Source organism: Micromonospora sp. H61, assembly GCF_018070325.1.
GTDB classification, from domain to species: Bacteria; Actinomycetota; Actinomycetes; order Mycobacteriales; family Micromonosporaceae; genus Micromonospora; species Micromonospora salmantinae.
In genome coordinates, this window is record NZ_JAGPXY010000031.1 from 1 (window position 1) to 57,175 (window position 57,175).

At 70.2% G+C, this 57,175-nt stretch carries 52 protein-coding genes and 1 pseudogene (1 of these 53 cut by a window edge); 28 read left to right on the top strand and 25 right to left on the bottom strand.

From position 1 onward, the window contains the following. Positions 1–548, bottom strand: a pseudogene (locus KBX08_RS17400) (MarR family transcriptional regulator); the annotation flags it as partial. Between the two features lie 78 nt (positions 549–626). Here KBX08_RS17400 and xylA point away from each other — a divergent pair. From xylA to KBX08_RS17415, 3 genes are all read left to right on the top strand, one after another. Continuing rightward, complete coding sequence (gene xylA, locus KBX08_RS17405; protein WP_210784534.1) at positions 627–1,814, top strand: xylose isomerase; 1,188 nt, start codon at positions 627–629, stop codon at positions 1,812–1,814. Between the two features lie 9 nt (positions 1,815–1,823). Next, complete coding sequence (gene xylB / locus KBX08_RS17410; RefSeq protein WP_210784535.1) at positions 1,824–3,251, top strand: xylulokinase; 1,428 nt, start codon at positions 1,824–1,826, stop codon at positions 3,249–3,251. A 93-nt stretch (positions 3,252–3,344) separates the two neighbouring features. Then, a complete protein-coding gene (locus KBX08_RS17415; RefSeq protein ID WP_210784536.1) occupies positions 3,345–4,778 on the top strand; it encodes an MFS transporter in 1,434 nt (477 codons plus the stop codon). A gap of 163 nt (positions 4,779–4,941) precedes the next feature. Here KBX08_RS17415 and KBX08_RS17420 read toward each other — a convergent pair whose 3' ends face one another. The 5 genes from KBX08_RS17420 to KBX08_RS17440 form a co-directional block, all read right to left on the bottom strand. Continuing rightward, a complete protein-coding gene (locus KBX08_RS17420) occupies positions 4,942–6,615 on the bottom strand; it encodes a glycoside hydrolase family 13 protein (protein WP_210784588.1) in 1,674 nt (557 codons plus the stop codon). Between the two features lie 30 nt (positions 6,616–6,645). Continuing rightward, a complete protein-coding gene (locus KBX08_RS17425) occupies positions 6,646–7,692 on the bottom strand; it encodes a LacI family DNA-binding transcriptional regulator (protein WP_210784537.1) in 1,047 nt (348 codons plus the stop codon). Between the two features lie 69 nt (positions 7,693–7,761). Next, complete coding sequence (locus KBX08_RS17430; RefSeq protein WP_210784538.1) at positions 7,762–8,730, bottom strand: carbohydrate ABC transporter permease; 969 nt, start codon at positions 8,728–8,730, stop codon at positions 7,762–7,764. Between the two features lies 1 nt (position 8,731). Beyond that, the gene (locus tag KBX08_RS17435) at positions 8,732–9,778 is read right to left on the bottom strand and encodes a carbohydrate ABC transporter permease (RefSeq protein ID WP_210784539.1); all 1,047 of its coding nucleotides are present in this window, start codon (positions 9,776–9,778) and stop codon (positions 8,732–8,734) included. A gap of 70 nt (positions 9,779–9,848) precedes the next feature. Further along, the gene (locus KBX08_RS17440; RefSeq protein ID WP_210784540.1) at positions 9,849–11,195 is read right to left on the bottom strand and encodes an ABC transporter substrate-binding protein; all 1,347 of its coding nucleotides are present in this window, start codon (positions 11,193–11,195) and stop codon (positions 9,849–9,851) included. Positions 11,196–11,449: 254 nt separating this feature from the next. Here KBX08_RS17440 and KBX08_RS17445 point away from each other — a divergent pair, with 254 nt between their 5' ends. Then, positions 11,450–12,223 (top strand): M23 family metallopeptidase, encoded by a 774-nt coding sequence (locus KBX08_RS17445; protein WP_210784541.1) that lies wholly within the window; start codon positions 11,450–11,452, stop codon positions 12,221–12,223. Positions 12,224–12,274: 51 nt separating this feature from the next. Here the strand turns inward: KBX08_RS17445 and KBX08_RS17450 are convergent, their stop codons facing one another. The 5 genes from KBX08_RS17450 to KBX08_RS17470 all read right to left on the bottom strand — a co-directional run bounded on the left by KBX08_RS17450 (position 12,275) and on the right by KBX08_RS17470 (position 14,719). Further along, positions 12,275–12,769 (bottom strand): TspO/MBR family protein, encoded by a 495-nt coding sequence (locus KBX08_RS17450; protein ID WP_210784542.1) that lies wholly within the window; start codon positions 12,767–12,769, stop codon positions 12,275–12,277. Positions 12,770–12,941: 172 nt separating this feature from the next. Continuing rightward, positions 12,942–13,085, bottom strand: coding sequence for a GPGG-motif small membrane protein (locus KBX08_RS17455; RefSeq protein WP_007464364.1), 144 nt, complete (start codon positions 13,083–13,085; stop codon positions 12,942–12,944). Then, on the bottom strand, positions 13,076–13,852 hold the full coding sequence (locus tag KBX08_RS17460) for a metallophosphoesterase (protein ID WP_091405690.1): 777 nt from the start codon (positions 13,850–13,852) through the stop codon (positions 13,076–13,078). Before KBX08_RS17460 ends, KBX08_RS17455 begins: the two co-directional genes overlap by 10 nt. Positions 13,853–13,862: 10 nt before the next feature. Then, positions 13,863–14,138 (bottom strand): hypothetical protein, encoded by a 276-nt coding sequence (locus KBX08_RS17465; protein ID WP_112676011.1) that lies wholly within the window; start codon positions 14,136–14,138, stop codon positions 13,863–13,865. Next, complete coding sequence (locus tag KBX08_RS17470) at positions 14,135–14,719, bottom strand: nucleotidyltransferase family protein (RefSeq protein ID WP_210784543.1); 585 nt, start codon at positions 14,717–14,719, stop codon at positions 14,135–14,137. Before KBX08_RS17470 ends, KBX08_RS17465 begins: the two co-directional genes overlap by 4 nt. A gap of 182 nt (positions 14,720–14,901) precedes the next feature. Here KBX08_RS17470 and KBX08_RS17475 point away from each other — a divergent pair, with 182 nt between their 5' ends. Next, the gene (locus KBX08_RS17475; protein WP_210784589.1) at positions 14,902–15,570 is read left to right on the top strand and encodes a thymidylate kinase; all 669 of its coding nucleotides are present in this window, start codon (positions 14,902–14,904) and stop codon (positions 15,568–15,570) included. Here KBX08_RS17475 and KBX08_RS17480 read toward each other — a convergent pair. Beyond that, positions 15,555–16,247, bottom strand: coding sequence for an SDR family NAD(P)-dependent oxidoreductase (locus tag KBX08_RS17480; RefSeq protein WP_210784544.1), 693 nt, complete (start codon positions 16,245–16,247; stop codon positions 15,555–15,557). The two genes, KBX08_RS17475 and KBX08_RS17480, sit on opposite strands and share 16 nt — an antisense overlap. Before the next feature lie 170 nt (positions 16,248–16,417). Here KBX08_RS17480 and KBX08_RS17485 point away from each other — a divergent pair, with 170 nt between their 5' ends. From KBX08_RS17485 to KBX08_RS17500, 4 genes are all read left to right on the top strand, one after another. Beyond that, positions 16,418–17,434 (top strand): NAD-dependent epimerase/dehydratase family protein, encoded by a 1,017-nt coding sequence (locus KBX08_RS17485; protein ID WP_210784545.1) that lies wholly within the window; start codon positions 16,418–16,420, stop codon positions 17,432–17,434. Positions 17,435–17,509: 75 nt separating this feature from the next. After that, on the top strand, positions 17,510–18,424 hold the full coding sequence (locus tag KBX08_RS17490) for a MurR/RpiR family transcriptional regulator (RefSeq protein ID WP_030488123.1): 915 nt from the start codon (positions 17,510–17,512) through the stop codon (positions 18,422–18,424). Further along, the gene (murQ, locus tag KBX08_RS17495; protein WP_210784546.1) at positions 18,421–19,362 is read left to right on the top strand and encodes an N-acetylmuramic acid 6-phosphate etherase; all 942 of its coding nucleotides are present in this window, start codon (positions 18,421–18,423) and stop codon (positions 19,360–19,362) included. Before KBX08_RS17490 ends, murQ begins: the two co-directional genes overlap by 4 nt. Positions 19,363–19,739: 377 nt before the next feature. Further along, positions 19,740–20,729 carry an RNA polymerase sigma factor RpoD/SigA gene (locus KBX08_RS17500; RefSeq protein WP_091405669.1) on the top strand — a complete coding sequence of 330 codons (990 nt, stop codon included), beginning with the start codon at positions 19,740–19,742 and terminating at the stop codon, positions 20,727–20,729. Positions 20,730–20,808: 79 nt separating this feature from the next. On the opposite strand, the gene KBX08_RS17505 is transcribed toward KBX08_RS17500, so the two are convergent. Next, complete coding sequence (locus tag KBX08_RS17505) at positions 20,809–21,786, bottom strand: NlpC/P60 family protein (RefSeq protein WP_210784547.1); 978 nt, start codon at positions 21,784–21,786, stop codon at positions 20,809–20,811. A 501-nt stretch (positions 21,787–22,287) separates the two neighbouring features. Between KBX08_RS17505 and KBX08_RS17510 the strand changes: the two genes are divergently transcribed. From KBX08_RS17510 to KBX08_RS17530, 5 genes are all read left to right on the top strand, one after another. Then, the gene (locus KBX08_RS17510) at positions 22,288–22,809 is read left to right on the top strand and encodes a DUF6232 family protein (RefSeq protein ID WP_210784548.1); all 522 of its coding nucleotides are present in this window, start codon (positions 22,288–22,290) and stop codon (positions 22,807–22,809) included. Positions 22,810–23,078: 269 nt separating this feature from the next. Beyond that, positions 23,079–29,468 (top strand): carboxypeptidase regulatory-like domain-containing protein, encoded by a 6,390-nt coding sequence (locus KBX08_RS17515; protein WP_247669571.1) that lies wholly within the window; start codon positions 23,079–23,081, stop codon positions 29,466–29,468. Positions 29,469–29,708: 240 nt separating this feature from the next. Continuing rightward, positions 29,709–36,017, top strand: coding sequence for an RHS repeat-associated core domain-containing protein (locus tag KBX08_RS34750; RefSeq protein ID WP_210784549.1), 6,309 nt, complete (start codon positions 29,709–29,711; stop codon positions 36,015–36,017). A gap of 96 nt (positions 36,018–36,113) precedes the next feature. Continuing rightward, a complete protein-coding gene (locus KBX08_RS17525) occupies positions 36,114–36,617 on the top strand; it encodes a DUF3592 domain-containing protein (RefSeq protein WP_374101949.1) in 504 nt (167 codons plus the stop codon). Positions 36,618–36,634: 17 nt separating this feature from the next. Then, complete coding sequence (locus KBX08_RS17530) at positions 36,635–36,823, top strand: hypothetical protein (protein ID WP_210784551.1); 189 nt, start codon at positions 36,635–36,637, stop codon at positions 36,821–36,823. Positions 36,824–36,858: 35 nt separating this feature from the next. On the opposite strand, the gene KBX08_RS17535 is transcribed toward KBX08_RS17530, so the two are convergent. Both KBX08_RS17535 and KBX08_RS17540 read right to left on the bottom strand, forming a co-directional pair. Continuing rightward, positions 36,859–37,191 carry a DUF3817 domain-containing protein gene (locus KBX08_RS17535; protein ID WP_210784552.1) on the bottom strand — a complete coding sequence of 111 codons (333 nt, stop codon included), beginning with the start codon at positions 37,189–37,191 and terminating at the stop codon, positions 36,859–36,861. Positions 37,192–37,216: 25 nt separating this feature from the next. Continuing rightward, positions 37,217–37,639: a hypothetical protein gene (locus KBX08_RS17540; RefSeq protein ID WP_210784553.1), complete on the bottom strand. Its 423-nt coding sequence runs from the start codon at positions 37,637–37,639 to the stop codon at positions 37,217–37,219. Between the two features lie 131 nt (positions 37,640–37,770). Here KBX08_RS17540 and KBX08_RS17545 point away from each other — a divergent pair, with 131 nt between their 5' ends. From KBX08_RS17545 to KBX08_RS17555, 3 genes are read left to right on the top strand one after another with little or no spacing between them, the layout of a single operon-like run. Continuing rightward, positions 37,771–38,112, top strand: coding sequence for a DUF6158 family protein (locus KBX08_RS17545; RefSeq protein ID WP_372494714.1), 342 nt, complete (start codon positions 37,771–37,773; stop codon positions 38,110–38,112). Then, entirely contained in the window at positions 38,112–38,450 is a 339-nt protein-coding gene (locus KBX08_RS17550) for an SRPBCC family protein (RefSeq protein WP_210784555.1), read from the top strand. Before KBX08_RS17545 ends, KBX08_RS17550 begins: the two co-directional genes overlap by 1 nt. A 53-nt stretch (positions 38,451–38,503) precedes the next feature. Next, positions 38,504–39,046 (top strand): DUF1360 domain-containing protein, encoded by a 543-nt coding sequence (locus tag KBX08_RS17555; RefSeq protein ID WP_210784556.1) that lies wholly within the window; start codon positions 38,504–38,506, stop codon positions 39,044–39,046. 59 nt (positions 39,047–39,105) lie between these two features. On the opposite strand, the gene KBX08_RS17560 is transcribed toward KBX08_RS17555, so the two are convergent. The 3 genes from KBX08_RS17560 to KBX08_RS17570 all read right to left on the bottom strand — a co-directional run bounded on the left by KBX08_RS17560 (position 39,106) and on the right by KBX08_RS17570 (position 41,127). After that, positions 39,106–39,300, bottom strand: a complete 195-nt coding sequence (locus KBX08_RS17560) for a hypothetical protein (protein WP_091405645.1) — start codon at positions 39,298–39,300, stop codon at positions 39,106–39,108. Between the two features lie 53 nt (positions 39,301–39,353). Then, the gene (locus tag KBX08_RS17565) at positions 39,354–39,593 is read right to left on the bottom strand and encodes a hypothetical protein (protein WP_247669581.1); all 240 of its coding nucleotides are present in this window, start codon (positions 39,591–39,593) and stop codon (positions 39,354–39,356) included. Between the two features lie 439 nt (positions 39,594–40,032). Further along, positions 40,033–41,127 carry a 3-deoxy-7-phosphoheptulonate synthase gene (locus KBX08_RS17570; RefSeq protein ID WP_210784558.1) on the bottom strand — a complete coding sequence of 365 codons (1,095 nt, stop codon included), beginning with the start codon at positions 41,125–41,127 and terminating at the stop codon, positions 40,033–40,035. Positions 41,128–41,400: 273 nt separating this feature from the next. On the opposite strand from KBX08_RS17570, the gene KBX08_RS17575 reads away from it, so the two are divergent. Beyond that, positions 41,401–41,619, top strand: coding sequence for a hypothetical protein (locus tag KBX08_RS17575; RefSeq protein WP_210784559.1), 219 nt, complete (start codon positions 41,401–41,403; stop codon positions 41,617–41,619). On the opposite strand, the gene KBX08_RS17580 is transcribed toward KBX08_RS17575, so the two are convergent. Beyond that, on the bottom strand, positions 41,586–42,323 hold the full coding sequence (locus KBX08_RS17580) for a phosphodiesterase (protein WP_210784560.1): 738 nt from the start codon (positions 42,321–42,323) through the stop codon (positions 41,586–41,588). The two genes, KBX08_RS17575 and KBX08_RS17580, sit on opposite strands and share 34 nt — an antisense overlap. A gap of 103 nt (positions 42,324–42,426) precedes the next feature. On the opposite strand from KBX08_RS17580, the gene KBX08_RS17585 reads away from it, so the two are divergent. From KBX08_RS17585 to KBX08_RS17600, 4 genes are all read left to right on the top strand, one after another. Continuing rightward, a complete protein-coding gene (locus KBX08_RS17585) occupies positions 42,427–43,716 on the top strand; it encodes a pitrilysin family protein (protein WP_210784561.1) in 1,290 nt (429 codons plus the stop codon). After that, positions 43,713–45,050: a pitrilysin family protein gene (locus KBX08_RS17590; protein ID WP_210784562.1), complete on the top strand. Its 1,338-nt coding sequence runs from the start codon at positions 43,713–43,715 to the stop codon at positions 45,048–45,050. Before KBX08_RS17585 ends, KBX08_RS17590 begins: the two co-directional genes overlap by 4 nt. Before the next feature lie 162 nt (positions 45,051–45,212). After that, positions 45,213–46,238: an aspartate-semialdehyde dehydrogenase gene (locus tag KBX08_RS17595; protein WP_210784563.1), complete on the top strand. Its 1,026-nt coding sequence runs from the start codon at positions 45,213–45,215 to the stop codon at positions 46,236–46,238. A 167-nt stretch (positions 46,239–46,405) separates the two neighbouring features. Then, on the top strand, positions 46,406–46,846 hold the full coding sequence (locus KBX08_RS17600) for a PPOX class F420-dependent oxidoreductase (RefSeq protein WP_210784591.1): 441 nt from the start codon (positions 46,406–46,408) through the stop codon (positions 46,844–46,846). Positions 46,847–46,861: 15 nt separating this feature from the next. Here KBX08_RS17600 and KBX08_RS17605 read toward each other — a convergent pair whose 3' ends face one another. After that, positions 46,862–47,440, bottom strand: a complete 579-nt coding sequence (locus KBX08_RS17605; RefSeq protein ID WP_247669572.1) for a nucleotidyltransferase family protein — start codon at positions 47,438–47,440, stop codon at positions 46,862–46,864. Between the two features lie 180 nt (positions 47,441–47,620). Between KBX08_RS17605 and KBX08_RS17610 the strand changes: the two genes are divergently transcribed. The 6 genes from KBX08_RS17610 (at position 47,621) to KBX08_RS17635 (ending at position 53,192) form a co-directional block, all read left to right on the top strand. Beyond that, complete coding sequence (locus KBX08_RS17610; protein WP_091405600.1) at positions 47,621–48,037, top strand: CBS domain-containing protein; 417 nt, start codon at positions 47,621–47,623, stop codon at positions 48,035–48,037. Positions 48,038–48,245: 208 nt separating this feature from the next. After that, positions 48,246–48,617, top strand: a complete 372-nt coding sequence (locus KBX08_RS17615; protein WP_210784565.1) for an SCP2 sterol-binding domain-containing protein — start codon at positions 48,246–48,248, stop codon at positions 48,615–48,617. Further along, positions 48,617–50,677, top strand: coding sequence for an amylo-alpha-1,6-glucosidase (locus KBX08_RS17620; protein ID WP_210784566.1), 2,061 nt, complete (start codon positions 48,617–48,619; stop codon positions 50,675–50,677). The genes KBX08_RS17615 and KBX08_RS17620 overlap by 1 nt, the downstream gene beginning before the upstream one ends. Positions 50,678–50,772: 95 nt before the next feature. Beyond that, the gene (locus KBX08_RS17625) at positions 50,773–51,525 is read left to right on the top strand and encodes a 1-acyl-sn-glycerol-3-phosphate acyltransferase (protein WP_210784567.1); all 753 of its coding nucleotides are present in this window, start codon (positions 50,773–50,775) and stop codon (positions 51,523–51,525) included. A gap of 73 nt (positions 51,526–51,598) precedes the next feature. Continuing rightward, positions 51,599–52,207 carry an isochorismatase family protein gene (locus tag KBX08_RS17630; protein WP_210784568.1) on the top strand — a complete coding sequence of 203 codons (609 nt, stop codon included), beginning with the start codon at positions 51,599–51,601 and terminating at the stop codon, positions 52,205–52,207. A gap of 4 nt (positions 52,208–52,211) precedes the next feature. Beyond that, complete coding sequence (locus KBX08_RS17635) at positions 52,212–53,192, top strand: GlxA family transcriptional regulator (RefSeq protein WP_210784569.1); 981 nt, start codon at positions 52,212–52,214, stop codon at positions 53,190–53,192. On the opposite strand, the gene KBX08_RS17640 is transcribed toward KBX08_RS17635, so the two are convergent. The 5 genes from KBX08_RS17640 to KBX08_RS17660 all read right to left on the bottom strand — a co-directional run. Next, a complete protein-coding gene (locus KBX08_RS17640; protein WP_210784570.1) occupies positions 53,074–53,796 on the bottom strand; it encodes a hypothetical protein in 723 nt (240 codons plus the stop codon). The genes KBX08_RS17635 and KBX08_RS17640 overlap by 119 nt on opposite strands. A gap of 72 nt (positions 53,797–53,868) precedes the next feature. Next, entirely contained in the window at positions 53,869–54,582 is a 714-nt protein-coding gene (locus KBX08_RS17645; protein ID WP_210784571.1) for a response regulator transcription factor, read from the bottom strand. Continuing rightward, the gene (locus tag KBX08_RS17650; protein ID WP_210784572.1) at positions 54,555–55,763 is read right to left on the bottom strand and encodes a hypothetical protein; all 1,209 of its coding nucleotides are present in this window, start codon (positions 55,761–55,763) and stop codon (positions 54,555–54,557) included. Before KBX08_RS17650 ends, KBX08_RS17645 begins: the two co-directional genes overlap by 28 nt. Then, positions 55,753–56,931 carry a sensor histidine kinase gene (locus KBX08_RS17655; protein ID WP_210784592.1) on the bottom strand — a complete coding sequence of 393 codons (1,179 nt, stop codon included), beginning with the start codon at positions 56,929–56,931 and terminating at the stop codon, positions 55,753–55,755. The genes KBX08_RS17650 and KBX08_RS17655 overlap by 11 nt, the downstream gene beginning before the upstream one ends. A 119-nt stretch (positions 56,932–57,050) precedes the next feature. Beyond that, positions 57,051–57,175 carry the 3' end of a VOC family protein gene (locus KBX08_RS17660; RefSeq protein ID WP_210784573.1) on the bottom strand. The gene runs 271 nt beyond the window's last position, so the window shows 125 of its 396 coding nt (coding positions 272–396); its start codon lies off the right edge, out of view; its stop codon occupies positions 57,051–57,053.

Consider the following 57,175-nt stretch of genomic DNA (forward strand, 5'->3'; position numbering starts at 1 on the left):
GGCACCGGCACGTCACGCCAGCCGAGGTTCGGCGCGAGCCGGACCAGCCCGGCGTCGTCCACCAGGCCGGGCACCGCGAGCGCGGCCCCGACCAGGGTGAGGCCGCGCCGGGCGGCGTCCTCGCGGGCTGCCCCGGCCATCTCGACCAGGCGGGCCAGCGCGTCGGCGGGGGCGACCGGGCGCAGGTCGGCACGGTGGACGGTGCGGTGCCGGACCTGGCCGGCGAGGTCCACGACGCAGACCGCCAGGTAGTCCACGTTGACCTCCAGGCCGAGCCCGGCCGGCCCCTGATCGGCCAGGACCAGCCCGCGCGCCGGGCGGCCGGCGCCCGAGCGGGGCGCGGGATCGGACTCACTGACCAGCCGGCCGGCGAGCAGGTCCTCGACCACCGCGGACACGGTGGCTCTGGTCAGGCCGGTCGCGGTCGCCAGGTCGGCCCGGGAGGGAGGTCGGTCGGCCGTGGCGATCCGGCCGAGGACCAGGGCGAGGTTGAGCTCGCGCAGGCTGCCCTGACGGACTGCGCCGGCCGGGGCGTGGGTGAGGCTCACCCCTTGACAGTGCCATAGGGTGGGCAAATAATTCAATCGCTGAACAAATAGCGGACAACACCACCCCGGAGGTCGCTCATGGCACCCCGTCCCACCCCCGCCGACAAGTTCTCCTTCGGGCTCTGGACCGTGGGCTGGCAGGCCCGCGACCCGTTCGGTGACGCCACCCGTCCGGAGCTCGACGCGGTCGAGGCAGTGCACCGGCTCGCCGAGCTGGGCGCGTACGGCATCACCTTCCACGACGACGACCTGATCCCGTTCGGCGTCGACGCGGCCACCCGGGACCAACACATCGCCCGGTTCCGCAAGGCCCTCGACGAGACCGGCCTGGTGGTGCCGATGGTCACCACCAACCTCTTCACCCACCCGATCTTCAAGGACGGCGGCTTCACCAGCAACGACCGCGACGTCCGCCGGTACGCGCTGCGCAAGGTGCTGCGTCAGGTCGACCTGGCCGCCGAGTTGGGTGCCAGCACCTTCGTCATGTGGGGTGGCCGCGAGGGCTCCGAGTACGACCTCGCCAAGGACGTCCGCGCCGCCCTGGACCGCTACCGCGAGGCCGTGGACCTGCTCACCCAGTACTCCATCGACAAGGGCTACAACCTGCGGTTCGCCCTGGAGCCCAAGCCCAACGAGCCGCGCGGCGACATCCTGCTGCCGACCATCGGGCACGCGCTCGGCTTCATCTCCCAGCTGGCCCACCCGGAGCTGGTCGGCCTCAACCCGGAGGTCGGCCACGAGCAGATGGCCGGGCTCAACTACGCCCACGGCATCGCCCAGGCGCTCTGGCAGGGCAAGCTGTTCCACCTGGACCTCAACGGCCAGCGCGGCATCAAGTACGACCAGGACCTGGTCTTCGGCCACGGTGACCTGATGAACGCGTTCGCCCTGGTGGACCTCCTGGAGAACGGCGGCCCCAACGGCGGGCCGGCCTACGACGGCCCCCGGCACTTCGACTACAAGCCGTCCCGCACCGAGGACATGGACGGTGTCTGGGCCTCCGCGGCGGCCAACATGAGCACCTACCTGCTGCTCAAGGAGCGGGCAGCGGCGTTCCGCGCCGACCCCGAGGTGGTCGAGGCGCTCGCCGCCAGCAAGGTCGGCGAGCTGAGCACGCCGACGCTCGGCGACGGCGAGGGCTACGAGGAGCTCCTGGCCGACCGGTCCGCGTTCGAGGACGTCGACGTCGACGCCGTGGCCGCCCGGGGCTTCGCCTTCGTCCGGCTCAACCAGCTCGCCGTCGAGCACCTGCTCGGCGCCCGCTGAGGCCCCGCCATGCCGTTGGTCGCAGGCGTTGACTCGTCCACCCAGTCCTGCAAGGTGGTGATCCGGGACGCGGAGACAGGCGCCCTGCTCCGGCAGGGCCGGGCACCGCACCCGGACGGCACTGAGGTCGACCCGGAAGCCTGGTGGCAGGCGCTACGTAGCGCCGCCGACCAGGCCGGCGGGTTGGCCGACGTGGCGGCGATCTCCGTCGCCGGCCAGCAGCACGGCATGGTGTGTCTCGACGAGGACGGCCGGGTGGTCCGCCCGGCGCTGCTGTGGAACGACACCCGTTCCGCCGACGCCGCCGCCGACCTCATCGAGGAGGCCGGCGGCGGCTCGGCCGGGAGTCGGTTCTGGGCCGAGGCCACCGGCAGCGTTCCGGTGGCCAGCTTCACCCTCACCAAGCTGCGCTGGCTGGCCACGCACGAGCCGGAGCGGGCAGCCCAGGTGGCGGCCGTCTGCCTGCCGCACGACTGGCTGACCTGGCGGCTGGCCGGCGCACCGGGGCTTGACGCGCTGCGTACCGACCGGGGTGATGCCAGCGGTACCAGCTACTGGTCGCCGGCCACCGGGCAATACCGACTGGACCTGCTGGAGCGCGGCTTCGGCCGGCGGTTGGTGCTGCCCGAGGTGCTCGGTCCGGCCGATTCGGCGGGAAAGCTGTCCGACGTACTGGGTGGGCCGGGCGGCGCGCTGCTCGGCGCGGGCACCGGGGACAACGCGGCCGCCGCGCTGGGCGTCGGCGCCGGCCCGGGTGACGTGATCGTCTCGATCGGCACCTCCGGCACCGTGTTCAGCGTCGCCGACGTGCCCGCCGCTGACGAGAGCGGCACCGTCGCGGGCTTCGCCGACGCGTCCGGCCGTTTCCTGCCCCTGGTCGCCACGCTCAACGCGGCCCGGGTGCTGGACGCCGCCGCCGCGATGCTCGGCGTCAACCTGGACGAGCTGGCCGAGCTGGCGCTCTCCGCGCCAGCCGGGGCGGACGGACTGGTCATGGTGCCCTACCTGGAGGGTGAGCGGACGCCGAACCGACCGCTCGCCACCGGTGCGGTGCACGGCCTGACCCTGCGCACGTCGACCCCCGCGCACCTGGCGCGGGCCGCCGTGGAGGGCATGCTCTGCGCGCTCGCCGACGGGCTGGACGCGCTGACCGCGCAGGGCGCCACCGCCCGCCGGGTCATCCTGGTCGGCGGCGGTGCCCGGTCGGCCGCGGTGCGTCAGATCGCCCCGCAGGTCTTCGGCTGCCCGGTCGTCGTCCCGCCAGCCGGGGAGTACGTCGCCGACGGCGCCGCCCGGCAGGCCGCCTGGGTCGCCCTGGGCGGCGCCGCACCGCCCGTCTGGGCGGTCGAGGGCACCGAGGAGTACGCGGCGGCGGCCGTCCCCGCCGTGCGGGACCAGTACGCCGTGGCGCGCGGATTGGTGCTCGACCGGCGCTGACAGTCGGGATCGACGCGGATGGGTGCCGGTCGACGGTGACCGGCACCCACCCGCGTGACGACCTCCTTCACGCGGTCTGGTTGGCTGCCGGTCATGACGGTGACCAGTGGCGGGCCCGGCCTGCGCCCGCACGGTCGGGGCGGTGGGCCGGCGCACCGGTTGTACAGCGTCGTGGTGTTCGTGCTGCTCGCCTCGCTGGACAACGTGGCGATCGGGCTGGTCCCCCCGCTGTACGGCCCGATCTCGGACGCGTTCGACGTGTCCGGGCGGCTGCTCGGCGTGGTCACCGCGGTCAGCTTCCTGGTCAGCGCGGTCGCGGCGGTCGGCTGGGCGTACGTCGGGGACCACACCAACCGCAAACCGCTGCTCATGGTGGGCACGCTGCTCTGGGTAGCCGGCACCGGCGGTAGCGCGCTCGCCGGCGGCTACCTGACGTTCCTGGCCGCGCAACTGGTCGCGGCGGTCGGCCTCGGCGCGGTCGGCTCGGTGGGCTTCTCCGTGGTCACCGACCTGATCTCGCCGACTCGGCGCGGGCTGGTGATGAGCTTCTGGGGGCTCTCCCAGGGGGTCGGCACCCTCGCGGGCACCCTCGTCGGCGGGCTGCTCGGGGCTGCCGACTGGCGGCGGCCGTTCCTGCTGTTGACCGGCGTCGGCCTGGTCGCCACGCTGGCCTACCTGTTCACGTACGACGTCCGGCGTGGCCAGAGCGAGCCGGAACTGGCCGGCAGGTTGGACGCCGGCGCCGAGTACGACTACCGGATCAGTCGCGCCGACCTGCCGCGCATCCTGGCCCGGCGGACCAACCGGTGGCTGATCCTGCAGGGTCTGACCGCGCAGGCCGCGTTCGGCTCGCTGGTCTGGCTGCCGGTGCTCTTCGCCGAACGGGCCGAGGCCCAGGGCTACTCCACGTCGACAGCGGTGGTGGTGGGCAGCGTCTTCGCCACCCTGTTCCAGCTCGGTGGGGTGCTTTCCATAGTGGGCGGGTTGATCGGTGACGCCGTGCAACGTCGTACCCCGCGAGGGCGGGCACTCGTCGCCTCGATCGGCATCCTCGCCGCGCTGCCGTTCTACCTGGTGTTGTTCTTCGTACCGGTGACCATCGACGTGCCGGACGGCGCGAGCGGCGGCGCGGTGGTGGGTGCGGTACTGGCCAGTGTGTTCACCGAGCCGTCGGTCGGGCTGAGCCTGCTCACCGCCATCGTGGCGCTCGCGTTGACGTCGGCCAACTCGCCGAACTGGTTCGCGTTGATCGCCGACGTCAACCCGCCGGAGCACCGGGGCACTGTCTACAGCCTGGGCAACCTGGTCAACGGGGTCGGTCGCGCCGCCGGCAACGGGCTGGTCGGGGTGGCCTTCCAGGCACTGCGAGCGGCATTCCCGCCACCGCTGAACTTCGCCGTCGGGCTGGCCGCTTTCCAGCTCTTCTTCATCCCGACCGGCGTCATGTACTGGCTGGCCTCGCGAACCTCACCAGCGGACATCGACAACGTGCACGACCTGCTACACACCCGAGCCAACCGCCTCTAACCCCACCCCGCGCGCCCCGCGATCTTGCGCTTACTGTCCCGACAGAAGCGACATCGGACCCATACCGACAACCGAAACTGCAAGATCGGCGCGGCGGGTGCGGGGCGGTCCACGCCGACCGGCCCGCCCGCGAGTACCGCGGGACGGGCCGGTGAGCGTTCGGTCAGCCGCGCAGCCAGACGGTGACGTCGGCCGGGACCGCGCCGTTGTCGTCCAGGGGCGCGCTGGCGGCGAGCACCTCGGCGCCGGCCGGCATCGGCACCGGGACGGCACCGAAGTTGGTCAGCACGGTCAGCTCACCGTTGCGGAAGCTCAGCACCTCGTCGCCGGAGGACAACCACTCCAGGGTGCCGCGACCCAGCCCGTGGGCACGGCGCAACCGAAGCGCCGTGCGATACAGCTCGTAGGTCGAGCCGGGCACGTCGCGTTGGCGGTCCAGCGCGTACTCCGCCCAGAGCGCGGGCTGCGGCAACCAGCTCGCGTCGGTCGGCCCGAAGCCGTACGACGGGGCGTCGGCCTCCCACGGGATTGGCACCCGGCAGCCGTCCCGGCCGCGTTGGGTGTGCCCGCTGCGCGTCCAGGTCGGGTCCTGCCGGGCCTCGTCGGGCAGGGTGGTGTGCTCGGGCAGCCCCAGCTCCTCACCCTGATAGAGGTACGCCGAGCCGGGCAGCGCCAGCATCAGCAGGGTGGCCGCCCGGGCCCGGCGCAGACCGAGTGCGGCGTCCGGCTGCGGGTCGCCGATGCCGATGCCGTTGGGGCGCACGGTGCCGACCGGCAGGCCGAGCCGGGAGGCGTGCCGCACCACGTCGTGGTTGGACAGCACCCAGGTGGTCGGCGCGCCGACCGAGTCGGTCGCCTCCAACGAACGGGTGATCACCGCGTACTGGGCCGGTGCGCTCCACGCGGCGAGCAGGTACTCGAAGTTGAACGCCTGGTGCATCTCGTCCGGGCGGACGTAGCGGGCCAGCCGCTCGGCCGGTTCCACCCAGGCCTCGGCGACCAGCACCCGCTCGCCGGGGTAGCTGTCCAGCACCTGCCGCCACTGCCGGTAGATCTCGTGCACGCCGTCCTGGTCCCACATCGGCGGGCGGGGCTTGTCGATCTCGTTGCCGGAGAGGATCTCCTGCGGCTCCTGCCAGTCGGCCAGGTCGGCCTGCTTGATGAGGCCGTGTGCCACGTCGACCCGGAAGCCGTCCACGCCGCGGTCCAACCAGAAGCGCAGCACGTCCAGGAACTCCGCGTGCACCTCCGGGTTGTCCCAGTTGAGGTCCGGCTGCCCGGTGTCGAACAGGTGCAGGTACCACTGGCCGGGCTGTCCGTCGGCGTCGACCGTCCGGGTCCAGGCCGGACCACCGAAGACGCTCTGCCAGTCGTTCGGCGGCTGGTCGCCGGCCGGGCCACTGCCGTCCCGGAAGATGTAGCGCGACCGTTCCGCGCTGCCGGGCGCGGCCGGCAGCGCGGCCTGGAACCAGCGATGCGCCGAGGAGGTATGGTTCGGGACCAGGTCGACGATCACCCGCAGGTTGCGGGCCCGGGCCTCGGCGATCAGCTTGTCCGCGTCGGCGAGGGTGCCGAACAGCGGGTCGATGTCGCGGTAGTCGGAGACGTCGTAGCCGGCGTCGGCCTGCGGCGAGGGGTAGAAGGGGGAGAGCCACACCGCGTCCACGCCCAGCTCGACCAGGTGGTCGAGGCGGGCGGTGATGCCGGGCAGGTCACCGATTCCGTCCCCGTCCGAGTCGGCGAACGAGCGGGGGTAGATCTGGTAGATGGAGGCCTCGGTCCACCAGCCGGTGGTCTGGTGAACGGAGGGGGTCTGCTGCGTCGGGTCGGTGTTCAGGGTCGTCTCCCGTGTTGCGGTGTTTGGGTTTCAGTGTGCCCGGGGCGGTGCTGTCGAGTCCCGGACCACCAACCGAGTGGGCAGGACCATCGGAGTGTCGCAACCGGCGTCCCGCTGACTGACGATGGGGCCCGGCGGCCGGGCCCCGAGCGGGTCGAGCAGCATCTGGGCGGCCAGCCGGCCCTGCTCGGCGGCGGGCTGGGCGACGGTGCTGAGCCCGAGCACACCGGCCAGGTCGTGGTCGTCGATGCCGACCACGCTGACGTCCTGCGGCACCCGCAGTCCGACGTCGCGCAGGGCGGTCAAAGCGCCCATCGCCATCTCGTCGCAGGCGGCGACGATCGCTGTCGGTGGCTCGCCGCGGGCCAGCAGCTCGGCGGTGGCCCGGTTGCCGCCGTCGATGGTGAAGGTGGACTCGATGTCCAGGGTCGGGTCGGGTCGCAGCCCGGCGGAGCGCAGTGCCGCCTGGTAACCCCGGCGTCGGTCGAGGTGGGTGGTGAAGGCCAACTCGTCGTCCGGGTCGCCGGAGATGTGGGCGATCCGGTGATGGCCGAGGTCGATCAGATGCTTGGTCGCGGCCCGCGCGGCCGCCACGTCGTCGATCCGTACGCACGGCCAGTTGGGCACCCTGCTGCCCGAGCTGATGGTGACGCCGGGCAGTTCCAGCGTGGCCAGCGCGGTCAGGTCGGCCGGGCGCAGCGGCGTGGCGACCAGCATCATGGCGTCCACCCGCTTGTGCAGGTTGGCCGTCCGCAGGACCCGCTGGCGGACCTGCTCCCGGCCGCCCAGGTTATAGAGCAGCAGGTCGTAGCCGGACTGGTGGAGGTACTCCTCGACCGCCTCGACGACGGTGCTGAAGAACCAGCGGGTGATCCGGGGGACCACCACCGCGACCGTGCCGGTCCGGCCGCCGGCGAGCCGGGACGCGCTCGGCGAGACCTCGTAGTCGAGTTGCTCGGCGGCGGCGAGTACCCGGCGTCGGGTGGCGGCCGAGACCGTCGGTAGTCCGCGCAGCGCCCGCGAGACGGTGGCCGTGGACACTCCGGCCAGCCGGGCCACATCATCGATCCTCGTCACGGTTTCCCCCGCTCGGTGCCCGGCGCGTCCGCCGCCGCCCGAGGGGCCGGGCGGCGGCGGACGCGCGGGTCAGCCCTTGACGCTGCCGGCGAGCAGACCTCGCACGAAGAAGCGCTGCAGGGACAGGAACACGATGAGCGGTACGACGATGCTGACGAACGCGCCGGCGGTCAGGCGCTGCCACTCGTTGCCGCGGGTGCCGGCCATCTCGGCGAGTTGGACGGTGAGCGGGGCGGTCTCATCGCCGCCACCGGCGAAGATCAATGCGACCAGCAGGTCGTTCCAGACCCAGAGGAACTGGAAGATGCCGAACGCCGCCAGCGCCGGGGTGATCAGCGGCAGCACGATGGTGCGGAAGATCTTCGGGTGGGTGGCCCCGTCGACCCGGGCCGCCTCCATCAGGTCCCCCGGCAGTTGCGAGATGAAGTTGTGCAGCAGGAAGACGGCGAACGGAAGCGCGAAGCAGGTGTGCGCGAACCACACCTGGGCGAACTTCTGCTCGTCCACCAGGTCCCAGGCCGGCATCAGTGTGACGCCGCCGAGGGTGACACCGGTGGAGAAGAACTTGAGCAGCGGCACCAGGGCCATCTGCAACGGCACGATCTGCAACGCGAAGATCGCGATGTAGACCCAGTCCCGGCCGCGGAAGTTGATCCACGCGAGCGCGTACGCGGCGAGGCACGCGAAGGCGAGCGGGAAGAGCACCGACGGGATGGTGATCGCCAGCGAGTTGATGAAGGAACCGGCGAGCTGCCCGGAGGACGACGACCGCCCGAACAGGACCTGCTGGTAGTTCTCCAACGTGAACTGGGGGTTGGTGAAGGCCGTCCACCAGCCGGTGGTCTTGATCTCGTCCTCCGGGCGGAGGGAGGAGACGAGCAGGCCGAAGGTCGGGATGGTCCAGACCACCGCGATGACGATCGAGACGAGCGTCGCGGTTCGGCTGTTCAACCGCTTGCGGACCCGGCCGGCAGTGGTGGTCGGGGTGCCGTCGGTCTTCTGGGTGCCGGCGGCGACGGTGGGCGTTGCGGTGGTCATCTCAGCCCTCCCGCTGCTGACGGAGGTTGCGGATCTGGTAGATCACGACCGGGATGACCAGGATGAAGAGGAAGACCGCGAGCGCGGAACCCTGCCCGTTCTGGCCGTACCGGAACGCCTGGTTGTACATCTCGCTGGCGATCACGCTGGTGTCGTAGTTGCCGTTCGTCGAGGTCCGGACGATGTCGAAGACCTTGAGCGTGGCGATGGTGAGGGTCACCACCACGACGATCAGCGCGGGCCGGATGCTCGGCATGGTGATCTGCCAGAACATCTGCCACGGGCTGACGCCGTCGAGCCGGGCGGCTTCGACGATGTCGCCGGGGATCGCCTTGATCGCTGCGGAGAGCACCACCATGGCGAAACCGGCCTGGATCCAGACCATGATGACGATCAGCAGCAGCGTGTTCAGTGGCGATTCGAGCAGCCACTGCTTGGGCTCACCGCCGAGGCTGACCACGATCTGGTTGAGCAGACCGATCTGATCGCCGTCGCCCCGGTAGGCGTAGACGAACTTCCAGATGATGCTGGCGCCGACGAAGGAGATGGCCATCGGCAGGAAGATCAGTGACTTGGCCACCGCCTCGAACCGGGCCTTGTCCACCAGTACGGCGTAGATCAGGCCGAACCCGGTCGCCACCAGCGGGACCAGGAGCACCCAGACCAGGGTGTTGATCAGGACCCGGAAGATCGAGTCGTCGGAGAACATCCAGCCGTAGTTGCGCAACCCCACCCAGTTGGTGCTGGTCCCATCCATCAGGGAGAGCAGCGTGGTGCGGATGGCCGGTACGACCAGGCCGATGACGAGCAGCAGCAGCGTCGGCAGCAGGAAGAAGAACGCGAAGAGCCCTTCCCTCTGCTTGCGTCGGCGGGGCAGCGGGCCCCCGCCTACGGAGGCAGCGATGAGCTGCGCCTCCCGCCGGCGGGCGAACCAGGCCGGCACCACGTCGAGCAGCAGTAGGAGACCACCCACCACCAGCACGAAGGCGACCAGCCCGTACATCAGCATGAGGAGCTTCGGCTGCTGATCGGCGAAGTCGAACTCCATCAACCCTCCCTTCCGGGTCCACCTCGGCCGGTGGCCCGGGCCGCGAACGCGGACCGGGCCACCGCCGGGATCACTTAGGCCAGCTGCTCTCGATGCCCTGGAGCACCGGGGCGGTCGCCTTGCCGTTCAGCCACTCGACCATGCCCTTCCAGAACGTCCCCGCGCCGACGGCGGCCGGCATCAGGTCGGATCCGTCGAAGCGGAACGTGCCCGTCTTGTCCTGGAGGATCTGGACGGAGAGCTTGTCGATCGGGCTGGCGACGTTGGCGATGTCCAGCTTGTTGTTCGCCGTGACCCAGTTGCCGAGCTTCGCGCGGCTGTTCACGTACTCGGCGGAGACCAGGTAGGTCTGCACCGCCTGGACCTCGGGACGGTCGGCGTAGCCGACGACGAACTCGCCAGCGCCCAGCACCGGCTTGCCCTTGGCCGGGTCGATGGCCGGGAGGTAGAAGGCGAACGCGTCGCCGTCCTCGGCCACCTTGGTGCCCTCGGGGAACTGGTTGGCGTAGAACGACGCCTGTCGGTGCATCGCGCACTTGCCGGTGGTCACCGGCAGGCCCGCCTCCTGGAAGGCGGTGGTGGTGATGCTCTTGACGCCGCCGAAGCCGCCGTTCATGTACTTGTCGTTCTTGAGGATGCTGCCGGCGCGGTCAACCGCGTCGACGACCTTCGGGTCGTTGAACGGGATGGCGTGGGTGGTCCACTGGTCGTAGACCTCGGGGCCGCCCGTCCGCAGCAGCACGTCCTCGATCCAGTCGGTGGCCGGCCAGCCGGTGGCGTCACCGGACTCGACGCCCGCGCACCACGGCTTCGTGCCGCTGGCGGCGATCTTGTCGCTCAGGGCGATGAGCTGGTCCCAGGTGGTCGGGACCTCCCAGCCCTTCTCCTTGAACGTCTTCGGCGAGTACCAGACGAAGGACTTCACGTTGGCGCCGAGCGGCACGCCGTAGAGCGTCCCGTTGACGGTGCCGTACTTCAGCCAGTCGGCCGGCATGTTCTGCTCGGCGAGGGCCTTGGTGTCGGCGCTCAGGTTCTTCAGCTTGCCGGCGTCCGCGAAGCGCTTCACCAGGCCCGGCTGCGGCACGAAGGCGATGTCGGGCGCGTTGCCACCGTCGACCCGGACGGGGAGCTGCGCCTCGAACTCGCCGCTGCCCTCGTAGTCGATCTCGATGCCGGTGCAGTCGGTGAACTGCGACCACGACCGCTCCAGCAGGTCGGCCTCGGCGTCACGGATGGACGCGTAGATGGAGACCTTCTTGCCGTCGTGGCCCTCGTACTTGTCGTATGCGGCGCACTCCGCGGAGCCCGCGTTGTTGCTCTTCTTGTCGTCGCCGGTACCGCAGGCGGTGGCGCTGAGCGCCAGCCCGAGTACACCGGCGATCACGAAGGCCTGGCGTGGTCTGGTAAAGACCGCCATGCCGTCCTCCTTCCTAGCCGGCGCGGTCGTGCTGGTGACCCGTCGCCGGTCCGATTGGGCGTGCACACATGTAAGCGCTTGCATCCGGCCCGGGTCCACCCCCTGTCAGACACGAGCGAGTAACAATCCGGAAACCTGCGGGCTGCCCTGGTGGGCGCGCTCCCCCGGGACAAGCTGGGGACTCTTTCGAAGAGTGACGATATCTGTCAGGCTGAGGGCACCGGATCGAAGGTTTTCGACATAGGAGGAGCTGTATGCGAAAGCGGTGGATCAGCCTGCTGGTGACGGGTCTCTTCGTCGGGGGAGCGCTGGTGCCGGCGACCCCGGCGATGGCCGCGCCGACCTTCAAGGTGCCGTTCCCGTGCGGCCAGTCCTGGTCCGGGCAGACCCGGTCGGACCACAGCCCGGCGTACGCCGTCGACTTCAACCGCACCGACGATCAGGGTGACCCGGTGGTGGCGAGCGCCCCCGGCACCGTCGACCGGGTTACCGACCTCGGCGGCACCAGCTACGGCAAATACGTCAGAATCAACCACGGGGGCGGTTACAGCACCTACTACGCGCACCTCAACGGCTTCAACGTCTCGGTCGGGCAGACGGTCGGGTACGGCAAGGTGCTCGGCTGGGTCGGCACCACCGGCGGATCGACCGGCCCCCACCTGCACTACGAGCAGCGCCTCAACGGCGCCGACATCCAGGTCCGCTTCAACGGCACCCTCGCGCTCTACTGGGGCAGCAAGAGCTACACCAGTAACAACGGGTGCTCCTCGGGCAGCGGCAACGGCACCGTCGACACCAGCGGCACGCCACTGACCGTCCGCTCCGGCCCCGGCACCGGGTACGCCTCGGTGGGCACCGTCGCCGACGGCACCCGGGTGACCATCGCCTGCCAGACCAGTGGCACCACTGTCACCGGCACGTACGGCACCAGCTCGATCTGGGACCGGATCGGCTCCGGCCGCTACATCGCCGACGCGTACGTGTACACCGGCTCCGACGGCTACATCCCGGGCGTGCCCCGCTGCTGACCCGGTGACGGCCACGGTCCCCGGCGGGCACCCCCGCCGGGGACCGTGCGGTCAGTTGTTCAGCTGCCAGATCGACAGGTTCAACGCGGCGGCGAAGGTGACCCAGGCCCAGTACGGCAGCAGCAGCGCCGTCGCCACCCGGGACACCCGGGCGAACAGCACCACGGTCAGGCCGATCGCCAGCCACATCAGCACGATCTCGGCGAACGCCAGACCGTACTGCCCGGCGCCGAAGAACAGCGGGGTCCAGATCGCGTTGAGCACGAGTTGGGCCATCCAGGCCCAGAGGGCGGGGGAGAAGCCGACCCGGCGCCAGACCAGCCAGCCGGCCACCGCGATCAGCGCGTAGAGCAGTGACCAGACCGGGCCGAACAGCCACGACGGCGGTGCCCAGCCGGGCTGCCGCAGGTTCGCGTACTCCTCGGTGGTGCCCTGCACGCCCAGCCCGCCGATCGCGGCCGCCACGAAGACCGCCGCCGCGAAACCGGCGAGGGCCCACCACGCTCGCCGCCCGGAGGTCGCCGGCGCGTCCTGAGATATCTCCATGGTCGAGATATTTCCTCTCGGGGTCGGCTCAAACCGCCGAGCGGGAGGGCGGTTCACCGGGCCGGCCACCCACGAAAAAGCGCCGGGATCGCCACGGCCGGTGCTTCTGTCGGGAGGACGAAGCTCCGGTCGCGGCGACCCCGGCGGGTCCCGTTGTCAAGGCGTATGAGCGCTAATTGAAGATGCTGACACCACCCGGGCCGACCAACAGCCCGACGACGATGAGGACGATGCCCCACAGGATCTGCCGGCGGAACAGCGCGAGGATGCCGGCGACCACGAGTACGACTGCGAGAATCCAGAGAATCAGCTCCATGACCTCTGACTACCCGACTGGCCGATCGGGGAAACCTGGTCGGTGTCGAGTTGATCGCCAACGTGAAAGACGCTGTACGCCTGCTTGATCACCGGGTGCGCGACGTTGCGGACGCGTACCCCGCCGGGGGTCGTGCCGCGCTCGGTGCCGGCGTGCGCGTGCCCGTGCACGGCCAGCGCCGTGGGCGCCGAGTCGATCGCCTGCCCCAACTGGTACGACCCCAGGAACGGGTAGATCTCCAACGGCTCGCCGGCCAGCGTGTCCGGCACCGGCGAGTAGTGGGTGAGCGCGACCAGCATGTCGCAGTCCAGTGAGCGCAGCGCCGCACCGAGACGGTCCGCGCTGTCGGTGGTGGTCCGCACGAAGGCCTTCATCTCCGGCTCGCCGAAGTCACTGGCACACCGCCCGGCGAACCCGCCGCCGAAGCCCTTGACGCCGGCGATGCCGAGCCGGCCACCGGCGCAGTCCAGCACGACGCCGTTGCCCTCGAGCACTGTGATGCCCGCGTCCTCCAGCACCTTGACCACCTGTGGCACCTGGTCGCACTGGTGGTCGTGGTTGCCCAGCACTGTCACCACCGGTACGGCCAACCCACCGAACTCCTCTGCCACGCAGCGCGCCTCGGCCTCGGTGCCGTGCCGGGTCAGGTCCCCGGCCAGCAGCAGCACATCGGCGCACTCCGGCAGTTCCTCCAACGCCGGTCGGAACCGGCCGACCACGTCCTCGTCCAGATGCACGTCGCCCACAGCGGCAATCCGGATCACCATGGAACCTCCCTCAGGGCAGTTGCTCGATCTCCGTGGGCGCTTGGGCGCGGATCACCCCGATGTCGCTGGTGACCGGCACGTCCGGGAAGCGCTCGGACACCCGACGCAGGATCTCCTCCCGCCGGTGCGGACTCTCCACCTCGCCGTAGAGCACGAGGGCGCGTTCCCGTCGAACCACTGTGATCCCCTGTTCGGCGACGGCGGGGTCCTCGACGAGCAACCGTTGGATCTCCGCCTCGACGTACTCGTCAGGTGGCCCGGCGTCGATGTCGCGATGGTGGGTCACGATGTCCCCTCTCCTGGCTGGGTGCCGGCGGCCGGCACCACCTCCAGCCGGTCCAGCAGCACCAGGAACGCCTCGGCGTACGGCGAGTGCTGCGTCTCCTTGCGTACCCGTTCCCAGTCGATCTGCTCCCGCAGCGAGCGGGCCAGCGGGAGCCCGCGGGCGAAGTCGCAGTAGTGCTGGGAGAAGCTGAGCAGTTTGTGCACCATCAGCTGGGTCGCGGACAGCACCGGCATGCGAATCGCGTCCACCGGTCGGATGACCGTGTCGGTGAACGTCTCCTCGGTGACCGGTGTCTCGATCGGCCGGTGGATCAGGTCCACCATCCGGTCGTCGTCGAACACCTTCACCAGCCAGTCCTCCGGTGGACGCTCGGCGACGAAGCCGGCGGCCACCAGGGCTTCCAGTGCCTCTTCCACGTCGGCCTCCCGAATCAGGAAGTCGACGTCGTGATCGCTGGAGTGGCCTCCGTGGGCGTAGACCGCGAAGCTGCCGCCCAGGGCGAACGGAATTTCGGACTGCTTGAGCACGGCGGCGACCTTCTTGAGGGTGTGCACAAGACTCTCGTCTCCGCGCTCAGCCATCTGGTTCCTCCGTCGTCGTGTTGGTGGACCGGCGGTTGGATTTCAAACTCCGGTACCCGGCATTCCGGTCGTCCACACCTGCTGGTGTCTCGGTCGGGCGTCAACAGGGATGAAGCACCACAAACCTCGCGGACCAGGTGCGTGGGTCGGATAACCTGTGGAGAGTGGCCAGATCATCGGGGATGCGACGACGCAAGGCCCGATTGCGCACCGTCGCCCTGATCGGGATCGACGGTTCGGGCAAGACCACTCAGGCACACCGGCTGGCCGACGCGCTGAACGCCGCCGGACGCCCCGCCACCTACCGCCGCAACGCCAGTGGCCGCCGCTGGCTCGGCCGGCTCGCCCAACGCCTCGGCCGGCCGGACGCGCAACGGCTCGTCGGTCGTGACGGCGTGCTGGCCGTGGAGTCGGTGCTGCGCTGGCTGGCCATCGCCATCGCCCTGATCAGCTGTCTGCTCACCGGCCGGACGGCGGTGATGGACCGCTACTCGGCCTGCCAGTACGCGAGCATCCGGGCGCACGGCGGGCAGCGCTGGGAGCGGCTCGCCCGGGCCGGCTACCGGCTGTTCCCGACGCCGCAGGTGACCTTCCTGCTCGCCGTCGACCCGGCGGAGGCGTACCGGCGCATCGAGGAACGCGGCACCGACCACGAGACGATGGGGTGGCTGACCGCCGCCGACACCGCCTACCGGGCACTGCCCGAGTACCCCAGCTTCGTGCTGGTGGACGCGGGCCGCCCGGCCGAGGAGGTGACCGAGCAGATCCAGGCGCACCTGGAGACGTGGTTACCGTCGTCCGCCTCGGGTGGAGAGGACGTCGGCCCGGTGGTGGCTCAGGCCCGCCCGTAGACCGGCACTGTGGCACCACTGGTCGGGGCGGAATCCGCCGACGCGAGGAACCGGATCACCGGCGCGATCTCGGCCGGGGTGACCCAGCGGGAATGGTCGGCGTCGGGCTGGGCCGCCCGGTTCGCCGGAGTGTCGATGACGCTGGGCAGCACTGTGTTGCAGCGCACGTTCTGCGACCGGTACTCGACAGCTACCGCGTTGGCGAAGGCCAGCACCGCCGCCTTGGCCGTCGAGTAGCCGGCCGCGCCGCGGAACGGGGCGACCGCCGCGCGGGCCGAGACGCAGACCACCGCGCCGCCGCCGGACGCCACCAGGTGCGGGAGCGCGGCCTGGGTGACCAGGTAGGTCGGCCGCAGGTTGACGGCGAGCATCCGCTCGAACTCCTCGACCGGGGTCTCGTGCACCAACCCGCCGCTGGCGTACCCCCCGACGAGGTTGACCACCGCGCGCAGCGGCGCCGCCGGTTCGCCGGCCGCGGCCTCGACCGCCTGCGCCGCGCCCGCCGGCTCGCCCAGGTCCGCGACCACGCGGACCAGTCCGGCCGCCGCCGGCTCCGACCCGGGCCGGGTTTTCCGCTCCGGTACGACCACCCGCCAGCCCGCCTCGGCGAACGCGGTCACGACCGCCCCGCCAAGGCCCCCGAACCCCCCGGTAACCAACACGCTGCCCAGTCCCATACGCCCCACGCTAGTGCCCCCCACGCCCCTGCGCGCCCCTCCGCCCGCCTCCGTCGATCATGAAGTTGTTGCCGTGACACGCCGATCCGAGTGGCAACAACTTCATGATCACGGTCTGCCGTCGGCAGAGCGGCTGGGTTGTTCGGAGCTGGGGGGAGCAGGATCGGCGGATGCGGATCCTCATTCTCGGTGGCACCCAGTTCCTCGGCCGGGCGACGGCACGGCTCGCCGTCGAACAGGGTCACGAGGTCACCTGCGCGGCCCGGGGCGTGTCCGGCACGGTGCCGGCCGGGGCGCGGTTCGTCGCGGCCGACCGCGATGATCCCGAGTCGCTCGTCCCGCTCGCCGCCGAGGGCTTCGACGCAGTGGTCGACGTGACCCGCCAGATCAGCCACGCCCGGCACGCGCTCGCCGCGCTCGCCGACCACGTCGGCCACTGGTCGTTCGTGTCGACGATCTCGGTGTACGCGGACCACACCACCCCGGGCCAGACCGCTGCGGACGCGGCGATCCTGGCGCCGGCCCCGCCGGACGTGGACGGTCCGGTCGGCCCGGACCACCGCTGGTACGGCGAGTGCAAGGTGAGCATCGAGGAACTGGTCCGGGAGCGGGTCGGCGTGGACCGTTCGTTCATCTGCCGGGCGGGGCTGATCGTCGGCGCGGAGGATCCGAGCGATCGTTTCCCGTACTGGGTGCGGCGGCTGTCGGCCGGCGGCGAGGTGCTGGCCCCCGGGCGTCCGACCGATCGGGTGCAGTTCGTGGACGTCGCCGATCTGGCGCGTTGGCTGTTGCACGCCGCCGGCACCCGACTCGGCGGCACGTACGACGGCACCGGTCCGGCGATGTCCCGGGCCGACCTGCTGGCCGGTGTGGCCGCCGGGCTGGGCGTCGCCGATCCGGCTCTCACCTGGGTCGACCAGGAGTTCCTGGTGTCCCACGACGTACGCGAGTGGTCGGGGGAGCGGGCGTTGCCGCTCTGGGTGCGACTGCCGGAGACCGCCGGCCTGATGGACCGGGACGTCCGACCGGCCCTGGACGCCGGTCTGACGGTCCGTCCGCTGGCCGATACCGTTCGGGCGACCGCGTGCTGGATGGCCGCACAGCCGGCGGCCGTCCGGCAGGGTGGACTCGGCCCGGCGGATGAGGCGGCGATCCTGGGGAAGTGGCAGGCTGTGCGGGACCGGTGATCCCGGCGATCGAAGTTTCCCCCACCTCGGACAGTCATAGTTGACGCTCACGCCTGCTGAAAGTAAGTTTCATCCGTGGCGAAGAGTCCGAAGATTTCTGCGAGTCACGAGCCCGGTGGGCTGATCGTCCACATCAGCGGGCTGTTGCCATCGCTGTCGCCCGCCGAGCAGCGGGTCGCCCGGCTGGTCGTGTCCGACCCGGCGGCCGCCGCCCGGCGGACAATCACCGACCTCGCCACCGCAGCCGAGACATCCGAGGCGACAGTCATCCGGTTCTGTCGTTCGGTGGGCATGGACGGCTACCCCCAACTGCGCATCCGCCTCGCCGCCGAGGCCGCGCGCCGGATCGAGCCACCGGACGCCCGAGTGGTCGGCGGTGACATCCCGCCCGGTGCCGACCTCGCCCAGATCATCGCCACCATCGCGTTCAACGACGCCCGCGCCGTCGAGGAGACCGCCGAGCAACTCGACCCCGCCGTCTGCGAGCAGGTGGTCGAGGCGATCAGCGGTGCCGGTCGGATCGACATCTACGGCGCCGGCGCCAGCGGGTTCGTCGCCTCGGACTTCCAGCAGAAGCTGCACCGCATCGGCCGGATCGCCTTCTACTTCCCGGACGTGCACACCGCGCTGACCTCGGCCGCCCTCCTGGGCCGGGGAGACGTGGCGATCGGCATCTCGCACACCGGCACCACCTCCGACGTGATCGAGGTGCTGGAGCAGGCCCGTACCCGCGGTGCGGCGACAGTGGCGCTGACCAACTTCCCGCGCTCGCCGATCACCGACGTGGCGGACTTCGTGTTGACCACGGCGGCCCGGGAGACCACCTACCGCTCCGGCGCGACGGCCAGCCGGCTGGCCCAGCTCACCGTGGTCGACTGCCTCTTCGTCGGGGTTGCCGCCCGCAACAGGGCCCGGGCCCGCAAGGCCCTGGAGGCGACCGCCGAGGCGGTCCAGTCGCACCGGGTGGGTGCCAACCGGAGGCGGGCATGACGGCCGGTGCGGAGATGCCCGCACGGCCCGCTCGCCCCACGGTCCGGGTGGGTGCCCCCACCGAACGGCGTAACCCGCTCAGCGTCGACCTCGACCTGATGTCGACCCGGGACGTGCTCACCGTGATCAACGAGGCGGACCGGCGAGTGCCCGCGGCGGTCGCCGCGGTGCTCGACGAGATCGCCACCACCGTCGACCTGGCGGTCGCGGCGCTTCGCGGCGGCCACCGGGTGCACTACTTCGGGGCCGGCACCTCCGGCCGACTGGGCGTGCTCGACGCCGCCGAACTGGCCCCCACCTTCAACTCGCCCCGACACTGGTTCTGCGCGCACCTCGCGGGAGGCCCGGACGCCATGTGGCGGGCCGTCGAGGACGCCGAGGACGACGACCGGGGCGGCGCGGTCGAAGCGGCCAGTTGTGTACGGGCCGGGGACCTGGTGGTTGGTCTGGCGGCCAGCGGACGCACCCCGTACGTCCTCGGGGCGCTTGCCGCGGCCCGCGCCAAGGGCGCCTCGACGGTGCTGCTCTGCGCCAATCCGGAGGCGGAGGCCGCCCGGTCGGTCGACGTGTTCATCGGGGTGGACACCGGACCCGAGGTGGTCACCGGGTCGACCCGGATGAAGGCGGGCACAGCGCAGAAATTGGTCCTCAACACGTTCTCGACCGCCGTCATGGTGCGCCTGGGGCGGGTCTACTCGAACCTCATGATCGATATGGTGGCCACCAACGCGAAACTCCGCGGACGAATGATCTCGATTCTGGTCGAGGCCACCGGTTGCTCGGAGGAACTCTCCCGGCAGGCCCTCACCGAGGCCGACGGGGACCTGAAGACGGCGCTGGTCGCCCTGGTCTCGGGCGCCGAGATCGACGCCGCCCGGGCCGCGCTGGCCCGCTCGGCCGACCAGGTGCGCGGCGCCCTCGCCCTGCTCGCCTCCTAGCGCCACCCGTACCGGGAAGCGAACGAGCCCTCGGATTGTTCATCTGGCCGAGGGGTAATAACACCCTCGTGAATGAACCGACCGGTGCACCGGTGCGTATCTGGCAGTGACCAGGATCGCATCGCGGTGGTGACCCGGGTCGCTGTGCCCCCACGGCGGGCGGTGTTGCCATGGTGCGGTAACCCGTACGTGGTGCCCAGTGGCGAGCCACCCGATGGGGTGCTGACAGCAAACATGGACCGTGCTTTCAGCTACTACTCAGGCATTCGTGACACTTTCGACTCACGACGAGGAATCCCCGACACGTCTCATCTGTTGTGTAGGTGTCAGCACCGATGGGCACAGCAGAAGTTACCAGGGGCTGACAGGTGTGGGGAATGGCAAGGAACCGGGCAACCGGCGCGAGCGAGGGGACCGTGGGCAACGTGGACAAGAACATCGGCATGCGAACCGACGAGGTTGCCGAGGAGCGCGACCTGGTCGGCGTCTACCTGCACGAGATCTCCCGGACGCCACTGCTGGACGCCGCCAAGGAGGTCGATCTCTCCAAGGCGATCGAGGCCGGCCTCTACGCCGAGCACCTGCTCGGTGAGGAAGCCGTTCCCGCCGGTGTCGACCGGGCCGACCTGGAGTGGCTGGTCGTCGAGGGCGAGCGGGCGAAGGACCTCTTCATCCGCGCCAACCTCCGACTGGTCGTGTCGATCGCCCGGCGCTACGTGCGCTCGGGGATGCCCATGCTGGACCTGATCCAGGAGGGCAACACCGGCCTCGTCCGGGCGGTCGAGAAGTTCGACTACGAGCGCGGCTACAAGTTCTCCACCTACGCCACCTGGTGGATCCGGCAGGCGATCAGCCGGGCCATCGCGCAGCAGGAGCGCACCGTCCGTCTACCGGTGCACCTGGTGGAGGACGTCAACCGGATGCGCAACGTGGCCCGGCAGTTGACCCGTGAGTTGGGCAGCGACCCGGAGCCGGAGCAGATCGCCAACGCCCTCGGCGTCACCGTCGAGCGGGTGAACGAGCTGCGTCGCTGGTCGCAGGACACCGTTTCGCTGGACACCCCGGTGGGCGACGACGGCGACACGAACCTCGGTGACCTGGTCGCCGACAGTGACGCGCCGTCGCCGGAGGACATCGTCCTCAGCGGCCTGGAGCGGCAGCGCATCGAAGGGCTGCTCAACCACCTCGACGACCGGTCCGCCGGCATCATGCGGGCCCGCTACGGGCTGGAGGACGGCCGGGAGCACTCGCTCACCGAGGTCGCGTCCCGCTTCTCGCTGTCCCGCGAGCGGATCCGGCAGCTGGAGATCCAGGCCCTCGGCCGGCTCCGCGAGCTGGCTCGGGCGGAAGGGCTGCAAGCAGCCTGACCTGGAAGTAATGACTAATGACGGCGAACGGCCGGCGTCCGATAGGGGGACGCCGGCCGTTCGCCGTTTCCGATGGTGGTCAGCGCACCCGGCCGTAACCCTGGATGGACATCATGTTCATGCCACGCTTGAGCACGTTGCGACCGGCGCTGGGCGCGTCGATCACCTGACCGTCGCCCACGTAGAGGGCGACGTGCCCGAGCCCGCTGTAGAAGACCAGGTCGCCGGGGCGTAGCTCGCCCCGCCCGATGTGGGCGACAGCGCTCCACTGCATCCTGGTGTTGTGCGGCAGGGACTTCCCGGCAGCCCGCCAGGCAGCCGAGGTCAGGCCGGAGCAGTCGTAGCCGTTCGGCCCGTCGGCCGCCCAGACGTAGGGCTTGCCGATCGCGCCGAACGCGTAACGCACCGCCGTGCCGGCAGCACCGGACACGGCGGGCACGTTCTTGGCCTCGCTCGTCGCCGCCCTGGGCTCGGGTCGCTCGGTGGCGGCCCCGTACGCCTGCCGGCGCAGCTCGTACAGCTTGGCCAGGTCCTGCTCGATCTGCTTCTTACCCGCGGCGAGCTGGCGAGCCTGTGCTGCCTGTCGGGTCAAGGTCGCGCCCAGGTGGGCCTTCTCGTCGAGCAGTCGCTGCTGGTCGGTCGTGAAGCCGGAGATGCGCTCCTGCCGTTGGCGGGTCAACTGCTCGATCGTGCCGAGCCGGTCCAGCAGCGCGGCCGAGCCGCCGGGACGCAGCAGGGCGTCCGCGGTGCGCAGACCGCCACTCTTGTACGCGGTGGAGGCGAGCTCCGCCACGTCGGCCCGGCTCTGCTCGACCTGCTGTTCGAGCGGGCCGATGCGGGTCTGTAATCGGGCCACGGCGGCCTCGTTTGTCTTGATCTCCTCACGCAACTTGTTGTACGACTCGACGACCCGCTCCAACTCGGCCGAGGACGTCTCGATCCGGCGGGTCAGGTCGGCGGGGGACGGCTCGGCCTGGGCCACCGCCGTCGGGGCGATCAGCGCGGCCGACATGCCGACCAGCGCCACGGTGCGCAGCAGATTTCTCAGGGATGACAAGAGCGGAAGGCCCCTCTCCCACGGCCGCCGGGGCTGCTGACGCCCTCGACGACACCGGCCGGGGCCATCCGGGCGGACGGCACTGGGCCGGACCGGCTCGCCCAACCTAACCCGGGACGGATGTCGCTCGCAGTTGAAGCAGGGGCGAAAGTTGGGAGAGTTGCGGGTCGGGCCCATGGGCTGGGTGGCGCCATCGTGGCTGATGACGCCTGGGGACGGGGGAACATTGCCCTTTTCGCGGCCCACTGACGGATATGCGACTTTCGTCGTTCCGGGCGTATGCCGCCGGATTCCTAGCCGCCATAACCGATAAAAGCTGAAATGGATGCTGTTTCTCGGCGATGTCACCCGGTCGTGGCGAGCTGTCGGGACCCGGTAAATGCCCAGGTCGACTGGCGATGCCGCAACACAATGAAGTCGGGAGCCGGGAATCCCGTCGACAGGCAGCGATGACTGTCGCCAGCGGGTCGACTCGGCCAACCGTCCCCTTCGGGAGGAACCGTGAATCGTGAAGGCGCAAAGACGCGACCGCCGCGAACGGTGCCGGGCGCTCGGTCGACCCTGCTGTACGCGCGGCCCGGCATCATCGTGACCGTCGACCGGTTCACCGTCGGTCGGAACAGTTACCGGGTCGCCGACCTGACCCATCTGCGTACCACCCGGGGTCCGCACGACCGGATCGCCGTCCGGGCCGTGGTCATCACCGCCAGCATGCTCGGCGGTGTGGGGGTGCTCCTCGGCTTCACCGGCGGTCTGCACCGCCTCACCGCCGGGGCGTACCTGATCCTCGGCGCGGTGTTCCTGCTCCCGGCCGCACTCGCCCTGGTCGGCGACCGCTGGCGCCCACCGCCGCACGAACTGTGGGGGTGGTACCAAGGCTCGGAGGTGCTGCTGTTCAGCGCCGACGACGAACGGCAGTTCGGCCAGGTCACCCGGTCGCTGCTGCGGGCCCGGGAGGTCAACCGCTACGGCAGTTGGGTCGACCCGCTCGCCGAAGCGGACCCGTGGCGGCCCAACCGCTGATCGGGCGCGACCGGCTCAGGCGGCGGCCCCCTGGCGGGCTGACCAGTCTGGGCAGTGCGGACCCTTACGCCCCAGCCGGCCGTAATTCGGCCGTTGACGCACCAGGCGTGAACTCACTGATCTTGAATATTGATAACTGAAGATCGGCTCAGTATGTTGAGCGCGCCGCGGAGGCGGATCGATCAACACGGGGGCTGTTCATGGTCGTTAATGGTGGGCGTCGCACGCCCTTTTTGGGCATTCGTCATCGCAGTTCGGCCCTATTGGTCATGGCATTCCTGCCAGCCTCGGTGCTCGTCCCACCTGCCGCTCCGGCCCAATCGGCCGCGCCCACGCCCGCCGCTGCCTGCATCGACGTCCAACCGAACGCCAAGAGCGCCCGCGCGATGCTCGCCACCTGTGGCCGGCAGGTGGAGATTCTGTCTGAGCGCACCGAGTACGCCCAGACGTTCCTCAACCCCGACGGATCGCTCACCCTGGAGCAGAGCATCGAGCCGGTGCGGGTACGCAAGGGTGACTCCTGGGTGCCGGTGGACACTGTCCTCAAGGCGACCTCGGAAGGACTTGCCCCCAGGGCGTCGGTGCTCCCGATGGTCTTCTCCCCAGGGGGCGAGAGCGCGCCGCTGGCTCGGCTCCGCGACGGTGCCCGCGAGCTGACGATGTCCTGGCCCGGGCGGTTGCCCGCGCCGGTGCTTGACGGATCCACTGCCATCTACCGGAACGTGCTGCCCGAGGTCGACCTGCGGGTGACGGCCGGCGCCCTCGGCTTCTCCGAGGTGTTGGTGGTGCACACCCGGAAGGCAGCGGCCAACCCGAAGCTCAGATCCCTGCGCTTCGGTCTGGCGAGCAAAGGGGTGACGGTCAGTCCTGCGCCCGGCGGTGGTCTGGCGGCCCGCGACGCCAACGGCCAGAACGTCTTCAGTGCGCCAGCCCCGCTGATGTGGGACGCCACGGTCGCCGGCGCGGAGCCGGACCTCGCTGGCCAGGGCGCCCGATCGACCGACGCGCCCGCCGGCACCGCCGGGGTGGCCCGGCGCGCGGTGATGCCGGTGACGGTCAGCCGCGACTCCCTGACCATCGTGCCGGATCGGGCGATGCTGGACGACCCACGGACCAAGCTGCCCATCTACATCGACCCGTCGTGGACCGGGGGGATAGCCAGCAACGCCTGGACATCGGTGTGGAGCAAGCACAAGTCCAGCTCGTTCTGGCAGAACTCCACCGCCCTCCAGCGGGCGTCCACCTACGGCGCTGCCGGGGCAGGTCGTACCGAGGACTGTGACGGCTGCGCGGACCACATCATCCGATCCCTGTTTCGGATGAACACCAGCGCGGTCAGGGGCAAGATCATCAGCAGGGCCGAATTCCGGATCGAGCAACTCCACTCCTGGACCTGCAACCCGAAGTCCAACGCGAAGCTCTGGCTCACCGGGAAGATCTCATCCTCCACGACCTGGAACAACCAGCCGAGTTGGGACAGTAGCTACACCGCTCAGACGTCGGCGAACCGCAAGATCGGTGGGGCGCACGGCTGCCTGGGGACCGGAACGATCGAGTTCGACGTCACCCGAATGGTCGACCGGGCGGCAAAGAGCGGCTGGGCCGACCTGACGGTGGGGCTCCGGGCGATCGACGAGGGCACGAAGAACCAGTGGAAGCGGTTCAAGCACTCGACGCCGAAGCTGTCGATCACCTACAACACCAAACCCAACCCACCGTCGGGACACCAGTCCGACGGTAAGCCCTGCGCCGTCGGCAACTCCCGACCGTACGTGTTGAACACCACCCCGTACCTGTCGGTGAGGCAGTCCGACCCGGACAGCTCGCAGCAGTCCCTGACCACGTGGTTCTACTGGTGGCCGCTCGGCGGCTCGCGCAACGAAACCAACAAGGTCTCCCAGGCGTCGGGCAACCCGTCAGCGGTGTCGAAGCAGATTCCGTCCGGCAGGTTGGTGGACGGCACCACCTACGTGTGGCAGGCGCGTACGTGGGACGGATCGGTCTACGGCGACTGGTCCGGCACTTGCGAGTTCACAGTGGATGCCACACCTCCGAAGGAACCCGGGGGCCTCAGCTCCACCACCTACAGCAACGACGGCACGCCGCGTGGTGGGGTCGGCGTAGCGGGTGTGTTCGCCGTGGCGCCGCCGACGCAGCGTCCGTACGAGGTGAGGGAATACGCCTGGACCCTTGACTCGGGCGTGCTCACCGAGGCGCAGAACGTGCCGGCCCGGTCGGACTTCAGTGCCTCGATCAGCGTCATGCCGTTGCACGACGGGGTGAACACCCTGCGCGTCTGGTCCCGGGACCACTCCGGTCGGTACTCGCTCGTACCGGCGACCTACACGTTCTCCGTACGGGCAGGATCCGGTCCGGCGGCCCGCTGGACCTTCGACGAGACCGGGAACACCGCTGCCGACGTCACCGGTCACGGCAACACGCTCACCCTGGCCCCATCGGGAACCCGGACGCCGGGTCGGGCCGGTGTCGGCACCGCGCTCAGTCTCAACGGCAGCACAACGGGCTCACTGACAGGTTCAGTGCTGACCCCGAATCCGGACACGGGCGCGGCCACCCCGGTGCGTACCGACGGAAGTTTCACCGTGGCAGCCTGGGTTCGGCTGCCGACCGTGCCGACCACCGGCTACCAGGCCGTGCTCAGCGCCAACGGCGCCCAGTCGCACGCCTACAGTCTGGGCTACTCCGGCGCGAGCCAGCGGTGGCGATTCACCATGTCGACCGCGGACACCACCAACACCGCGCTGCATCATGTCCTGTCCAACTCGGCGGCCACCGCCGGAAAGTGGACTCACATCGCGGCGACCTACGACGGCGCCACGAAGAAGATGACCCTCTATGTCAACGGGGTGGCTCAGACCGCGACGACGACGCTGGTCGGCGGCTTCAACGCCACCGGCTCGATAACCGTCGGCAAGCGCAGGTGGAGCGGCGCCGACGACGGCCTCTTCACCGGCGCCGTCGACGACATCCGGGTCTACAACCTCGTCGAAACCCCGACCAAGCTTGCCGAGCTGGCAGTGCCCTTGCAGCCGGTGGTGTCATTCCCCAACGGCACCGAGGTGACCGCCGGAGGGCAGCTCCAGGTCACGTTCAACGCTGGTGGCGACACCAACATCACGAAGTTCCGGTACAGCGTGGGCGACACCACGCTGGGCAGCACGGTGAATGCGACAGTCGCCGGTGGGACCGCCACGGTCACCATCAGTGCCGGCGCCACCACCGGTATGCGCCTGATCTACGTGGCATCCCTGGACGACGGCGGTCGACTCGGCGGAATCTCCCAGGCATCCTTCACGATCAAGGTGACGGCGTTCGTCTACGGCACCGTCTACGACGAGAACTGGATGCCGCTGGACGGTGCCACGGTGCGGCTGGAACCGGGCGGGCTGCAGACGACCAGCGGCCCCGAAGGTGGGTTCAGCCTCGCCGGCTTCGCGCCCGGGGTCTACACCCTCGTCGGCTCCTTCGGCGGCCGGTGTGGGCTCTCCGGCACCAGCGGTCCGTGGGAGATCGACGGCCAGGGGCTCGGTGTCAATCTCCCGCTGCAGGCGTATCGGGACGACGAGGGGCACACCTGCGCCACGTCGGCGAAACCGTTCATCGCCGCCGACACCATGCTCGCGTTGACGGGCGACGACGCGGTCGGCGAGGTGGCACTGCCCTTCGTGTTCCCGTTCTACGGCCACGCGTACCGCAGCGCCTGGGTGGACACCAACGGTCTCGTCTCCTTCACCGACCCGGGTGGATCCCACCCGTACACCGGGGGCGCACTGCCCGCTCCGGCAGACCCGAACGGCCTGCTCGCTCCGTTCTGGGACGACCTCGTCGTGGATTCCTCGGCGAGTGTGCGCACGGGGACGGTGGGAACCGGTGCGAGCGAACAGTTCGTCATCGAATGGCGAAACGTGCACCGGAAGTCGTCGACCGCGCAGCGGCTCTCCTTCCAGGTCCTGCTGGCCGCCGACGGCACCGTCACCACCAACTACGACCAGCTCGACAACGACGCTGAACGTGGGGCCAACGCGGTGGTGGGGATGGAAGCACCTGGTGGCGACGACGGCCTGGTGTATTCAGCTGCGGCTCCGGCACTGGCCACCGGTCAGGCGATCACCTTCGCCATCCCCCCGACGACTGGGCCGTTGGCCAAGCACGATCTGTCCGGCACCCTTGTCGACCCGTCGGGCAACCCGGTGGTCGGCGCGACCGTCACCCTTGACCCGACCGGGCTGACCACCACCACCGGTGCGGGCGGCGCATGGCAGTTCACCAACGTGGTGGCCGACAGCTACACCATCTCGTCCACCCAGAACTACAGGTGCGGCCCGTCGGTGGAGAGCCAGGTCGACCTGACCGAGGACACGGTACGGGCGCTGCAACTCACCGTCGACTACGGCAGTCTCGGCTACGCCTGCGCCGTCGGTGCGTCCGGCTATGTCACCGCCGACACGCCGCTGGCTCCGACCAACGGCACATCGCAGGTGACCCTGCCGTTCCCGTTCACTCTGCATGGAAAGACCTACACCACGGGCTGGGTGGACCAGAACGGGCTGATCAGTTTCGATGCAGCTCCGATCACGATCATCAATCCCACCATGCCGAGGGTCGACGCGCCGAACGCGATAATCGCCCCGTTCTGGGACGACCAACTCGCTATCGGATCCAGCAGCGTGATGCGCACCAAGACCATCGGCACCGCGCCGAACCGGACCTATGTCGTCGAGTGGTCAAGCATGGTGCTGCAGACGTTCACCGCGACCTACAGCATCAGCTTCGAGGCGATGCTGCACGAAGACGGTCGGATCTCCTTCCACTACGGCACTCTCACCAACCTCGTTCAGAAGGGCTCCAGCGCGACCATCGGCATCGAGAGTGCCTCCGGCGCCGTCGCGAAGCTCTACTCCTTCATGGAGCCGGCGGCCGTCAGCAACGGCTCCATCACCTTCACTCCGGCGCCGCCGGGCTCGATCAGCGGCACCCTGACGACCGCCGGAACGGGTGAGCCGATCGCCGGCGCCACCGTCACCCTCGACCCGGGAGGACGCACGACGGTCACCGCGGCGGATGGTGGCTACCAGTTCGCCAACGTGCCCATCGGAGAGCAGGTGGTGGGCGCGGTCGGCGCCGACAACCGGTGCGTCGGGCAGTACGCCCGCCAGTTCGTCAACCATCCCGGCGGTGGCGCCCAGGATCTCGACCTTTCAGTGATGTCCAACGGCGACGAGTTCGGCTACTCCTGTGAAGCCGGACCGGTCACCTTCATCCCCGGTGACGTGGTGGAGACGTGGCGCGGCGACGACAAGGTCTGGCAGAAGACCGCGCCATTCCCGATCAAGCTTTATGGGGAGACCCACACCTCCGCCTGGATCAGCTCCAACGGCTTGATCAGCTTCAGCAGCCTCGACGGCATCGACACCGACACGCCAACGCCAACCCCCCTGCCGTACGACGAGCTGGGCGGGACGATCGACAACGCCGTGTACGCGTTCTTCGACGACTGGGGGGTCGACGCCTCAAGCGCGATCGCCACGAAGCTCAGCGGCGCGGCGCCGAACCGGCAGTGGGTGGTCGAATGGCGGAACGTGTACCGCTCGGGCAACAAGGCGTATCGCGCGTCGTTCGAGGTCATCTTCAACGAGAACGGCGACATTTCGCTGGCCTACGCGGACATCGACCCCGCTGACGCCAGGGAGCGCGGCGGTCAGGCGACCATCGGCATCGAGAACGCCGCCGGCGACGTGGCCTTCCAGTACCTGCACCGGGAGGCGCTGCTGACCAGCGGCCAGGGCGTCACCTTCCGGCCCAGCCCACCAGGACTGGGTACGGTGACCGGCACGGTCAGCTGCCAGGGAACGCCAGTGGCCGACGTGACCGTGGCGGTCGGCGGGAAGACCGCCGTCACCTCAGCCACGGGCAGTTACCAGGTCACGAGCGTTCCCAGCGGCTCGTATGCGGTGATCGCCACCAGCCCCACCGGCACCTGCCGCGGCTCCTCGGTGCAGCACACCACCGTCGGTGCTGGTACCAGTCGGGTCGTCAACTTCGCCGTGGGGGCAACTCCGGCCGGTGCCGGCTACACCATCGCCGAACAACCGATCACGTACACCCCCGCCGACGGTGCGGTCCTGTCCCTCACCGGCGACGATCGGGACACACGAGTCGACCTGCCGTTCCCCGTCACGCTGTACGGGCAGTCGGTCAGCTCGGCCTGGGTGGACACCAACGGGCTGGTCAGCTTCGCCAACCCGGAGGCGCCGTCTCCGTATCCCTATCCGATCCCGTCGGCGGGCAGCCCGGCCAACGGCATCTACCCGTTCTGGCATGACTGGGTGGTCGACTCCTCGGCCAGCGTGCGGACCGCGCTCCGAGGTACGGCACCGAGCCGGCAGTTCGTCATCGAGTGGCGCAACGTGTCCTCCTACGAGGACCCCAACATTCGGGTCACCTTCCAGCTGATCTTCGACGAGGCGGGCGGATACAGCTTCGTCTACGCCGATCTCGACGGGACGTTCGTGGAGCGCGGTGGTGCGGCGACCATCGGCCTCGAAGGTGCCGACGGCACAGCAGCTCTTCAGTACACACACCGGCAACCGGTACTCCGTGCCGACCTCGGCCTACGGATCAACCCACCAACTTCCTGACCACAGCCGGTTCTCCCCACAGCCGTCGCTCCTCGGACCCCTCTCGGAGGTAACCCGGTGCAGTCGAGCCTGTCCACTTACATGTTCGTGCCGTCGTCCAAACCCAGCCGAACCAGGACATTCGTCGTGATGCTTCTGGTGGTGACGCTAACTGCCACGACGTTGTTCGTACCGCCAGCTCGAGCATCGACACCGGAACCCTTCACGGCACCGAAGGCTGCGAAGGTCAAACCGGTACCTGTGCGTACCGTGCCCGCCGGCGAGGTGGCGGCCAAGGCCGCCGTACCGGAGGCCTCCGCGCAGCCGGCCCCCCAATGGCCGTCGGCGGGCACCGCCGAGGTCGACCTGCCCGGGCCGACGACGCAGGGCAGAGTGGCTTCGCCCGCCCGAGCCGGGGCGCTGCCGGTGCGGGTGAACCGTCCCGAGGCCTCCGCGCGCGGTGCCAGCTCGATTCCGAGCCGGGTCCGGGTCAGCGTGCTCGACCAGCGGGCCGCCGAGCAGGCGCGGATCCGTGGGGTGCTGCTCCGGGTCGCCCGGGTCGACGGTGCCGCCCAACGGGGCACCGTCGAACTCGGCGTCGACTACCGGGCATTCGCCACTGCCTACGGTGCCGACTGGGCGAGCCGGCTACGCCTGGTCTCCCTGCCGGCCTGTGCCCTCAGCACACCGGGGCGTCCGGAGTGCGCCGGCACCGTCCTGCCGACTCGCAACGACCTCGCCGCGCGTACGGCGACCGCCACCGTGCCGGTCGAGCCTCGGATGACGGAGAAGGGCAGCCTCGACCTGGCGGCGCAGGGGAGCCTGTTCGCTCTGACCGCCGGCCCCTCCGGTGCGGCCGGCGACTACGGCGCGACCAGTCTCTCGCCCTCGGCGACCTGGTCGGCCGGTAGCAGTTCCGGTGACTTCACCTGGTCGTACCCGATGCGCAACCCGCCAGGGCTCAATGGGCCGACGCCGGAGATGAAGCTGGCCTACTCCGCGCAGAGCGTCGACGGGCGGCACGCGGCCTCCAACAACCAGCCATCCTGGGTGGGCGAGGGCTTCGAGTTCGTCCCCGGCGACTTCATCGAACGGCGCTACCGGTCCTGTGGGCAGGACATGGACGGCGACGACAACAACAACGCCACCAAGACCGGTGACCTGTGCTGGGAGACCAACAACGCGACGATGTCGCTCGGTGGCGCCGGTGGCGAGCTGATCTACAACGCCACCGACGATTACTGGCACCTGCGCCGGGACAACGGCACCCGGGCCGAGCGCATCGTCGGCGGCACGTCGTACGGCAACGGTGACAACGATGGTGAGCACTGGAAGGTCACCACCACCGACGGCACCCAGTACTGGTTCGGTCGGCACAAGCTGGCCGGTTGGACCACCGACAAGGCGGTGACCAACTCCACCTGGACGGTCCCGGTCTTCGGTAACGACCCCAATGAGCCCTGCCGGGGCTCCAACTTCGCCGCCTCAGACTGTATGCAGGCGTGGCGGTGGAACCTGGACTACATCGTCGATCCGCATGGCAACACCATGTCGCTCTGGTACGCGCGGGAGTCCAACGGATACGCCCGCAACAACACCGCTGACGACGTCGCCTCCTACACCCGGGGCGGTTACCTGACCCGGATCGAGTACGGCACCGACAACCGCACCGCGGTCGGCGGTGTCCGCACCGACTCGCTCTATCGTGGCGTGGCCGCGCCGATGCGGGTGGATCTCGCCGCAGCGGACCGGTGCCTGAACGACTGCTCCAACCACGATGCGGCCCACTGGCCCGACACCCCCTGGGACCAGGAGTGCACCGGCGACTCCTGCCTGGTCGGTGCGCCCACCTTCTGGTCGAAGAAGCGGCTGTCGACAGTGACCACACAGGTCCGCGACGGCAGCGCCTACCGCAACGTGGAGCGATGGACCCTCACCCACACGTTCCCCGACCCCGGAGACGGCACCAGGGCGGGCCTGTTCCTGAAGAAGATCTCCCACGCGGGTCTGGTCGGCACCACCGCCTCGGTACCGGACATCGAGTTCACCGAGACGCAACTCAGCAATCGGGTCGACACCATCGACCACTCGGCCGCGATGAACTGGATGCGTCTCGCGGCGATCCGCAGCGAGAGCGGTGGCACGGTGAACGTCACCTACTCCGAGCCGGACTGTATCGCCGGATCCCGGATGCCCAGTGCCCCGCACAACAACACGATGCGCTGCTACCCGGTCCGCTGGACACCGGAGGGCTACACCAACCCGGTCACCGACTGGTTCCACAAGTACGTGGTGACCACCATCTACGAGATCGACCACACCGGCGGCGTACCTCCGAACGGCAGTCCGCGGACCGCCTACTCGTACAGCTACCTCGGCGATCCGGCGTGGCACTACGCCGACGACGACGGACTGATCGGGAAGAAGGACAAGACCTGGTCGGTGTGGCGGGGATACGAGAAGGTTGGCGTCACCGTCGGTGACCCTGGCGAGCAGACCTACGTCGAGACGAAGTACTTCCGCGGCATGCACGGCGACAAGCAGCCGACCGGGACCCGCAACGTGTCGGTGACGGGGACCGGCGTGCCGACGGTGAAGGACGAGGACGCCTACGCCGGCATGGAACGAGAGAAGACCACGTACAACGGTCCCGAGGGCGCGGTCGTGTCCCGTGAGGTGAGCGAGCCCTGGCAGTCTTCCGCTACCGCCTCCCGCACCATCAACGGCGATCTCGTCGAAGCGAGATTCGTGGATGTTTCCGGACGGCACAACAGGATAACCCTGGACGCCGGCCGCGGTGAGCGGGTCACCTCGCAGTACACCACCTTCGACGACAAGGGTCTGCCGACCAAGGTGGACGATCTGGGTGACGCCGACAACGCCGGTGACGAGCAGTGTGTCAAGACCGAGTACGCGAACAACACCACGAACTGGCTCATCGGGCAGCCGCACACCAAGTCCACTTACGCGGTCCGCTGTGCTGACGCGGAGAACCCCGCCAGCCTCACCGAGGACAAGGTCATCTCGGTGGAGCGGGTCTCCTACGACGGCAACACCCACGGTGTGGCGCCGACGCGCGGCGAGGCCACCCGGAATGAAGAGATGTCGGCTTGGACGGCCGGTGCGCCGTCCTTCGTGACCGTCTCTCGGGCGGCGTTCGACGTCTACGGCCGGGTAACGGAGGCCTGGGACGCGGTGAACGCTCGGTCCACGACGGCGTACGTCCCGGCCAGTGGTGGCCCGGTGACCGGTCTCGTGGTCACCAACCCACTGAGCCATGCCATCACGAGTGAACTGGAACCTGGCTGGGGCCTGGCAACCAAGGTCACCGATGCCAACGGTAAGCGTACCGAGACCAGCTATGACGGCCTCGGCCGACTGAAAGCGCTCTGGGGTCCAGGCCGTGATAAGACGACCCAACCGGCGAACACCACGTACGACTATCTGATCCGGGCCGACGCGCCCTCGGTGATCACTACGAAGGCCCTCAACTCGGCGGGCAACTACGTCGAACGGTACGAGCTCTACGACGGCCTGCTCCGCAAGCGGCAGACCCAGGCCGCGTCACCGTCCGGTGGCCGCCTGCTGACCGACACCTTCTACGACACCGCCGGTCGGGAGGTGAAGTCCTACAGCGCGTACCACACCGCCGGCTCGCCAGGCACCACTCTGGTCACCTCGACGGAAGCGGCCTTCGTCCCAACCCAGATGCGGACCGAGTACGACGGGGTGGGTCGGGCGGTCGCGTCGGTCTTCCAGCCGTACGGTGCCGAACGGAACAGGACCCGCACCTACTACGCCGGCGACCGGGTTGACACCACCCCACCGCTGGGCGGCACCGTCGATTCCAAGGTGGGCGACGCTCAGGGGCGCACCGTGGAGCTACGCCAGTACCACGGTGCGACCCCGACCGGCACATACGAGTCGACTCTCTACCGCTACAACCGGAAGGGTCTGCTCGATCAAGTGACGGACCCGGCGGGTAACCAGTGGGCGTTCAACTACGACATCCGTGGCCGGCGCATCGGGGCCACCGACCCGGACCGTGGGCCGACCAGCATGACGTACGACAACGCCGACCGCGTCACGTCTACGACGGACGCGCTCAACCAGAAGCTGGTTTACGCGTACGACTCGCTCGGTCGCAAGCGAGCGGTCTACGAGAACCAGGTGGGTGGGAAGCTGCGGGCAGAGTGGTTGTACGACACCCTCGCCAAGGGACAACTCACGCAGAGCAGCAGGGCAGTTGGCACGGCTGTCTACCAGGTGAAGGTCACGGGATACAACGACAACTACCAACCCACCGGTACGCAGGTGGTCATTCCGACATCGGAGACCGGCTTGGCTGGCACCTACGATTTCGGCGCCACCTACAACGTCGATGGCAGTGTGGCCTCCGGGTCTCTTCCTGCCAGTGCGGACCTGCCGACGGAGACGCTGTTCCAGCACTACGACCCCGTTTCCGGGCTGCCAAAACAGTTGACCACGCTATATGGTGCCGGACCGAAATCCAGCTATGTGGCGGACACCGACTACAACGCACTCGGCAAGGTCGATCAGTACGAGATGTATACCGGCCTCTATTCGGAGACGGGATCGAGAGTCTTCCGCTCGTTCACGTACGAACTCGAAACTGGCCGGGTGTCCGGCAGCAGCACCGATCGGGATTCGACCGCGCCGCACAAGATCACGGATGTTCGCTACAGCTATGACCAGGTCGGCAACATCACCAAGATGTCCGACATGGCGGCCACGGGCGGAGCCGACCACCAATGCTTCCAACACGACTACCGAGGGCAGTTGGCGCAGGCGTGGACGCCGGCCAACGGCGACTGCAACACCGCACCGACCGTCTCCGGCCTCGGTGGTCCAGCCAAGTACTGGCTGGAGTGGGACATCGACAAGGCGGGTCGCCGGCTGGAGGAGATCGATCGCAGCAATTCGTCCGGCGAGCGCGTCACCACCTACAACTACGGATATCCAGCCGGCGGCGGAGTCCGGCCACACGCACTCAACGGCACCACTACCAAGGTCAACGGGGTGGTCACCGCAACCACCTCCTACACCTACGACGCGGCTGGCAATACCCTGACCCGGCCGACGGCCACCGCCGGTACCCAAACCCTGACCTGGGATCCGGAGGGTCTGCTGGCCACCAGCACCGACAGCACAGGCCCCACCAGCTACATATACGACGCAGACGGCAATCGGCTGATTCGTAAGGACCCGACCGGGAAGACGCTCTACCTTCCGGGCCAGGAAGTGCGATACCGCACCTCCGACGGCAATCTCTCCTGCACCCGCTACTACACCTTCAACGGGCAGACGATCGCATCTCGTACCGCCGCGGGGCTGGTATGGCTCGGCAGCGACCATCAGGGCACCGCCCAGGTGTCGGTCAACGCAGCTAACCAGCAGTTCACCATCCGCCGACAGACGCCGTACGGCACGGCCCGTGGCGGATCGCCGGCCTGGCCCAACAGCAAGGGCTTCGTCGGTGGGACGGTGGACAACACGGGGCTCACCCATCTGGGGGCACGCGAGTACGACCCGGGGCTCGGTCGGTTCGTGAGTGTTGACCCGGTGTTCAACATGGACGCGCCCGAGCAGATGAATGGGTACGCCTACGCGGGCAACAGCCCCATCACGCAGTCCGATCCGACTGGCCGGGAGCCCGGTGGCAGTTGGACGTACCTCGGAAGCGACAGTTGGACCAGCACCAAGGGCGGCTACCGCTATCACTACCGTGCCGACTACTACCTCTTCTGCCGGTACGGCGGATCCGTCTGCCTCGGTGGGGTGGGCAACACGCTCTACTGGATCCCGATGGAGTACTCCGGCATGCCGGGCGTGTGGCTGGTGGCCCGAGTGGTGCTGAATGTCTGGCGATCGGCGCTGAATTGGCAGGGCCCGACGGCGAACGTACCCGCAGGGCCGCCGAAGCCCCGAGTGCATATCCCGAGTACTCCGGTCTGCCCCCCGGCACCCATTCCTGAGAAGCCCGAGGGTGAGCTGGATGGTCCGAAGTGCGCCTTCAAGGACTGGAAGTGTTTGACCAGCGGCTCGGAGGGGGTGAAGAAGTGGTGGCGGGGTAACCGGGACTGGGTCACCGGCGCGGTCGGCATCACCGGCGCGGCGCTGTGCATCGTCGCCACGGCTGGGGTCTGCGCGATTGCCGGCGGGATCGGCTTGGGGGTCGCCGTGGGCGGCCGAGGCATGGACCTCTACTCCTCGAAGAGTGGGGCGAAGTCGCCAGAGGCCTGGGCGAGAGCCCTGGGCGGGGCGGTGATCGACTATGCCTCATACAGATTCATCCCAGCGGTGCCGTTGTACAAGACGACGCGGATGGGCAACACCGTCCCCGCGCCGCGAAGCTGGCGCCATCCAACCGGGAGCTACAGCCTTTCCTGGAAGGAGCAGTACAGACCTCGAGGCGGGCTGGATCGCACTGCTACCGATGCCGCTGCAAGGGCGTTGGCTGCCCAACTGGGCTGGGTCGCGGTCTCGGCGCCGGGCGGCGTGGCGAAGTGGCAGATGGGCGTCCCGTTCACCGACCCCTTCGCGTGGTGACGAACCCAGCCGAGGGCTGGAACAGCCCTCGGCTGGGTTCTAGGGTGGGTCGATCGATGGGGATGTCGTGACGAAGAGGTAGGGACGGTTTCTCGCGTGTGGTTGGCCGATGCAACTGAGGATGAGCGGAAACTGCTCCGTACGGCGATGATTCTGCTCCTGATAGGCCTGGGGTTGCTCGGCAGTTCGCTCGGCTACCGGTGGTGGGACTCATCGGAGGCGGATCGGCTGCGCGTGGAAGGCGTGCAGGTTCCGGCCACCCTCACCGACCGGGAGGGAGGCGACGCCCGAGGGAGCGGCGTCGACCGGATCGAGGTCTACTACATGTACGAGGGGGAGCAGCATCACGACTGGATCCCCTGCGCCAAGCTCGCCGCCTGCAGCAGCCCGCCGCCCCAGGCGTTGACCATCTGGGTGGACCCGAATGATCCGGAGCATTTTGTGGCGGAGAACGGGCGTACCGATGGCTCGCTGTTTTTCCTGATGTCCTGGTATTTCGTGCCGATCGGCGCAATCCCCGCCATCGCCGGTGGCCTGATACTTCGCTCGATGAGGATCGATAGGAAGAACGCGAAAAAGTCACCCAGCGCTGATAATTAAGTTATAGGGGAGACGGAATGACGAAACCTGTCAAAAAAGGGGTGCGGCCGCCGTCCGCTGCCCGCAACCCGAAGGCGTACGCCTTGTCGGTGGCGGGAGCGGTGTTGATTCTGGTGGGACTGGTGGCGGTCGACTCGATCCTGCTGGTGGCGGTCGGGGCCGCTCTGACGCTGGCCGGATGGCTACTCGCCCGCCGAGGGGCGTGAAGGTCGGCGCAACCAATCTTCACGCCCGCTCACCGTCATCGCGGGAGGACGGGCTCCGGAGTCCGTTCCTCCTGCGGTGCGGCCACCCAGGCGCTGACCCGGCGCTCGGCGTAGAACGAGACGAACGGCACCGTGCCGGCCAGCATCACCAGCAGCATCCGCTTCAGCGGCCAGTCGGCTCGGCGGCTCAGGTCGAACGCGGCCACCAGGTAGATCATGTAAAGGAAGCCGTGCGTCGGCCCGATGGTCTCCACGACGACCGGGTTGTCGAACGCGTACTTCAGCGGCATGCCGATCACGACCAGCAGGATCAGCACCACGCCCACGATCCAGGCGATCACGCGGTACCGGGTAAGGGCAGCGCCCACCTTCGTCCGTCCTTCCGAGCCCGGCTCAGCCGGGATAGTCACCGGGCCGGGCGCCCGGATTGGCGTTCAACCATGACAGGTAGTGGTTGTAGGCGGCCAGGTCGGTGTCCTCGACGACATCGCCGCTGGCCGGTACCCGGGACACCCGCACCGGGCGGCGTACCGCCGGTCGGGACCCGATGGTGACCGCCGGCGCCGGCTCGACGGCCGGATCCGCGGGCGGCGCGTCGGCCTCCGCCGCCCTGCGGCGGGCCAGCTTCACCTCACGCCACCAGACGTAGACCACGAAGCCGGCGAAGATCGGCCACTCGACCGCGTACCCCCAGCTCAGGCTGTTGCCGGCGGTGGCCCGGCTGATCTGCCACCAGCCCAGCCCGAGAAAGCCCACGACCAGCACGACCATGGCCACGTGGCGTGCGATCCACGCCGGGGTCCAGAGCCGCCTCATGACATTGAGGGTACCGGGGGCGCTACCGGTCTCCGACACCGTGTCGTAGTCGTCGCCTCGCCGGCTTGGTTTGGCATCACCACGCCTGGGCAATCGTCTAGACGCCAGCCCAAACGAGATCAAGGGGGGCGATCATGACCGGATCGGTACGTGGGGACGGCTTCGCGTCCAGCGGCAGTGCGGATATTAGCCCGGAGCAGCGGGTGCCCGAGTGGGGCGGCGATCAGCTCGCCGACCCGGCCGGCGCTCCCGGCCTCGACGGCGACCTGCTCGGCATCGACCCGACGGAGCTGACCGACGAGGACCTGATCCGCGAGATGCACAGCCTGCACCGCACCCGCCTGGACACCCTGCGGCACGCGGCGGACTCCGCACTCGCGAACCACCTGCGGCGTACGGCGGAGCTGGAGACCGAGTACCTGGCCCGACACCCGGGTCGCGAGGTCGATCCCAGCCGCCTGCGGGACGCGTGATGCCGGCGCGCGCCGTGCGCGGCATGTCCGCGCCACCCGAGGTGGTCTTCAACACGGCCACCGACCCCGACCGTGCCTCGGCCTGGCTGCCGGAGCCGCTGCGCGGCGACGGCAGCCCCGCGGCGGAGATCAGCGGGGAGGAGCTGCGCGCCCGCTGGGGCGACGGCGACGCCGACGACTGGTCCGCCGAGATCCGGGTGGAGCCGGCCGATTCCGGTGGCGCCCGGATTCAGCTCGACCTGGCCGACGGGTCCGGCGGACCCGGTCCGGACCAGTTGGCCGACGAGGCGCTCACCAACCTGGCACGCGAGGTCGCCGACAACCTCCAGGCCGGCTGAGCCGGCCGCGCGGGACGCCGTTCCCGCACCACCACGACACGTGAGGAGATCGGGTGAGCGACACTGGCCTGCGACAGAAGGCGGCCCGGCTGCGCCGGGCGTACGCGCCGCACGAGCACCGGCCGCTCGGCGGCTACCTGGTGGCCATGGGCGCCTACGCCGGGGTGACCGGGGTTCTCGCCGGCCTGGTCAAGGCGACCGGCCGACCGGTGCCGGAGCGTCCCGCGCCGTCCGACGTGGTGCTGCTCTCCATCGCCACGCACAAGCTGAGCCGGTTGCTGTCCAAGGACGCGGTGACCAGCCCGTTGCGGGCGCCGTTCACCCGCTACGACCGTCCGATCGGCAGCGGCGAGGTGATGGAGCAGGTCCGCGACTCGGGCAGCCCCACCCGGCACGCCATCGGCGAGCTGCTGAGCTGCCCGTTCTGCCTGGCGGTCTGGGTGGCCACCGGGCTGACCGGTGGCCTGGTGCTCGCGCCCCGGCTCACCCGTCTGGTGGCCACCGCGCTGACGGCGGTCGCCGCGTCCGACTTCCTCCAGATGGCGTACGCGACGGCGCAACAGGCTGCCGAGGGTGGGCACCAGGACGACGACTGACGAGCAGGACGGGAAAGGGGGGCCGGCAGACACCGGCCCCCCTTTTTTTCTCGTACGCCTCAACGTTGCATGCCGGACCAACCGTGCGGCGACTCCGGCTCCCGCTCGTCCTCGTCCGCCCCGGTGATGATGTCCCGATCCACCGCCGTGCGGTCGTGCTCGTTGGCGAAGTCCGGCTCGGGCGTGGTGTCCCTGCCCTTCGGGGGCTGACCCAGCGCCGGCACCTTCTCGTCGTGGTCCTCGTGGTGCGTCATGTCGGTGTCCCTCCTGCGGTCATTCGCGCGATGGTGCCGCCCAGGTCGCTCGCTCAGCCGATGGAACCGCCCAGCAGGTCGCTGGCCTCGTCCACCGAGTACTCGCCCTCGGGAAGCGCGTCGATGCGGGCGAGCAGGTCCGGTGGAAGCTCGGCGGCCACCGCCCGGCGATAGATCTCCGCCTGGGTGACCCGCTCCTGCGCCCGGAAGATGTCGTCGAGCAGGTCGTCGAGGGCCTGGGTGTCCGGCTCGCCGGCCACGGATGCGTCTGCGTCGTCGGTCACGTCGATCAGCTACCCGGGGCGGAAACGGTCAAACGTCACCCCGGTGGCGGCCTGCGCTCTTGGTCGATGGCCCCGCGAACCCTCCTTTGCTCTGCACCCGCCCAGGCGACAGTCACGCTGGGTAGGTGGTGCGCGGACGGGTGCAGAGCAAAGGAAGGCAAAGGGGTGCCGGGGGCGAAGAGGGGCGAGGGTGATGTTGCTCGCCCTCTCGGCCGGGCCGGTCCGCTGGGGTTCGCCGAATACAGACAGCGCCGCCCCCGGCCTTGTGGGCCGGGGGCGGCGCTGGTGTCGGTGTGCAGGTCGCCTCTCGGCGAGTGGCACTACGCGGCTCCAGCCGGACGGTATTCCGCGAAGGCTATTTAGGTGAGGCCCGGGGACACTGGACACACCGACACCCCTGTCAACGAGCCGACCCCCGCTCGTGTTCCGTGCGCTGAGGTGTTGGCGGTCACACCGTCGTCGGCAGGGTGGCCCGCCGGGCCCGCACGGCCGAGGCGAGGTGGTCGAGCACCTCGGCGGTGTCGTCCCAGCCCAGGCACGCGTCGGTGACCGACCGGCCGTACTCCAACTCCCGAGTCGGGTCGAGCTCCTGCCGGCCGGGCAGCAGGAACGACTCCAGCATCACGCCGGTGATCCCACGCTGGCCGGCGGCCAGCTGGGCGGCCACGTCCGCGGCGACCAGCGGCTGGTTGCGGTGGTCCTTGCCGCTGTTGGCGTGACTGGCGTCGATCACCAGCCGCTCCGGCAGATCGGCGGCGCGGAGCAGGTCGAGTGCCCCGGCGACCGACTGGGCGTCGTAGTTGGGTCGGCCGCCCCCACCGCGCAGCACCAGGTGCCCGTCGGTGTTGCCCCGGGTGTGCATGATCGCCGGGGTGCCGGAGAAGTCGATGCCGGGGAAGACGTGCGGCACACCGGCGGCGCGGATCGCGTCCACGGCCGTGCCGATGCTGCCGTCCGGGCGGTTCTTCATGCCGATCGGCATGGACAGGCCGGAGGCGAGCTGGCGGTGCACCTGGCTCTCCACGGTGCGGGCACCGATCGCGCCCCAGCCCACCGTGTCCGCGATGTACTGCGGGGTGATCGGGTCGAGGAACTCGCAACCCACCGGCAGGCCCAGGCGGAGCACGTCGAGCAGCAGCGCCCGAGCCAGCCGCAGGCCGGTGTTGACGTCCCCGCTGCCGTCCAGACCCGGGTCGTTGATCAGGCCCTTCCAGCCGACCGTCGAGCGGGGCTTCTCGAAGTAGACCCGCATGACGATCAGCAGGTCGTCGGCCAGCCGGTCGGCTGCCGTCCGCAGCCGCTGCGCGTAGTCGAGGGCGGCGGCCGGATCATGCACCGAGCAGGGGCCGACCACCACCAGCAGGCGGTCGTCCTCGCGGTCCAGTACGCGACTGACCGCGCGACGGCCGGTCAGCACGGCCGCCGCGAGCGGGGCGTCCAGGGGCAACTCGTGGTGCAGCAGGGCGGGCGTGGTCAGCGGCACGACACGGTCGATCCGCTGATCGCTGACCCGATCGGTCTCCGGGGTCGTCACGGTGGGCATCCTTCCGCCGACCGTGCCCGGGGCCGGTGCCCGGGACGAGCCGGCTGCTCGTACGCAAAAGGGCAGGAACGACAGCTCCTGCCCAGCCGGCTCGGTCCGTGGTGACGTCAGTTCATGGGGAAGTCACCGGCGTGCGAGCCGGCCGCCTAAACCATCGATAGGAACGCGTCACCGGGCCAGCGTACCCGACCGGAGGCGGTCACCCGGACTGTCGTCCCAAGATGCGGGGCGGACATCGCGTGCCGGGGGCGCGGTCGGGGTAACAGGGGTGCCATGACACACGAGCAGAGCGATCAGGAGCGGGTGGAGTCCCGCGCGCACCACCTCCTGCCTGAGGAGAAGGCGGTGGGCAGCGACGACCCGGAGGCGCAGGCGGAGGCCATCCTCGCCGAGTCGGACATCCGCGAGGCGGACCAGAACGCAGCCCCGGACACGGTGCTGGAGCGCCGTACCTCGGATCAGACAGTGGTGGCGGTCGAACCGCCGGACTGAGCGGTTGCTCCACGGGCCCGACGAGATCCCCGGTAGGTCTGGTCGCGCAGCCAGGCAAGCGGGCCTGCCACCCGCAGTTCGGGTGGCAGGTTGCGCACCGGGTCGAACGCGAGCGCCGCGTCCTCGTCGGCGCTGAGCTGAGCATCGAGGCTGACCTGCCCGACCAGCCGCCAGGGCCCCACGGCTGACGCGACCGCGAGTACCAGGCGCGGGGTGTCCGTCCGGGTCGCGGCGGCCGCCGAGGCCAGGCTGCGACCGAGGTCGGCCGAGTCGGGGTCGGCCAGCGCGGCCAGCCAGAGCCGACGCCGACCCGCGCGGTAGCAGGTGATCGTGCTGTACGTGCCGGTGAAGCGGCGTCGGGGCAGCGGCAGGTTCCGCAGCACCGGGGCCGCGCCGCTGGAGCTGACCAGCAGGTCGAACGGTCGGCCGCCGTCGCGGTGCAGGCGCAGTGCGAGGCCCAGAACGTCGGGCCAACTGCCGGGCGTGGGCGTCCCCTTGGAGAGCCGGATGATGGTCCGGTACCGGCCGGGGTGGTCCAGCAGGGCGACCCCGGTCGGCGGTCCGGGCGTACCCCAGATCACCGTCTCGCCGACGAACGAGCGACCGGCCGGATGCAGCAGCCGGCCGCGGCGCAGCCGGCCGAGTGCGGTGCTGGCGCGTTCGACGGCGGTGGCGGCCCGGGACGGAGGCGGGGTGACGGTCATTGCTCACCGGTACCCCGCGCGGCGGCTCCGATGCGGCCCGGGTCGGCTCGCCGACCGACCGCACGTCACCTTTCCGCCTCCGAGATCGGATAGCGTCGGGGGCATGCCCGACAGCGGTTACCCCTGGCCCATTCAGACGTCCCGACTGGACAACGGCCTGCGCGTGGTGGTGAGTGAGGATCGCACCGCGCCCGCCGTGGCCGTCAACCTCTGGTACGACGTCGGCTCCCGGCACGAGCCGGCCGGGCAGACCGGTTTCGCCCACCTCTTCGAGCACCTGATGTTCGAGGGCTCGGTGAACGTGGCGAAGACCGAGCACATGAAGCTGATCCAGGGCTCGGGCGGCTCGCTCAACGCCACGACCAACCCGGACCGGACCAACTATTTCGAGACGGTCCCGGCCGAGCACCTGGAGCTGGCGCTCTGGTTGGAGGCCGACCGGATGGGCGGCCTGGTCCCCGCCCTCACCCAGGAGACGCTGGACAACCAGCGGGACGTGGTGAAGAACGAGCGCCGGCAGCGCTACGAGAACGTGCCGTACGGCGACGCCTGGCTGCGGTTGCTGCCGCTGCTCTACCCGCCGGGGCACCCCTACCACCACGCCACGATCGGTTCGATGGCCGACCTGAACGCCGCCGACCTGGGCACCTTCCAGGCGTTCCACCAGACCTACTACGCGCCGAACAACGCGGTGCTGACCGTGGTCGGCGACGCCACCGCCTCCGACGTGTTCGCGCTCGCCGACAAGTACTTCGGCGCGTTGCCAGCCCGCGACGACATCCCGCCGGCACCGGACGGCCGCAACGTCCCCGCCACCGGGCAGACGGCCGTCGAGTCGGTGAGCGCCGACGTGCCGGCGCCACGGGTCTACATCGCCCACCGCAGCTACCCGTTCGGCAGCGCGGGATACAACGTGATCACCGTGCTCGCCACCATCCTGGGCAGCGGCCGGGGCAGCCGGCTCTACCAGCGCCTCGCCGACGGCGAGCGGATCGCGCAACCGGACCTGGTCGGGGCGTACGGGGTGGACCTCGCACACGCCCCGGCACCGCTGATCGCCACCGCCACCGCCCGCCCCGGAGTGAGCGCCGAGCGGCTGGCCGAAGGGCTGGCCGAGGTCGTCGACGAGTTGGCCACGGTGCCGGTCACCGCCGCCGAGCTGGATCGCGCCAAGGCGTTGCTCAGCACCGGGTGGTGGCGTCAGCTGTCCACCGTCGACGGCCGCGCGGACCTGCTCGGCCGGTACACCACGCAGTTCGGTGACCCGGCCCGCATCGCCGAGCAGTTGCCGGCCCTGCTCGCGGTCACCGCCGAGCAGATCGCCGAGGCCGCCGCCGAGGTGCTCGCCACCGACCGGGTGACACTGACCTACCTGCCCGAGGAGACCTCATGACGCTGATCGCCGACCGTCCCGGCCCGGGTGCCGCCCGCCCGTACCGGTTCCCGCCGGTGGTCCGCCGCGCCGCCGCCGGTGGTCAGGTCGTCGCCGCGCACCTGCCGGGGCAGAACCTCGCCGTGGCCCTGCTGCTGCTCGACGTGGGCGCGGGCCAGGAGCCGGTCGGCAAGGAGGGTCTGTCCGGCGTGCTGGCCAAGGCGTTGGAGGAGGGGACCGCGCAGCGGGACGCCGCCGCGTATGCGCTCGCCGTCGAAGGGCTCGGCACCGCGTTGTCGACCGGTCTGGACTGGGACTCGTTCCAGGCCAGCGTGGTGATCCCGGTGGACCGGCTGAGCGCGGCGGTGGAACTGCTCGCCGAGGCGGTCCGGACGCCCAGGCTCGACCCCGTCGACGTACGCCGGGTCCGCGACGACGAGGCGACCGCACTCCGGATGGACTGGGCCAACCCCGGCCCGCGCGCCGACGCCGCGCTGCGCGCCGACCTGTTCGGCGCCCAGAACCGCTGGGGACGGCCGATGCACGGCGACCCGGAGTCGGTCGCCGGGTTGGACGTGGAGGACGTGACGGTCTTCCACTCGGAGTGGTTCCTGCGCCCCGGCACCCTGATCGTCGCCGGTGACCTGGACCGGATCGACCTGGACGCGCTGGCCGCCGCGGCGTTCGCCGGCACCGGTGGTGGCCTCGCCGAGCGGGGCGGTCCCATCGAGGTGCCGCTGCACAGCGGTCGGCGGATCATCCTGGTGGACCGGCCCGGCTCGGTGCAGTCCACGCTGCGGCTGGGCCACCCGTCACCGCACCGGGCGCACCCCGACCACGTGCCGATGACGCTCGCCGGCACTGTGCTCGGCGGGGCGTTCACCTCCCGACTCAACCACCTGCTGCGGGAGGTGCACGGCTACACCTACGGCATCCGGGGCGACTTCGCCGCGTCGCGGCGGTTCGGGCGGTTCGCTGTCAGTTCCGGCGTGCAGACGGCGGTCACCGCACCGGCCCTGGTCGAGGCGGTGGGCGAGATCACCCGTACCCAGGCCACCGGGGTGACCGAGGAGGAGCTGGAGGTGGCCCGCTCCTGGCGGGCCGGGCAGCTCTCGGTCGAGTTGCAGAGCCCTCGGGCGATCGCCTCCGCGCTGACCACTCTGGTGGTGCACGACCTGCCGGACGACTACCACGCGCGGTTGCGCGAGTCGTTGCTCTCCGCCGACGTGGACCAGGTCTCCGCGGCGGCAGCCACCCACCTGCACCCGGAAGCTCTCACCCTGGTCATCGAGGGCGACGCCGCAGTGATCCGCGACGACCTGGAGGCCACCGCCCTAGGAGATCTCCTCCCCTAACCCGCGCCGGACGAACGTCGTTGATCAAGAGGTTTGCGTCATCCGGAGCACGGTTTCTGACGCGAATCTCTTGATCGACAGATGTAGGGCGGGTGTGAGGTGGAACCCGGGGGGTGGGAAAGGGGTCCCGGTTTCGGGGGTGGGGTCGGTAGCCTCGCGGGCATGAGGATCGGCATTGTGGGGGCCACCGGCCAGGTCGGTGGCGTGATGCGGCAGGTGCTGGCGGAGCGGGAGTTCCCAGCGGAGCAGGTGCGGTTGTTCGCCTCGGCGCGGTCCGCCGGGCGTACGCTGCCGTGGCGCGACGGCGAGGTGACAGTCGAGGATGCCGCTACCGCTGACTATTCCGAGCTGGACATCGTGCTCTTCTCGGCCGGTAAGGGCACCGCTCGCGAGTTGGCGCCCCGGGTCGCCGAGGCCGGCGCCGTGGTGATCGACAACTCGTCGGCGTTCCGGATGGACCCGCAGGTGCCGCTGGTGGTCGCCGAGGTCAACCCGCACGCCGCCCTGGACCGACCCAAGGGCATCATCGCCAACCCGAACTGCACCACGATGGCCGCGATGCCGGTGCTGCGTCCGTTGCACGCCGAGGCCGGTCTGGTCGGTCTGGTCGTCTCCACCTACCAGGCGGTCTCCGGTGCCGGGCTGGCCGGCGTCGCCGAGCTGGACGAACAGGTCCGCAAGGTGGCCGAGCACGCCGCCGGGCTGGCCTTCGACGGGTCGGCAGTGGAGTTCCCCGCGCCCCGCTCGTTCACCCAGCCCATCGCCTTCAACGTTCTCCCGCTGGCCGGTTCGATCGTCGACGACGGCTCGTTCGAGACCGACGAGGAGCAGAAGCTCCGCAACGAGAGCCGCAAGATCCTGGAGATCCCCGACCTGTTGGTCTCCGGCACCTGTGTCCGGGTGCCGGTCTTCACCGGGCACTCGCTCCAGATCAACGCCCGGTTCGCCCGGCCGCTCACCCCGCAGCGCGCCCACGAACTGCTGGCCGACGCGCCCGGGGTGGCACTGACCGACGTCCCGACGCCGTTGCAGGCCGCCGGCCAGGACCCGACCTACGTGGGCCGGATCCGCGTTGACGAGACCGTCGAGTACGGGCTGGCGCTGTTCTGCTCCAACGACAACCTGCGCAAGGGCGCCGCGCTGAACGCGGTGCAACTCGCCGAGCTGGTCGCCGCCGAGCGCCGCTGACCGGCACGGTCGCCGAAACACCGAACTCTCACCGAGCCCTCGCCGTCCGTCGGCGAGGGCTCGGTGCCGTTCCGGGTGGTCGCCCCGCCGTTCCGGGTGGTCGCCAGCGGCGGCCGGCAGGTCGTGCTTGGATGGGTTCGAGACGATCGTCCAACCTGGAGGGCACCATGCCGGATGACCACACCCAGCAGGCGTTGACCGATCTGGTGGCCGGCCGCTCGATGGGCGTGCTCGCCACCATCAAGCGGGACGGGCGTCCGCAGCTGTCCACGGTGCTCTACTCCTTCGACCGGGACGCGGGCCTGATCCGGGTCTCGGTCACCGACGGTCGCGCCAAGACCGCCAACCTGCGCCGTGACCCGCGTGCCAGCTTCCACGTGAGCAGCGAGGACGGCTGGGCGTACGCGGTCGTCGAGGGTCGCGCCGAACTGACCCCGCCGGCCACCGAACTCGGCGACGAGACTGTCGAGGAGTTGGTGGCGCTCTACCGAGGGCTGAGCGGCGAACACCCCGACTGGGACGAGTACCGCCAGGCCATGGTCGACGAGGGACGGATCGTGCTACGCCTGCACGTCGAGCGGCTCTACGGGATGCCGCCCCGGGGCTGACCCGCCCACAGCCGATCAGCCCGGCTCGATCACTGTCACGCCGGGCCAACGTTGCGCCGGCCGGTGCCGGGCCAACCGCTCCCGCGACCGGGCCACGTCCACCCGGGCCGAGTTGTGCCGCCACACCCCGGCCAGCAGATCCGTCAGGCCGTACGGGGCGCAGACCCGGAGTCGGCCGGCCGGGTCCAGGCTGACGGCCACCGCTGTCGCGTACTCCGGCCAGGTGGCGACCGCCTCGGCCACGCTGCGGTACGGCGCGATCGGGCCGCCCCCGAACTTGGCCGCGTACCAGGTGTGCACCGCCGCCTGGTTGCGCGCCTGCCACGGCGGCTGCGGCCACATCTCCGCCAGCCCGGCGGTGGCCCGGTCGTCGTCGACGCGGGTCAGCCGCACTGGGTCGAAGAAGACCACGTCGACGTCGCGGACCCGCGCCGGGTCGAACCCCTCGCCGTACCGCTCGCCCCAGACCAGGTCGCGCAGGGCGCCCGCGCCGATCCAGGCGTCCGGCAACCCGGAGTCACGCACCACCGTCAGCGCCCGGGTCAGCCAGTTGCTGCCGGCGACCAGTTCCCGCAGCTCATCCTCGCCCGTCATCATCCGCCCACCGTAGGCAGCCCGACCCTGCGGCGGGAAACCTCCCGGTTGCTGTCGTTCAGCGACGGGGTCCTCGCCATCACGAACTGCGACACCCGCGCGGATAGGCCGGGGCCGTCGGCGTTACCCCCTCCCGGGCGGCGGGTAGACGGGCCGTGCCGACACCGAGAGGGGAGCACCATGACAACGGTCGGAGAGTTCATGACGACCCGGTTGGTGACGATGGACGGCAACGACACGCTCATCGCCGCCGCGCAGGAGATGCGTGACAGCGCGATAGGCGACGTGGTGGTGACCGACGGCGACAGTGTGGTCGGCATCGTCACGGACCGGGACATCACGGTCCGAGGCGTCGCGGAGAACATGGACCCGGGCTCGACCCGGTTGAGCCAGATCACCACTCGCGACGTGATCACGGTGAGTCAGTACGACGATGCCGTGGCCGCCGCGGACCTGATGCGGACGTACGCCGTACGCCGACTTCCGGTGATCGACGACGGGCGCCTGATCGGCCTGGTGTCGATGGGTGACCTCGCGGTCGAGCGCGAACCGCAGTCGGTCCTGGCCGACATCAGCGCCGACGACCCGAACAACTGACCCGTCCGCCGCGGCGCGCGCCGGCTCTCCCTTCCGGGAGGGCCGGCGCTGTGGCGTCTCCACCGGGGCGGGCGGGCTCACCCGATTTGGGCGAGGTTGACCGGGGGAGCGGCGGGGACCCGTGCGGGGACGTGCAACGCCGGCCGTCCGTGCGACGCGAGCGCGGTGGGTGGGATCCCCGGCCCGGCAACTGGGAGGAGTGGACCCGATGGTGGACGCGACCACGAGGTTCTTCGAGGACCTGGACCGGCGGGGGTACGAACCCCTGCTGGCCAAGACCTCCGGGACGCTGCGGATCGACCTGCACGAGGGGGCGCAGACCCGGCACTGGCTGCTGAGGATCGACCACGGCCGGCTGAACGTCAGTCAGGAGGACCAGGAGGCCGACACGGTGATCGGCGCGAGCCCTGTCCTCTTCGACGACATCGCCTCGGGGCGCGAGCACGGCCTGGCCGCGCTGTTGCGGGGGGACATGACGGTCTCCGGTGACGCTCGGCTCGTCGTACAGGTGGAGCGGATCTTTCCGGGTGCCCCGGACGCCCGTGGGCCGCGTCGGCGATTCGCCGGGGAGGTGCACTGATGGGGCAGAGCAACACGATCCGGATCCTGGACGGCAACACGTTCGTCGTCTGCGAGGACACCGGTGACATCGAGGCGACGCCGAGCGAGCCCACCGGGCTCTTCTCCATCGACACCCGGTTCCTGTCGACCTGGGTGCTGACCGTCAACGGTGAGCGACTCAACTCGCTCTCCTACGACGACCTGCAGTACTTCGAGTCGCGATTCTTCCTGGTCCCGGGAATGGCAACGCACTACGTGGACGCCAAGCTGTCGATCATCCGGGAGCGCACCGTGGGCGGCAGCTTCTGTGAGCAGCTGACCATCCTCAACCACGACGAGAAGCCGGTCGACCTGGAAGTCCGGATGGACGCCGCGTCGGACTTCGCCGACCTGTTCCAGGTCAAGGACGAGATCCTGAACAAGAAGGGCGAGATCTACACCGAGGTGGAGTCGGACCGGCTGCGGCTGGGGTACCGGCGGGGCAACTTCCGGCGGGAGACGGTCATCTCGTCGTCGATGTCGGCCCGGTACGACAGCAAGGGCTTCGCGTACACCGTGCACCTGGAGCCCAACGAGCAGTGGGACGCCTCGATCGACGTCCAGACCCACGCGGTGGGGCCCGGCGGCCGGGACCTGCGGTTCGGGCTGCGCAAACACGGCACCGAGCGGCTCGCTCTCCAGCACGACCTGGAGAAGTGGATCGCCGACGCACCGAAGGTCAACAGTGAGCACGGCCGGGTGGCCAGCACATATCGGCGCAGTCTGATCGACCTGGCGGCGCTGCGCTTCTCGCCGCTGTCGCTTGGCGGCGCCACCCTGCCCGCCGCCGGTCTGCCCTGGTTCATGACCATGTTCGGCCGGGACAGCATCCTCACCTGCCTGCAGACACTGCCGTTCACCCCGCAGTTGTCGAAGACGACGCTGCGCATCCTGGCGTCCCTTCAGGGCAGCCGGTTCGACGACTTCCGGGACGAGGATCCGGGGCGCATCCTGCACGAGATGCGCTACGGCGAGACCGCGGCCTTCGAGGAACAGCCACACTCGCCGTACTACGGCTCGGTCGACGCGACGCCGCTGTTCATCGTGCTGCTCGACGAGTACGAGCGGTGGAGCGGGGACGTCGCGCTGGTCAAGGAGTTGGAGCAGGAGTCCCGGGCGGCGCTGAGGTGGATCGACAACTACGCCGACCTGGTCGGCACCGGCTACATCTGGTACGAGCGACGCAACACCGACACCGGCCTGGAGAACCAGTGCTGGAAGGACTCCTGGGACTCGATCTCCTACTCCGACGGCACGCTGCCGCCGTTCCCACGGGCCACCTGCGAGGTGCAGGGGTACGCGTACGACGCGAAGGTCCGCGCGGCGCGGTTGGCGCGCCAGTTCTGGGGTGACCCGGAGTTCGCCGACCAGTTGGAGCGGGAGGCGGCAGAGCTGAAGGAGCGGTTCAACCGGGACTGGTGGGTGGACGACGGCGAGTACTTCGCCCTGGCCCTGGACCCGGACGGCCGGCAGTGCGACATCCTCAGCTCCAACATCGGCCACCTGCTGTGGAGCGGGATCGTCGAACCGGAGCGGGCGGAGAAGCTCGCCGCGCACCTGGTCGGGCCGCGGCTCTTCTCCGGCTGGGGGGTGCGCACCCTCGCCGAGGGGGAGGCCCGCTACAACCCCATCGGCTATCACAACGGCACGATCTGGCCGTTCGACAACTCGTTCATCGCCTGGGGCCTGCGCCGCTACGGCTTCGCCGAGGAGGCCGCGACCATCGCCAACGGCATCCTGGACGCGGCCACGTACTTCGACGGCCGGTTGCCGGAGGCGTTCGGCGGCTACCCGCGGGAGCTGACCAAGTTCCCGGTGGAGTACCCGACGGCGTGCAGTCCGCAGGCATGGTCGACAGGTACGCCGCTGTTGCTGCTGCGCACCATGCTCGGTCTGGAGCCGCACGAGGGTCACCTGGCGGTCGAGCCACGGCTGCCGGTGGGGATGGGTCGCATCGAGGTGCTGGACATCCCCGGTCGTTGGGGCCGGGTGGACGCGTTCGCCAGGGGTCGACTGGACCTGGACAAGCTCTCCGACTGACCGATCCGGCCGCCGAACCGGCGGTGGCGCGCCGCCCGCGTCGCCGCCGGTTCGCCACCCAGCCGATCCCCAGCCGGTCAGGGTAGATTCTGCGAATGCCGGAGCTCGTGTACCCGCCCGTTATCGCCGCCGCCAAGACGCTGTTCCGGGTCCTCGACCTGAAGATCACGATCGAGGGCGCCCACCACGTACCCCGCACGGGCGGGGCGGTGTTGGCCAGCAACCACGTCAGCTACCTCGACTTCATCTTCGCCGGTCTGGGCGCGAACGCGTCGGGCCGGCTGGTCCGCTTCATGGCCAAGGATTCGGTCTTCACACACAAGATCTCCGGCCCGCTGATGCGTGGGATGCGGCACATTCCGGTGGACCGGCAGGCCGGCGCGGCCTCGTTCCGCGCCGCCGTGGGGGCGCTCAAGAAGGGCGAGGTCGTCGGCGTCTTCCCCGAGGCGACGATCAGCCGGTCGTTCACCGTCAAGGAGCTCAAGAGCGGCACGGTCCGGATGGCCCGCTCGGCGAAGGTGCCGGTGCTGCCTGTCGCGTTGTGGGGCACCCAGCGCCTCTGGACCAAGGGCCGCCCGCGCACTCTGACCCGCCGGCACACGCCGATCACCATCCTGATCGGCGAGCCGATCAACCCGGCGGACTTCCCGGACCCGAACGTGCTGGCCGCCGAGCTTACCACCCGGCTCAGCGCCCTCGTCGACCGGGCGCAGCGGGACTATCCGGACACCCCCGCAGGCCCGGACGACACCTGGTGGCAGCCCGCGCACCTGGGCGGCAGCGCGCCGACACCGGAGGAGGCCGCCGCTCTGGACGCCGCCGCCGAACACCGCGCCCCCACGCCCTAGTTGGCCGGATCGTTCCGCACCCGGGCAGAATGGTGTCTGCCGGCGCGAACGCCGTCCGACCAGGATCGACGTCATGAGCAGAGCAGCACTCGTCGTGATCGACGTGCAAGAGTCCTTCCGTCAGCGCCCGATCTGGGCGTACGGCTCCAACCCCGACGTGATCCGCCAGGTCGACCGGCTGGTGACTGCCGCCCGGCAGCGCGGCGACCTGGTGGTCTGGGTCCTGCACTCGGAGCCCGGCACGGGCGGGTTGTTCGACCCTGCTCTCGGGTACGTCCGGCTGATCGACGGGCTGGTCCCCGCCGAGGGTGAGGCGACGCTGGTCAAGACCGCGCACAACGCGTTCACCACAACGAACCTCCAGCAGCTGCTCACCCAGGCGGGCATCACCGACATCACCGTCTGCGGCATCCGCACCGAGCAGTGCGTGGAAACCACCACCCGGGTCGGCGCGGACCTCGGCTACCGGATGACCTTCGTCACCGACGCCACGCTGACCTTCCCCATCCCACACCGGGACCTGCCGGAGACCGCCACGGTCGCGGAGATCCTCGCCGACCCGCGCACCCTGACGAACGAGGAGATCGTGACCCGGACCGAGTACGCGCTGGCTGGCCGCTTCGCGACCATCCGCACCGTGGACGAGGTCACCGGCGCGACCCTCGCCGGCAGCCGGGGCTGACGTCGTGACCCGGGTCGTCTTCCTGCTGGTCCCACAGCTGCACCTGCTGGACCTCGCCGGGCCGGCCCAGGTCTTCTCCAGCGCCGCCGACCTCGGGTACGACTATCAGCTGCACTACGTCGCGGAGCGCGAGCAGGTGCCCACCGTGCAGGGCGTACCACTGGTCGCCGACACCCGGTGGCCCGAGCTGGCCCCGGACGACCTGCTGATCGTGCCCGGTTGGCGGCCGGCGGCACACGGGCCGCAGGGACCGGTGTCGCCCGGCGACCTGCGGCGGCTCGCCGAGCACCACGCGGTCGGTGGCACCGTGGCCAGTGTCTGCGCCGGGGCGTACGCGCTCGGGCGGGCCGGGCTGCTCGACGGCCGACGCTGCACCACCCACCACGAGGTACAGGACGACCTGGCCCGCCGGCACCCGGCGGCCCAGGTCGTCCGCGACGTGCTGTACGTGGTGGACGACCGGGTGGTCACCTCGGCGGGCATCGCCAGTGGCATCGACGTGGCGCTGCATCTGGTGGCTACCCGGCACGGCCCGGCGACCGCCGCGAAGATCGCCCGCACGCTGGTCGTCTACGCGCGCCGCAACGGCCACGAGCCGCAGGCCAGCGCGTTGATGCGGCACCGCTCACACCTGTCCGACTCGGTGCACCGGGTGCAGGATCTGATCGACAGCCGGTACGCCGAGCCCCTGCCGCTTGCCGAACTGGCCGCCGCGGGTGGCGTGGCCGAACGAACCCTGACCCGGCTCTTCCGGGCGAGCACCGGCCTCACCCCGCTCGGCTACCAGCAGCTGCTCCGGGTGGAACGGGCCGAACACCTGATCGGGCACGGCACCACTGTGGAAGCCGCCGCCCGGGCTGTCGGTTTCACCGATGCCCGGATGCTGCGCCGCCTGCGAGCCCGCCCCACTCTGTCGGATCCGGTCTCGAGCGGTAGTAGTCGTCCCGGGAGTGGAACTCCACAGGCAACGAGCCGGGCAGCGTGATCCGGGTGTCGCCGGCGAGCAGACCGGGGCCGGCCCGCACCAGCAGCACGTCGCGCTCCTGGGCCGAGAGGTCGACCAGTTGTGGACGGTTGAGCCGGAACATGGCCACCGCCCGGCGGACCTGCCGGGCCAGCGCCACGACCTCGGCGGTCGTTCCGCTGAGGGCCAACGCCGGCTGCTGAATGGTGCGCAGCGCGTCGCAGACGATCAGCAACTGCGCCGGGGCGTCCGGCGCGCTCGCCGGAAGCTCCAACCGGGACGGCCACTGCCAGCGGACCTGACCGCTCATCAGGCCGTTCAGTCGAGCCGGCGGTCGGGCCCGGTGCGTGCCGTCGGCGACCAGCGACAGCTGCGAGCCACTGCCCACCCAGCAGATCCGCTGGTCGGTGACGGTCACCGTGACCGGCTCGGGCATCTGCCAACGGCGTCGTACCTCGCTGGGCCCGAGCAGGTAGCCCGCGACCAGCAGCCGGTGTCGCCCGAGCAGCCGCTCGCCGGGAATCGGTCGCAGGTTGTAGCGGCGGTCCAGGGTCGGGCCCACGTCGTCGTCGGGGGCGTCGAACCGGTGGGGACCGATGAAGAAGGGGGACGCGTCGGCGTGCATCGTCACGACCTTCCGGTCAGCTGGCTGTGTACTGAAGCCTTCCGGACCGCAGCGCCCCTGTCATGACGCCTGTTAGGGGGTCGGCCGGTCGTGTGTCGCCTGTGACCGGTAGATGCCGATCTCCTCCGGGCGGACGAGACCGTCCTCGATCGCACGGGCGAGCAGTGCCGCCTTTGTGGCGGCTGGTCGCCCCGCCCGGGTGTACTTGATCCGCGCCCGGTCGACGTACTGCTTCACTGTGTGCTCGCTGATCTGCATCCGCCGGGCCACCGACGCCTTGGACATCGACTGGAACCAGAGCAGCAGTGCCTCACGTTCCTTGTCGGACAACATCGGCCGGTCCGGCCGTGGGTCGCCGACCATCGCACCGGCCAGCGCCGGCGGCACGTACGGGCGGTCGCTCGCGGCGGCCAGCACCGTTTCCACGCAGTGTTCCCGGCCCTCGTGCTTGGCCAGGAACGCCACCGCCCCGGCGTCCAGCGCGGCGAGCATCGTCTGCGGGTCGGTGTGCTCCGAATAGACCACCACCCGCCGGCCGGCGGCGCTCAGCTCGGCCAACTTGTCCAACGCCATCCGCCCGTGCAGTCGCAGATCGAGCAGGACGACGTCGGCGTCCGGCGCGGCCCGCAGCACCGCGTCCGGGTCGTCGCCGGTGGCGAGCACCGTCAGGCGAGGCTCGGTGGCGAGCCAGGCGCGGACCCCCTCGACCACCACCGGATGGTCGTCGACGATCGCCACCCCGACCGGCCGATCGCCGCTCACCGCCGCCACCGGGTCTGCGCCCATCTGATGTTCCCGTCCCGTTCGTAGAGGTACTGCACCGGCCCGTCGTCGTGCTCCCCGGGGGGCGGGCCGGTCGACTCCGGCCCCTCCCGATCCGGGGTGACCAGGCTGACCACCACCTCGTCCGAGCCGGAGACCACCGTCAGACGCGCCCATCCCCGGGCGTCGGCGAGGGTGCCGGTGAGCGGGTCGGCCAGCCGGCGGCGGACCTCCACCGGCAGTGGCGGCGGGGTGCCGATGGTGACCAGGTCGATCGGAAGGCCGTTGCGTTCCGCCAGGTCGGCGGCGGCTCGCAACTCGTGCAACAGCGGGTCGGGCACGTCGTCGGACTCGGCGATCAGCCGGCGCAGCCGGGCGGCGGCCAGCATGCACCGGCGCTGCACCTCCGGGTCGTCCGGGTCGGCCTGGCCGCCGGCCAGGTCCCCGAGGACCCGCCCGGCCGCCGAACTGACCAGAGCGAGCCGGTCCCGGCGTTCCCGACGGCCCCGCTCGGCGGCATCCCGCTCCGCGGCCATCGCGTGACCGGTGGCCGAGACGGCGGCCCGTTCCCGAGCCAGGCCGACGATGACAGTGCTGCCCACGAAGACCGCCACCGGCAGGGAGAACGTGCCGTAGACGTACATCACGTAGCGTGCGACGTCGGCCGGATCGGGGCCGTGCACGAGAACGGCGACCAGGGCGATCAACGCGTGCGTGCTGAGGAGCGCGATCAGCCCCATGACGCGCCGGCCCCACACCGCGAGCACGAAGAACCAGCCCAGCGTGCCCCACACCCAGTTGGCGGCGGTGAACAACTGCCGCTCACCGGCCGCGGCGAAGACTGCCGCGTCGACGACCAGCAGCAGCCCGGCCAGCGGCCACGGCGGCAGTGGCGAACCTTGCAGTAGCCGTACCCCGGCCACCGCGCCGGCCACGGCGACCAGTATCCAGGCGCCGAGCACCACCGCTGGCGCGGCGAACTCCGCGCGGGCGGAGAGCACCGCCGGCAGCGCGATCGCGACGTGCCAGGCCAACGCGATGGCGACGGCGGCGATCCGGGCACCCCGGTCGGACGCGTGCGCCACGGCGGCCGGCGCGGCGAGCGCTGCGGGGGAGTCCGGCTCCCGGGGCGTCGGAACGCTGGTCCGGTCCGGTGCCTCCGGCGCGTCGGTGGGGTGCGCCGCGGCGTTCAGGTCAGCCGACACCGGGCCACTCCAGTCGGATCCGGGTGCCCGCGCCCACGGCCGAGTGCACGTCGGCCCGGCCACCGACCGTCGCCATCCGGCCGCGGATCGACTCGCGCAACCCGTACCGGTGCGGTGGGACGGTGGCCAGGTCGAAGCCGGGGCCGTCGTCGGCGACCTCGACCACGACGCCGATCGCGTCGCGGGTCAGTCGCAGGGTGGCCCCGGCGCCCGGCGCGTGGCGGACCACGTTGGACAGCGCCGCGTAGGCGCTCTCGCTGATCGCGTCGGCCACGCCGACCGGGACGGCGCAGGACGCCAGGTCCAGCCGTACCGCAAGCTCGGGCAGCCGGCCGACCACCAACCGCAACCGCCCGTCGAGCGGCACCGGGCCGTCGCCGGCCACCGGGCCGACGTCGGTGAGCGTGACGAGGGTACGCAGGTCGGCCGCGCACCGGTCCCGGAAGACGGCCGAGGGCCCAGCCACCGCGCCCAGCCCCACCATGGTCAGCGTCCCGAGCACCGTGTCGTGCAGGTCGCGGTTCTGCTGGCGTTCGGCCTCGCGGGCGGCGCGCGCGACCAACGCCTCCCGGGTCAGCCGCTGGTGCTCGACGAAGGCGCGGTCCGCCCGGCCGATGCGTCGGCGCATGACCGCCGCCATCATCGCCGTGCAGGCGGTCTGCGCCAGTAGCGTGGCCGCGTGCGCCCGAGCTTCGGTGGGGTTGCCGGCGGCCTGCGCCCCGGTCACGTAGGTGGCTATCACGAGCAGCCCGGCCGGGATCGACCAGCGGGCCGAGGTCGTTGCCTGTGTGTTGATCACCGTGGTGCTGGCCAGCACGGCGATCCAACTGCCCTCGCCGGGCAGCACCTCGGGCGCCACCAGCACCGGGATGAGCAGGCAGGTCAGCGCGGTGACCGCCACGTCACCGGTGACGAGGCCGGGGCCGATGCCGTGGCGCAACGCGCGGTGCGCGTACCAGAGGGACCAGCCGGTCAGCACGGCCACGGCGGGCAGCAACACCGCCTGCTGCACCGGCGGGGTCTGCACCGACACGGCCACCGCCGCGCCGAACAGCCCGCAGCTCAGCCGCAGCAGCGCTGGCAACGTGGTGAAGATGAGGCCCAGAGCCCCGCCGGCCGGATTGTCGAGCGTGGGCGGCGGCACGGTTGGGGTGGCAACGGCCGGCATCGGGAAGTGTCCTTCCGACAACGACCCGGTCCGGGTCCACGCGGCGTAGATCGACATCGGACAATAGCATGGTGGACCGTGACGGGGTGATCCTTTGTGTGCGGAGTGTCGCTAATGTGTCACTCTGTGCTGCGGGGCTGAAGGAGGTCCCAGCGGTTGCCGTAAATATCGACGAACACCGCTACCGAACCGTACGCCTCGTGCCGCGGTTCCTCCAGAAAACGCACCCCGGCCGCCACCATCC

Coding starts and splice junctions, on each gene's coding strand:
- xylA (WP_210784534.1), top strand. CDS start 627: ATGGCACCCCGTCCCACCCCCGCCGACAAGTTCTCCTTCGGGCTCTGG.
- xylB (WP_210784535.1), top strand. CDS start 1,824: ATGCCGTTGGTCGCAGGCGTTGACTCGTCCACCCAGTCCTGCAAGGTG.
- KBX08_RS17415 (WP_210784536.1), top strand. CDS start 3,345: ATGACGGTGACCAGTGGCGGGCCCGGCCTGCGCCCGCACGGTCGGGGC.
- KBX08_RS17430 (WP_210784538.1), bottom strand. CDS start 8,730: ATGACCACCGCAACGCCCACCGTCGCCGCCGGCACCCAGAAGACCGAC.
- KBX08_RS17435 (WP_210784539.1), bottom strand. CDS start 9,778: ATGGAGTTCGACTTCGCCGATCAGCAGCCGAAGCTCCTCATGCTGATG.
- KBX08_RS17440 (WP_210784540.1), bottom strand. CDS start 11,195: ATGGCGGTCTTTACCAGACCACGCCAGGCCTTCGTGATCGCCGGTGTA.
- KBX08_RS17445 (WP_210784541.1), top strand. CDS start 11,450: ATGCGAAAGCGGTGGATCAGCCTGCTGGTGACGGGTCTCTTCGTCGGG.
- KBX08_RS17450 (WP_210784542.1), bottom strand. CDS start 12,769: ATGGAGATATCTCAGGACGCGCCGGCGACCTCCGGGCGGCGAGCGTGG.
- KBX08_RS17455 (WP_007464364.1), bottom strand. CDS start 13,085: ATGGAGCTGATTCTCTGGATTCTCGCAGTCGTACTCGTGGTCGCCGGC.
- KBX08_RS17460 (WP_091405690.1), bottom strand. CDS start 13,852: ATGGTGATCCGGATTGCCGCTGTGGGCGACGTGCATCTGGACGAGGAC.
- KBX08_RS17470 (WP_210784543.1), bottom strand. CDS start 14,719: ATGGCTGAGCGCGGAGACGAGAGTCTTGTGCACACCCTCAAGAAGGTC.
- KBX08_RS17475 (WP_210784589.1), top strand. CDS start 14,902: ATGCGACGACGCAAGGCCCGATTGCGCACCGTCGCCCTGATCGGGATC.
- KBX08_RS17480 (WP_210784544.1), bottom strand. CDS start 16,247: ATGGGACTGGGCAGCGTGTTGGTTACCGGGGGGTTCGGGGGCCTTGGC.
- KBX08_RS17485 (WP_210784545.1), top strand. CDS start 16,418: ATGCGGATCCTCATTCTCGGTGGCACCCAGTTCCTCGGCCGGGCGACG.
- murQ (WP_210784546.1), top strand. CDS start 18,421: ATGACGGCCGGTGCGGAGATGCCCGCACGGCCCGCTCGCCCCACGGTC.
- KBX08_RS17500 (WP_091405669.1), top strand. CDS start 19,740: ATGGCAAGGAACCGGGCAACCGGCGCGAGCGAGGGGACCGTGGGCAAC.
- KBX08_RS17515 (WP_247669571.1), top strand. CDS start 23,079: ATGGCATTCCTGCCAGCCTCGGTGCTCGTCCCACCTGCCGCTCCGGCC.
- KBX08_RS17530 (WP_210784551.1), top strand. CDS start 36,635: ATGACGAAACCTGTCAAAAAAGGGGTGCGGCCGCCGTCCGCTGCCCGC.
- KBX08_RS17540 (WP_210784553.1), bottom strand. CDS start 37,639: ATGAGGCGGCTCTGGACCCCGGCGTGGATCGCACGCCACGTGGCCATG.
- KBX08_RS17550 (WP_210784555.1), top strand. CDS start 38,112: ATGCCGGCGCGCGCCGTGCGCGGCATGTCCGCGCCACCCGAGGTGGTC.
- KBX08_RS17560 (WP_091405645.1), bottom strand. CDS start 39,300: ATGACGCACCACGAGGACCACGACGAGAAGGTGCCGGCGCTGGGTCAG.
- KBX08_RS17570 (WP_210784558.1), bottom strand. CDS start 41,127: ATGCCCACCGTGACGACCCCGGAGACCGATCGGGTCAGCGATCAGCGG.
- KBX08_RS17575 (WP_210784559.1), top strand. CDS start 41,401: ATGACACACGAGCAGAGCGATCAGGAGCGGGTGGAGTCCCGCGCGCAC.
- KBX08_RS17580 (WP_210784560.1), bottom strand. CDS start 42,323: ATGACCGTCACCCCGCCTCCGTCCCGGGCCGCCACCGCCGTCGAACGC.
- KBX08_RS17585 (WP_210784561.1), top strand. CDS start 42,427: ATGCCCGACAGCGGTTACCCCTGGCCCATTCAGACGTCCCGACTGGAC.
- KBX08_RS17590 (WP_210784562.1), top strand. CDS start 43,713: ATGACGCTGATCGCCGACCGTCCCGGCCCGGGTGCCGCCCGCCCGTAC.
- KBX08_RS17595 (WP_210784563.1), top strand. CDS start 45,213: ATGAGGATCGGCATTGTGGGGGCCACCGGCCAGGTCGGTGGCGTGATG.
- KBX08_RS17600 (WP_210784591.1), top strand. CDS start 46,406: ATGCCGGATGACCACACCCAGCAGGCGTTGACCGATCTGGTGGCCGGC.
- KBX08_RS17605 (WP_247669572.1), bottom strand. CDS start 47,440: ATGACGGGCGAGGATGAGCTGCGGGAACTGGTCGCCGGCAGCAACTGG.
- KBX08_RS17610 (WP_091405600.1), top strand. CDS start 47,621: ATGACAACGGTCGGAGAGTTCATGACGACCCGGTTGGTGACGATGGAC.
- KBX08_RS17615 (WP_210784565.1), top strand. CDS start 48,246: ATGGTGGACGCGACCACGAGGTTCTTCGAGGACCTGGACCGGCGGGGG.
- KBX08_RS17620 (WP_210784566.1), top strand. CDS start 48,617: ATGGGGCAGAGCAACACGATCCGGATCCTGGACGGCAACACGTTCGTC.
- KBX08_RS17625 (WP_210784567.1), top strand. CDS start 50,773: ATGCCGGAGCTCGTGTACCCGCCCGTTATCGCCGCCGCCAAGACGCTG.
- KBX08_RS17630 (WP_210784568.1), top strand. CDS start 51,599: ATGAGCAGAGCAGCACTCGTCGTGATCGACGTGCAAGAGTCCTTCCGT.
- KBX08_RS17640 (WP_210784570.1), bottom strand. CDS start 53,796: ATGCACGCCGACGCGTCCCCCTTCTTCATCGGTCCCCACCGGTTCGAC.
- KBX08_RS17645 (WP_210784571.1), bottom strand. CDS start 54,582: ATGGGCGCAGACCCGGTGGCGGCGGTGAGCGGCGATCGGCCGGTCGGG.
- KBX08_RS17655 (WP_210784592.1), bottom strand. CDS start 56,931: ATGCCGGCCGTTGCCACCCCAACCGTGCCGCCGCCCACGCTCGACAAT.